This is a genomic window from Jannaschia maritima, assembly GCF_030973515.1.
Lineage (GTDB): Bacteria > Pseudomonadota > Alphaproteobacteria > Rhodobacterales > Rhodobacteraceae > Jannaschia > Jannaschia maritima.
In genome coordinates this window covers 55,231-96,387 of record NZ_JARGZA010000013.1, presented here as the reverse complement: position 1 = coordinate 96,387, position 41,157 = coordinate 55,231, and the positions used below count along the sequence as shown (strand labels likewise).

General features: G+C 69.0%; 47 protein-coding genes (1 of these 47 only partly in view). 30 read left to right on the top strand and 17 right to left on the bottom strand.

Annotation, left to right across the window (positions count from 1 at the left end; translation table 11 throughout):
- A partial coding sequence (locus P0084_RS13485) for a PaaI family thioesterase (protein ID WP_308917386.1) occupies nucleotides 1-265 on the bottom strand: 265 nt, incomplete at its 3' end.
- A 100-nt stretch (nucleotides 266-365) separates the two neighbouring features.
- Here P0084_RS13485 and P0084_RS13480 point away from each other — a divergent pair.
- The 10 genes from P0084_RS13480 to P0084_RS13435 all read left to right on the top strand — a co-directional run bounded on the left by P0084_RS13480 (nucleotide 366) and on the right by P0084_RS13435 (nucleotide 9,294).
- Nucleotides 366-737 carry a MerR family transcriptional regulator gene (locus P0084_RS13480; RefSeq protein WP_308917385.1) on the top strand — a complete coding sequence of 124 codons (372 nt, stop codon included), beginning with the start codon at nucleotides 366-368 and terminating at the stop codon, nucleotides 735-737.
- Nucleotides 738-899: 162 nt separating this feature from the next.
- Nucleotides 900-1,298: a MerR family transcriptional regulator gene (locus tag P0084_RS13475; RefSeq protein WP_308917384.1), complete on the top strand. Its 399-nt coding sequence runs from the start codon at nucleotides 900-902 to the stop codon at nucleotides 1,296-1,298.
- A 43-nt stretch (nucleotides 1,299-1,341) separates the two neighbouring features.
- A complete protein-coding gene (locus tag P0084_RS13470) occupies nucleotides 1,342-3,117 on the top strand; it encodes an acyl-CoA dehydrogenase C-terminal domain-containing protein (protein WP_308917383.1) in 1,776 nt (591 codons plus the stop codon).
- A gap of 60 nt (nucleotides 3,118-3,177) precedes the next feature.
- Nucleotides 3,178-3,708 carry a hypothetical protein gene (locus P0084_RS13465; protein WP_308917382.1) on the top strand — a complete coding sequence of 177 codons (531 nt, stop codon included), beginning with the start codon at nucleotides 3,178-3,180 and terminating at the stop codon, nucleotides 3,706-3,708.
- Nucleotides 3,705-4,340 carry a glutathione S-transferase family protein gene (locus P0084_RS13460; protein ID WP_308917381.1) on the top strand — a complete coding sequence of 212 codons (636 nt, stop codon included), beginning with the start codon at nucleotides 3,705-3,707 and terminating at the stop codon, nucleotides 4,338-4,340. Before P0084_RS13465 ends, P0084_RS13460 begins: the two co-directional genes overlap by 4 nt.
- 22 nt (nucleotides 4,341-4,362) lie before the next feature.
- Nucleotides 4,363-5,574, top strand: coding sequence for an acetyl-CoA C-acetyltransferase (locus tag P0084_RS13455; RefSeq protein WP_308917380.1), 1,212 nt, complete (start codon nucleotides 4,363-4,365; stop codon nucleotides 5,572-5,574).
- A 2-nt stretch (nucleotides 5,575-5,576) separates the two neighbouring features.
- Nucleotides 5,577-5,996, top strand: a complete 420-nt coding sequence (locus tag P0084_RS13450) for an endonuclease domain-containing protein (protein WP_308917379.1) — start codon at nucleotides 5,577-5,579, stop codon at nucleotides 5,994-5,996.
- A gap of 45 nt (nucleotides 5,997-6,041) precedes the next feature.
- Complete coding sequence (locus P0084_RS13445) at nucleotides 6,042-8,243, top strand: 3-hydroxyacyl-CoA dehydrogenase NAD-binding domain-containing protein (RefSeq protein WP_308917378.1); 2,202 nt, start codon at nucleotides 6,042-6,044, stop codon at nucleotides 8,241-8,243.
- Between the two features lie 131 nt (nucleotides 8,244-8,374).
- Nucleotides 8,375-8,866, top strand: coding sequence for a DUF4142 domain-containing protein (locus tag P0084_RS13440; protein ID WP_308917377.1), 492 nt, complete (start codon nucleotides 8,375-8,377; stop codon nucleotides 8,864-8,866).
- 56 nt (nucleotides 8,867-8,922) lie between these two features.
- Nucleotides 8,923-9,294 carry a SpoIIAA family protein gene (locus tag P0084_RS13435; RefSeq protein ID WP_308917376.1) on the top strand — a complete coding sequence of 124 codons (372 nt, stop codon included), beginning with the start codon at nucleotides 8,923-8,925 and terminating at the stop codon, nucleotides 9,292-9,294.
- Here P0084_RS13435 and P0084_RS13430 read toward each other — a convergent pair.
- Complete coding sequence (locus tag P0084_RS13430; protein WP_308917375.1) at nucleotides 9,291-10,166, bottom strand: DMT family transporter; 876 nt, start codon at nucleotides 10,164-10,166, stop codon at nucleotides 9,291-9,293. The genes P0084_RS13435 and P0084_RS13430 overlap by 4 nt on opposite strands.
- A 76-nt stretch (nucleotides 10,167-10,242) precedes the next feature.
- Complete coding sequence (locus P0084_RS13425) at nucleotides 10,243-10,875, bottom strand: VPLPA-CTERM sorting domain-containing protein (RefSeq protein ID WP_308917374.1); 633 nt, start codon at nucleotides 10,873-10,875, stop codon at nucleotides 10,243-10,245.
- A 249-nt stretch (nucleotides 10,876-11,124) separates the two neighbouring features.
- On the opposite strand from P0084_RS13425, the gene P0084_RS13420 reads away from it, so the two are divergent.
- Nucleotides 11,125-12,021, top strand: coding sequence for a hypothetical protein (locus tag P0084_RS13420; protein WP_308917373.1), 897 nt, complete (start codon nucleotides 11,125-11,127; stop codon nucleotides 12,019-12,021).
- 14 nt (nucleotides 12,022-12,035) lie between these two features.
- On the opposite strand, the gene upp is transcribed toward P0084_RS13420, so the two are convergent.
- From upp to P0084_RS13395, 5 genes are all read right to left on the bottom strand, one after another.
- Nucleotides 12,036-12,665 carry a uracil phosphoribosyltransferase gene (upp, locus tag P0084_RS13415; protein WP_308917372.1) on the bottom strand — a complete coding sequence of 210 codons (630 nt, stop codon included), beginning with the start codon at nucleotides 12,663-12,665 and terminating at the stop codon, nucleotides 12,036-12,038.
- Between the two features lie 10 nt (nucleotides 12,666-12,675).
- Nucleotides 12,676-13,863 carry a phosphopentomutase gene (locus P0084_RS13410; RefSeq protein ID WP_308917371.1) on the bottom strand — a complete coding sequence of 396 codons (1,188 nt, stop codon included), beginning with the start codon at nucleotides 13,861-13,863 and terminating at the stop codon, nucleotides 12,676-12,678.
- Nucleotides 13,860-15,176 carry a thymidine phosphorylase gene (locus tag P0084_RS13405; protein ID WP_308917370.1) on the bottom strand — a complete coding sequence of 439 codons (1,317 nt, stop codon included), beginning with the start codon at nucleotides 15,174-15,176 and terminating at the stop codon, nucleotides 13,860-13,862. Before P0084_RS13405 ends, P0084_RS13410 begins: the two co-directional genes overlap by 4 nt.
- Nucleotides 15,173-15,577 (bottom strand): cytidine deaminase, encoded by a 405-nt coding sequence (locus P0084_RS13400; RefSeq protein WP_308917369.1) that lies wholly within the window; start codon nucleotides 15,575-15,577, stop codon nucleotides 15,173-15,175. The genes P0084_RS13405 and P0084_RS13400 overlap by 4 nt, the downstream gene beginning before the upstream one ends.
- 63 nt (nucleotides 15,578-15,640) lie before the next feature.
- Nucleotides 15,641-16,414: a gamma-glutamyl-gamma-aminobutyrate hydrolase family protein gene (locus tag P0084_RS13395; protein ID WP_308917368.1), complete on the bottom strand. Its 774-nt coding sequence runs from the start codon at nucleotides 16,412-16,414 to the stop codon at nucleotides 15,641-15,643.
- 152 nt (nucleotides 16,415-16,566) lie between these two features.
- Between P0084_RS13395 and P0084_RS13390 the strand changes: the two genes are divergently transcribed.
- From P0084_RS13390 to P0084_RS13360, 7 genes are all read left to right on the top strand, one after another.
- The gene (locus tag P0084_RS13390; protein WP_308917367.1) at nucleotides 16,567-18,078 is read left to right on the top strand and encodes an FAD-binding domain-containing protein; all 1,512 of its coding nucleotides are present in this window, start codon (nucleotides 16,567-16,569) and stop codon (nucleotides 18,076-18,078) included.
- Between the two features lie 2 nt (nucleotides 18,079-18,080).
- Nucleotides 18,081-18,233: a DUF2256 domain-containing protein gene (locus P0084_RS13385; protein WP_308917389.1), complete on the top strand. Its 153-nt coding sequence runs from the start codon at nucleotides 18,081-18,083 to the stop codon at nucleotides 18,231-18,233.
- Nucleotides 18,234-18,304: 71 nt separating this feature from the next.
- Entirely contained in the window at nucleotides 18,305-20,458 is a 2,154-nt protein-coding gene (locus P0084_RS13380; protein ID WP_308917366.1) for a malate synthase G, read from the top strand.
- 124 nt (nucleotides 20,459-20,582) lie between these two features.
- Complete coding sequence (locus P0084_RS13375) at nucleotides 20,583-21,029, top strand: methyltransferase family protein (protein ID WP_308917365.1); 447 nt, start codon at nucleotides 20,583-20,585, stop codon at nucleotides 21,027-21,029.
- Nucleotides 21,026-21,892: a GIY-YIG nuclease family protein gene (locus P0084_RS13370; protein ID WP_308917364.1), complete on the top strand. Its 867-nt coding sequence runs from the start codon at nucleotides 21,026-21,028 to the stop codon at nucleotides 21,890-21,892. Before P0084_RS13375 ends, P0084_RS13370 begins: the two co-directional genes overlap by 4 nt.
- Entirely contained in the window at nucleotides 21,889-22,317 is a 429-nt protein-coding gene (locus P0084_RS13365) for a GlcG/HbpS family heme-binding protein (protein ID WP_308917363.1), read from the top strand. The genes P0084_RS13370 and P0084_RS13365 overlap by 4 nt, the downstream gene beginning before the upstream one ends.
- 171 nt (nucleotides 22,318-22,488) lie before the next feature.
- A complete protein-coding gene (locus P0084_RS13360) occupies nucleotides 22,489-23,064 on the top strand; it encodes a DUF6151 family protein (protein WP_308917362.1) in 576 nt (191 codons plus the stop codon).
- A gap of 551 nt (nucleotides 23,065-23,615) precedes the next feature.
- Here the strand turns inward: P0084_RS13360 and P0084_RS13355 are convergent.
- Nucleotides 23,616-24,095 carry an Lrp/AsnC family transcriptional regulator gene (locus P0084_RS13355; RefSeq protein WP_308917361.1) on the bottom strand — a complete coding sequence of 160 codons (480 nt, stop codon included), beginning with the start codon at nucleotides 24,093-24,095 and terminating at the stop codon, nucleotides 23,616-23,618.
- 121 nt (nucleotides 24,096-24,216) lie between these two features.
- Between P0084_RS13355 and cysG the strand changes: the two genes are divergently transcribed.
- The 6 genes from cysG to P0084_RS13325 are packed head-to-tail and all read left to right on the top strand — an operon-like array spanning nucleotide 24,217 to nucleotide 29,602.
- Nucleotides 24,217-25,599, top strand: coding sequence for a siroheme synthase CysG (gene cysG, locus P0084_RS13350; RefSeq protein WP_308917360.1), 1,383 nt, complete (start codon nucleotides 24,217-24,219; stop codon nucleotides 25,597-25,599).
- Nucleotides 25,596-25,919 (top strand): DUF2849 domain-containing protein, encoded by a 324-nt coding sequence (locus P0084_RS13345; protein WP_308917359.1) that lies wholly within the window; start codon nucleotides 25,596-25,598, stop codon nucleotides 25,917-25,919. Before cysG ends, P0084_RS13345 begins: the two co-directional genes overlap by 4 nt.
- Before the next feature lie 3 nt (nucleotides 25,920-25,922).
- The gene (locus tag P0084_RS13340; RefSeq protein WP_308917358.1) at nucleotides 25,923-27,572 is read left to right on the top strand and encodes a nitrite/sulfite reductase; all 1,650 of its coding nucleotides are present in this window, start codon (nucleotides 25,923-25,925) and stop codon (nucleotides 27,570-27,572) included.
- On the top strand, nucleotides 27,562-28,299 hold the full coding sequence (locus P0084_RS13335) for a phosphoadenylyl-sulfate reductase (RefSeq protein WP_308917357.1): 738 nt from the start codon (nucleotides 27,562-27,564) through the stop codon (nucleotides 28,297-28,299). Before P0084_RS13340 ends, P0084_RS13335 begins: the two co-directional genes overlap by 11 nt.
- 4 nt (nucleotides 28,300-28,303) lie before the next feature.
- Entirely contained in the window at nucleotides 28,304-28,711 is a 408-nt protein-coding gene (locus tag P0084_RS13330; RefSeq protein ID WP_308917356.1) for a DUF934 domain-containing protein, read from the top strand.
- A 60-nt stretch (nucleotides 28,712-28,771) separates the two neighbouring features.
- Nucleotides 28,772-29,602: a ferredoxin--NADP reductase gene (locus tag P0084_RS13325; protein WP_308917355.1), complete on the top strand. Its 831-nt coding sequence runs from the start codon at nucleotides 28,772-28,774 to the stop codon at nucleotides 29,600-29,602.
- A gap of 144 nt (nucleotides 29,603-29,746) precedes the next feature.
- Here P0084_RS13325 and P0084_RS13320 read toward each other — a convergent pair whose 3' ends face one another.
- Nucleotides 29,747-30,091, bottom strand: coding sequence for a hypothetical protein (locus P0084_RS13320; protein WP_308917354.1), 345 nt, complete (start codon nucleotides 30,089-30,091; stop codon nucleotides 29,747-29,749).
- Nucleotides 30,092-30,277: 186 nt separating this feature from the next.
- Here P0084_RS13320 and infC point away from each other — a divergent pair, with 186 nt between their 5' ends.
- Entirely contained in the window at nucleotides 30,278-30,793 is a 516-nt protein-coding gene (gene infC, locus P0084_RS13315; RefSeq protein ID WP_308917353.1) for a translation initiation factor IF-3, read from the top strand.
- 305 nt (nucleotides 30,794-31,098) lie between these two features.
- Here infC and P0084_RS13310 read toward each other — a convergent pair whose 3' ends face one another.
- The 6 genes from P0084_RS13310 to P0084_RS13285 form a co-directional block, all read right to left on the bottom strand.
- Entirely contained in the window at nucleotides 31,099-31,908 is an 810-nt protein-coding gene (locus P0084_RS13310; RefSeq protein ID WP_308917352.1) for an FAD binding domain-containing protein, read from the bottom strand.
- Between the two features lie 3 nt (nucleotides 31,909-31,911).
- Nucleotides 31,912-32,394: a (2Fe-2S)-binding protein gene (locus tag P0084_RS13305; RefSeq protein WP_308917351.1), complete on the bottom strand. Its 483-nt coding sequence runs from the start codon at nucleotides 32,392-32,394 to the stop codon at nucleotides 31,912-31,914.
- Nucleotides 32,395-32,444: 50 nt separating this feature from the next.
- Nucleotides 32,445-33,374, bottom strand: a complete 930-nt coding sequence (locus P0084_RS13300; RefSeq protein ID WP_308917350.1) for an XdhC family protein — start codon at nucleotides 33,372-33,374, stop codon at nucleotides 32,445-32,447.
- Nucleotides 33,375-33,426: 52 nt separating this feature from the next.
- Nucleotides 33,427-34,419, bottom strand: a complete 993-nt coding sequence (locus P0084_RS13295) for a PAS domain-containing protein (RefSeq protein WP_308917349.1) — start codon at nucleotides 34,417-34,419, stop codon at nucleotides 33,427-33,429.
- A 138-nt stretch (nucleotides 34,420-34,557) separates the two neighbouring features.
- Entirely contained in the window at nucleotides 34,558-36,507 is a 1,950-nt protein-coding gene (locus P0084_RS13290; RefSeq protein ID WP_308917348.1) for an OmpA family protein, read from the bottom strand.
- Nucleotides 36,508-36,647: 140 nt separating this feature from the next.
- Complete coding sequence (locus P0084_RS13285) at nucleotides 36,648-37,232, bottom strand: YceI family protein (RefSeq protein WP_308917347.1); 585 nt, start codon at nucleotides 37,230-37,232, stop codon at nucleotides 36,648-36,650.
- Between the two features lie 174 nt (nucleotides 37,233-37,406).
- Between P0084_RS13285 and P0084_RS13280 the strand changes: the two genes are divergently transcribed.
- The 4 genes from P0084_RS13280 (at nucleotide 37,407) to rplI (ending at nucleotide 39,311) form a co-directional block, all read left to right on the top strand.
- Entirely contained in the window at nucleotides 37,407-37,874 is a 468-nt protein-coding gene (locus P0084_RS13280; protein ID WP_308917346.1) for a PRC-barrel domain-containing protein, read from the top strand.
- A gap of 192 nt (nucleotides 37,875-38,066) precedes the next feature.
- A complete protein-coding gene (gene rpsF / locus P0084_RS13275) occupies nucleotides 38,067-38,423 on the top strand; it encodes a 30S ribosomal protein S6 (protein ID WP_308917345.1) in 357 nt (118 codons plus the stop codon).
- Nucleotides 38,424-38,437: 14 nt separating this feature from the next.
- Nucleotides 38,438-38,665 carry a 30S ribosomal protein S18 gene (gene rpsR, locus P0084_RS13270; RefSeq protein ID WP_308917344.1) on the top strand — a complete coding sequence of 76 codons (228 nt, stop codon included), beginning with the start codon at nucleotides 38,438-38,440 and terminating at the stop codon, nucleotides 38,663-38,665.
- Nucleotides 38,666-38,678: 13 nt separating this feature from the next.
- A complete protein-coding gene (gene rplI, locus P0084_RS13265) occupies nucleotides 38,679-39,311 on the top strand; it encodes a 50S ribosomal protein L9 (RefSeq protein WP_308917343.1) in 633 nt (210 codons plus the stop codon).
- A gap of 67 nt (nucleotides 39,312-39,378) precedes the next feature.
- On the opposite strand, the gene P0084_RS13260 is transcribed toward rplI, so the two are convergent.
- Nucleotides 39,379-39,765, bottom strand: a complete 387-nt coding sequence (locus P0084_RS13260) for a four-helix bundle copper-binding protein (RefSeq protein ID WP_308917342.1) — start codon at nucleotides 39,763-39,765, stop codon at nucleotides 39,379-39,381.
- A gap of 217 nt (nucleotides 39,766-39,982) precedes the next feature.
- On the opposite strand from P0084_RS13260, the gene P0084_RS13255 reads away from it, so the two are divergent.
- A protein-coding gene (locus tag P0084_RS13255; protein ID WP_308917341.1) for a bifunctional 2',3'-cyclic-nucleotide 2'-phosphodiesterase/3'-nucleotidase crosses the window boundary here: on the top strand, nucleotides 39,983-41,157 show its 5' portion. It continues 766 nt past the right edge of the window; only the first 1,175 of its 1,941 coding nucleotides appear in the window; it begins with the start codon at nucleotides 39,983-39,985; the stop codon falls past the right edge of the window.

Genomic DNA, 41,157 nt, shown 5'->3' with positions numbered 1-41,157 from the left:
TGCGCAGGTCCATCGTCGCGGTGCCCAGGGGGCCGGACGGATAGCACAGGACCGCGGCGCCCCCCGACGTGTCCATCAGCGCCGACACGGCGCCGCCGTGGATCACGCCCGTGCGCGGATCGCCCACGAGGTCGGCGGACCAGGGCATCGCGACGACGGCCCGCCCGTCCGACACGTCGCGCACCGCCATGCCCAGCGCGCGGCAATGGGGCAGCGCCGCGATGAAGGCGCGGGCGGCGGCGGCGCGGGGATCGTTCGAAGTCATCGCATCCGGCTTTGCACCCCCCGCCCCCCGCCGCAAGGTCGCGGCGGTGGACAGGACGGGCCCGGGCGTGTCAGGCTGACGCGGGGGGCCCGGGAAGACGATGGCGGAACGGCTGGACTTCAAGCAGATGTGCGCGCGCTTCGACGTGACGCCCCGGACCCTGCGTCATTACGAGTACGTCGAGCTTCTTCGGCCCGATCGGGAAGGGCGCGCCCGCCATTACGGCCCGCGCGAGATCGCGCGCATGACGCTGATCCTGCGCGGTCGTCGCTTCGGCTTCGGGCTGGAGGAGATCCGGCAGTGGCTGGAGCTGTACGACGCCGACCCGGAGGGCAAGGTGCAGATGAGCCGCTGGATCGAACTGGCGGACGCGCAGTTGGCCGAACTGGCGGATCGCCGCCGTCATCTGGACGTCGCGATCGCGGAATTGCGCGCGTTGCGCGACGAGGTGGCCACGGGGCGCGGCACCTGACCGCAGAGCGAGGCCCCTCCCCTTCAAAACGACGCGACGTCGTGACATCTGATGACGCAGCGTCGGTATTACGTCAACGTCAGCCCGTCTTGTAGACGACCGGCGGTGTCCTCATGTGCCACGCAAACAAACCTGCGACCTGTGACACTTGGGACGAGTGATATGGCAGACGAACTGATGACCATCCGCCAGATGTGCGACCTCTACGACGTGACGCCGCGGACGTTGCGCTTCTACGAGGCGAAGGAGCTTCTGGCCCCGATCCGCCGCGGCCAGAAGCGGCTGTTCACCCGCCGCGACCGGGGCCGCCTGACCCTGATCCTGCGCGGCAAGCGCTTCGGCTTCTCGTTGGAGGAGATCCGCGAGCTTCTGGATCTGTACGATCTGGGGGACGGCCGTTTCACGCAACTGACCCGGGCGATGAAGCTGGGTCGCGAGCGATTGGACGGACTGCGCCAGCAGCGGGCCGATCTGGACGCCGCCATCGCCGAGTTGGAGGACCAGCTGTCCTCCGGCGACGCGATGCTGGCCGAGATGCAACCCGACAAGCGCGCGGGCTGACGGCACGCGCCGGACCGCGCCCCCACCACCCGGAGGAGACGAGATGCCCACCTATACGGCCCCCACGAAGGACATGCAGTTCGTGCTGCACGACGTCCTGTCGATCGCCGATCAGGACGTGCCCGGCTACGACGACCTGGACCGCGACTTCACCGGCGCGATCCTGGAGGCCGCGGGCCAGCTCGCGACCGAGGTGCTGCATCCGCTGAACGTCGTCGGCGACACGCAGGGTTGCACGCTGGAGAACGGGATCGTGCGCACGCCGGACGGGTTCAGGGAGGCCTTCGACCAGGTGCGCGAGGGCGGCTGGACGGCGCTGGACGCCGACGAGGCGTATGGCGGCCAGGGCCTGCCCTATGTCGTGAACACGGCCGTGGGCGAGATCATGTCGGCGGCCAACATGGCGTTCAACATGTATTCCGGCCTGACGCACGGGGCCTATTCGGCGATCCACGTGCACGGCACGGACGCGCAGAAGGCGAAGTGGCTGCCCAAGATGGTGTCGTGCGAATGGACCGGCACGATGAACCTGACGGAGCCCCATGCCGGCACGGATCTGGGCATGATGCGCACGAAGGCCGAGCCGCAGGACGACGGGACCTTCAAGATCACGGGGCAGAAGATCTTCATCTCCGCCGGCGACCACGACATGGCGGACAACATCGTCCACCTGGTGCTGGCCAAGATCAAGGACGGGCCGGAGGGGATCAAGGGCGTCAGCCTGTTCATCGTGCCCAAGTTCCTGGTCGACGACGACGGCACCGTGGGCGCGCGCAACGGCGTGTCGGTCGGCAAGATCGAGGAGAAGATGGGGATTCACGGGAACTCCACCTGCGTGATGAACTACGACGAGGCGACGGGCTACCTGCTGGGGCAGGAGCACAAGGGCATGCGCGCCATGTTCACCATGATGAACGAGGCGCGGCTGGGCGTGGGCCTGCAAGGGTATGCGCAGGCGGAGATCGCGTATCAGAACGCCCTGGCCTATGCGGTGGACCGTTTGCAGGGGCGCGACGTGACGGGGACGAAGAACCCCGACGGGCCGGCCGACCCGCTGATCGTGCACCCCGACATCCGCCGCAACCTGATGGACCAGAAGTCCTTCGTGGAGGGCGCGCGGGCGTTCACGTTCTGGGGCGCCACGATGATCGACCGGGCGCACCGCATGCAGGACAAGGACGCCGACGGGCTGATCAGCCTGCTGACGCCGGTCATTAAGGGGTTCCTGACCGACAAGGGGTTCGAGTACGCGACCGCCGCGCAGCAGATCTATGGCGGGCACGGCTACATCGAGGAATGGGGCATGTCGCAGTTCGCGCGCGACGCCCGGATCGCGATGATCTACGAGGGCGCGAACGGCGTGCAGGCGCTGGACCTCGTCGGCCGCAAGCTGGCGCAGGACGGCGGCAAGCACGTGATGGCCTTCTTCGAGATGGTGAAGGCGTTCTGCAAGGAACACGGCGACGACCCGGACATGAAGGGCTTCGTCGAGCCGCTGAAGGATGCCAGCAAGGACCTGCAGGCGGCGGGGATGTACTTCATGCAGGAAGGCCCCAAGAACCCCAACGCGGCGCTGTCGGGATCCTACGACTTCATGCACATGATGGGGCATGTCTGCCTGGGCCTGATGTGGGCCCGCATGGCCAAGGCCGCGCAGCTGGGTCTGAAGGAGGACGGCGCCGACCGCGACTTCCTGGAAGCCAAGATCGCGACGGGCCGCTACTACATGCAGCGGCAGCTTCCGGCGACGAAGATGCATCTGGGCCGGATCCAGACGGGTCCCGACGTCATCATGGGCCTGGACGCGACCGCGTTCTGAACGTCTCGCGCGCGCCCATCGCGGGCGCGCTGCACCATCCGGTCGGGGAGGACCGCTACCATGACACTCGCACGCATCGCCGCGGCCATCGTCTTCCTTCTGGCCGCGCCCGCCCTGGCCCAGTCGGAGGGCGACCGCCAGGCCGTGACCGACCGGATCGCCGCCTTCGAGGCCGACTTCGCCGAAGGGGACATGGCAGGCGTCCTCGACGTGATGCCCCCGTCCCTTCTGCAAGCGATGGCGGACCAGTTCGGGATGGAGCCCGACATGTTGCGCACCGCCATGGCGCAGGCGGTCGAGGGGGCGATGGCGGAGGTCGAGCTGAACGCGTTCGGCATGGACGTGGAGGCGGCGACCTTCGGCGAAACGGCGGAGGGTCGCGCCTATGCGCTCGTGCCGACGATGTCCGAGATGACCGTGCCGGACGTGGGCACCATGCGCAGCGAGAACACCACGCTGATGCTGGAGGAGGACGGGGCGTGGTACATGCTGCGGATCGACCAGCCCCAGCAGATCGCCCTGGTGCGCGAGGTCTATCCCGATCTGGCCGAGGTGCCGCTGCAACTGGGCACGACCGAGATCGTGGAATGACGATCCGCCTGCACTGCTTCGGGGAATCGGGGAACAGCTACAAGGCGGCGCTCGCGCTGGAGCTGTCCGGCCTGGACTGGGAGCCGGTGAAGGTCGACTTCTTCGCGGGCGAGGCCCGGAGCGATGCGTGGCGGACGGAGAACCCGATGGGCGAAGCGCCGGTCCTGGTCGACGGCGCGTTCCGCCTGTCCCAGTCGGGCGCCATCCAGCAATGGATCACCGACCGGACGGGAACGTTCGGCGGCGCGGGCGACGAGCGGTACGAGGTGCTGCGCTGGGTGCTGTGGGACAACCACAAGCTGTCGTCGCAAGCCGGGATGACGCGGTTCCTGGTGAACTTCCTGCCCGCCGACAAGCGCCCCGACGCCGTGATCGCGTTCACGCAGGGTCGGCTGAAGGCGGCCTACGGCGTGCTGAACGACCACCTGGCAGGGCGCGACTGGATCGTGGGCGGCGGCCCGACGAACGCCGACCTGTCCTGCTGCTCGTATCTCTACTACCCCGAACCGTTCGGCTTCGACCGGACCGATTGGCCCCATATCGACGCCTGGCTGGACCGCATCGCCGCCCTGCCCGGTTGGAAGCACCCCTACGACCTGATGCCCCGGGCCCTGCCTGGACCCGCCGCCTGACGCCCAACGGAGGCCCACCACCATGCAAGACGCCTATATCTACGACAGCATCCGCACGCCGCGCGGCAAGGGCCGCAAGGACGGATCGCTGCACGAGGTCACCGCCGCCCGCCTGTCGTCGAACGTCCTGGACGCCCTGAAGGACCGCAACGGGCTGGAGGGCCACGCGGTCGAGGACGTGATCTGGGGCAACGCCACGCAGGTCGCCGAGCAGGGCGGATGCCTCGCGCGCACGGCCGTGCTGGGCAGCGGCCTGGACGAGCGGATCCCCGGCCTGTCGATCAACCGCTTCTGCGCATCCGGCATGGAAGCGGTGAACCTCGCCGCCAACCAGATCCGGGGCGGTGCGGGCGAAGGCTACATCGCGGGCGGGGTCGAATGCATGAGCCGAGTGCCCATGGGCTCCGACGGGGCGGCCATCGCGGTCGACCCCTCCTATGCGCTCGAGACGTACTTCGTGCCGCAGGGAATCAGCGCGGACATCATCGCCACGGAATACGGGTTCAGCCGGGACGACGCGGACGCCTTCGCCGTGGAAAGCCAGAAGCGCGCCGCGGCGGCCTGGGCCGACGACCGGTTCGCGCGGTCGATCCTTCCCGTGCGCGACGTCAACGGCCTGACCATCCTGGACCACGACGAATACATCCGCCCCGGCACCGACATGCAGTCTCTGGGCGGCCTGAATCCCGCCTTCGAGGCGATGGGCGAGGTCATGCCCGGCTTCGATCAGGTCGCGCTGATGAAGTACCCCCACCTGGAGCGCATCCGCCACGTCCACACCGCGGGCAACTCGTCGGGCATCGTGGACGGCGCGGCTGGCATCCTGGTCGGGTCGAAGGCGTTCGGCGAACGCTGGGGCCTGACGCCCCGCGCGCGGATCAGGGCCACCGCCAAGATCGGCACCGATCCGACCATCATGCTGACCGGCCCCGTCCCCGTGACGGAGAAGATCCTGTCCGACGCCGGCATGTCCGTCGGCGACATCGACCTGTTCGAGGTGAACGAGGCGTTCAGCAGCGTGGTCCTGCGGTTCATACAGGCCTTCGACGTAGATCACGGCAAGCTGAACGTGAACGGCGGCGCGATCGCCATGGGCCACCCGCTGGGCGCATCGGGCGCGATCATCATCGGCACCCTGCTGGACGAGATGGAGCGCGCCGACCGCGAGGTCGGGCTGGCGACCCTGTGCGTGGCGTCGGGCATGGGTGCGGCGACGATCATCGAACGGGTTTAGGAATGACGGGGCCGACGACCCCCACCCCGACCCTCCCCCGAGGGGGGAGGGAGTCCGGGCGTGTCGCCCGTGCTCGGGCGTTGCGGGCGAACGCGACCGAGATGGAGAAGCGGCTCTGGCAGCCGTTACGGACGTGGCGAACCGCGTTCGGCCTGCATGTGCGTCGTCAGGTTCCCATCGGGCCGTTCATCGTCGACTTCGCCATTCTGAAGGAACGGTTGGTGATCGAGATCGATGGCGGCCAGCATGGTGGGCCGGATGATCGCAGGCGGGATGCCTGGCTTGCAGCCAATGGTCATCGCATCGTCCGATTCTGGAACTCCGAAGTAGCCGAGAACCTGGGCGGCGTCCTCGAGACTATCTTCGCCGCCACATCCGCGTCACGCGCGACGCAATCCCCTCCCCCACGGGGGGAGGGCTAGGGTGGGGGCCGCCTCCACCGTTACCAACATATACGGAACAACCAAATGACCGACTTCACCATGCAGACGGACGCCGATGGCGTCGCCACCATCACCTGGGACGTGCCCGGCAAGTCGATGAACGTCATGTCCTTGGAGGCATGGCCCGTGCTGGACGGGTTGATCGACGACGCGTTGGCCGACGACGCGGTCAAGGGGATCGTCATCACGTCCGGCAAGTCCTCCTTCGCGGGCGGCATGGATCTGAACGTCATCGCCAAGATGAAGGACTCGGCGGGCGACGATCCGGCGAAGGGCCTGTTCGACGGCGTGATGGACTGTCACCGCATCCTGCGGAAGATCGAGCGCGCCGGCATGGACCCCAAGACGCTGAAGGGCGGCAAGCCGGTCGCCTGCGCCCTGCCCGGCACGGCGCTGGGCATCGGGTTCGAGATCCCGCTGGTCTGCCACCGCATCTTCTGCGCCGACGATCCCAAGGCCAAGATCGGCCTGCCGGAGATCATGGTCGGCATCTTCCCCGGCCTGGGCGGCACCACGCGACTGGTCCGCAAGATGGGTGCCATGGCCGCCAGCCCCTTCCTGCTGGAAGGCAAGCTGAGCGATCCGCGGAAGGCGAAGGCCGCCGGCCTGATCGACGAGGTCGTGGACGATCCCCTCGCGGCGGCGAAGGCGTGGGTGCTGCAGGCGGGTGACAAGGACATCGTGAAGCCCTGGGACGAGAAGAGATACAAGATGCCCGGCGGCGCGCCGTACCATCCGGCGGGCTTCATGACCTTCGTGGGCGCGTCGGCCATGGTGAACGGAAAGACGAAGGGCGTCTATCCGGCGGCCAAGGCGCTGTTGGCGGCCGTCTACGAAGGGGCGCTGGTCCCCTTCGACACCGCCCTGAAGATCGAGGCGCGGTGGTTCACCCACGTCCTGATGAACCCGTCGTCGGCGGCGATGATCCGGTCGCTGTTCATCAACAAGGAAGCCCTGGAAAAGGGCGCCAACCGGCCCGACGTCCCGGACCAGACGGTTCGGAGGGTCGGGATCCTCGGCGCGGGCATGATGGGCGGGGGCATCGCCTATGTCGCGGCGAACGCGGGCATCGACGTCGTCCTGATCGACCGCGACCAGGAGGCGGCCGACCGTGGCAGGTCCTATGGCGCGGGGATCCTGGATAAGGGGATCAAGCGCCGGAAGGTGACGGAGGAGAAGAAGGCGGAGGTCCTGGGCCGCGTTCAGGCCACCGCCGACCTGGACGCGCTGAAGGAGTGCGACCTGATCGTGGAAGCCGTCTTCGAGGATGTCGGCGTCAAGGCCGAGATGACGAAGAAGGTGGAAGCGGTGATCGGATCGGACGCGGTGTTCGCGACCAACACCTCCACGCTGCCGATCACCGAATTGGCGAAGGCGTCGCAGCGCCCCGAGCGGTTCATCGGCATCCACTTCTTCAGCCCCGTCGACAAGATGCTACTGGTCGAGATCATCAAGGGGCGCGAGACGGGGGACGTCGCCGTGGCCAAGGCGCTCGATTTCGTGCGCCAGATCCGCAAGACCCCGATCGTGGTGAACGACGCGCGCTTCTTCTATGCGAACCGGTGCATCATCCCCTACATCAACGAGGGCATCCGCATGGTCGCCGAAGGGGTGGAGCCCGCGCTGATCGAGAACGCGGCCAAGCTGGTCGGCATGCCGCTGGGTCCCCTGCAGCTGACCGACGAGACGTCGATCGACCTGGGCGTCAAGATCGCCAAGGCGACGAAGGCCGCGGACCCGGAGGGCTACGACGACGCGACGGATGCGGTCCTGTTCTGGATGGCCGACGAGGGTCGCCTTGGACGCAAGGCGAATGCGGGCTTCTACGAGTACGACGAGGCGGGCAAGCGCGGGATGCTGTGGGACGGCCTGTCCGCGAAGTTCCCCGTCGCCGAGGATCAGCCCGACCTGCACGAGGTGCAGAACCGCCTGCTGTTCGCGCAGGTGCTGGAGGCCGTGCGCGCCTTCGAGGACGGCGTCTTGACGGACATCCGGGAAGGCGACGTCGGCGCGATCCTGGGCTGGGGCTTCGCGCCGTGGTCCGGCGGCCCGTTCTCGTGGCTGGACATGGTGGGCGCGCCCTGGGCGGCGGAGCGGACGGAGGATTTGGCACGACGCCACGGCCCCCGCTTCGCCACGCCCACCCTGCTGGCGCGGATGGCACGGGATGGGTCGACCTTCTACGGCGCGTTCGGCGACGGGTCGGCCGCGCGCGCGGCGGCCTGACGGGGGCTGCGCGGAATAGACAAATCATGTCGGGGGCTTGCCATCGGCAGGCCCCTCCTAGGTTGTGGATAACCCCCGGACGCCCGGCGATGGACCGGCGCGTGCGATCCCGCAACCCCAGGAGACCCGACATGATCCCCACGAGACGCGCCGCCCTGGGCGGACTGGCCCTGATCGGGGCCGCGCCCTTGCTGACCGGACCCGCGGCGGCCGACATGGCGTCCGAATACGTCACCACGATGCTGCGCGACGGCGCCAAGCTGAAGGCCCTGTCCGAACTGGCCCGCGAGCGGACGGAAACGCAGGCCGTCCGCGTCTTCGCCCTGCTGGAGATCCAGGAGCAGGACGCCATCGCGAAGGTGCTGACCGCGGGCGGCGCCGTCCTGCCGGAGCCCGACCCCGAGACCGTCGTCCTGATGGAGGAGATGGCGCTGCAGCAGGGCGCAGGCTTCGACCAGCCTTACCTGCAGGAGCAGCGGGCCGGCCATCTGAAGGCGCTGGAGCTGCAGCAGGCCATGGTCGCGCGCGGCGAGATGACGGTTCCCGTCGTCACCGCCACCCTGGCGGAGGCCGGGATCGCCAGCCATCTGGCGATGCTCGACATGATCGCGGCCGACGCCTGACGATCCCTGCGGGCGGGGCCGCACCCGCCCGCGCCCCCCATCCCGGAGGCTCCGCCATGCTTACGACTTCGACCATCCGCGAGGTGCCGTCCCCGCGACCGGACCTGTTCGCGTTCCGCATCACGGGCACCGTGACCCGTGACGACATGGCGGCGATGGGGACGCGCATGGCTGACGTGTTCGACGCGTCCGACGACAAGGTCGACATGCTGCTGATCTTCGACGGCTACGAGGGGGCCGAACCCTTGGCGGGCCTGTCCTGGCCGTCGATCAAGTCGCGCACCCAGTCGCTGTGGTCCGTGCGCCGCTATGCCGTGGCGCAGGCGCCCGACGGGGCGGAGGCGATGATCCGCGCGATGGACGCCGTGATCCCCGTCGACGCGGAAACGTTCGACACGGAAGCCGAGGCACGCGCCGCCCTGGCCTAGCGGTCCGCGCGCAGGGTGACGACCGCGCCGGAGGCCACGATCATCGCCAGGCCTGCCAGCCCGACGGCGCCCGGCCCCTCCGCCCAGATCAGCCAGCCGAACAGCACCGAATAGCCGAGCACCGAATACTCCACCACCGCCACGCGCGCGGTCTCCGCCGTCTGGTAGGCCCGCGTCAGCAGCACGACGGCGACGAGGCTTCCGATCGCCTGCACCGCGATCCATCCCCAGACGCCCGCATCGGGCGGGACCCAGCCGCGGTCGAGGAACCCGGTCCCGCCCGCCGGAAGCAGCACCATCGCCGCGACCCCGTAGGCGGCCAGCGCGGCGAACACCCCCAGCGCCAGCGCGACGGGGTCCTCGGCCGCGCACCATTCCCGCGTCAGGATCGCCGCCATGCCATAGAAGACCCCCGCCGCGACCGGCACGACCGCCGCCCAGCGCAGGGTGGCCGGATCGGGCGACAGCACCAGCAGCACGCCCCCGAAGCCCGCCAGCACCGCCAGGATCCGGACGATCCCGACGCGGTGGCCGAACAGCAGAGCGGAATAGAGCAGGACCCAGATCGGCGCCGTGAACAGCCCCGCGGCGGCCTGCGCCACGGGCATGAAGCCCAACGCGCCGAAATAGACGACCATGCCCGTCGCCATGAACGCCGCGCGCGCGGCGATCCGCGGCAGCGACACGATCCGCACGCCCCGCCCCCGCCAAGCCAGCCATCCCAGGGCCAGCGCCCACATCATCGCGGACCGCAGGACGTGGAACGTCCACAGCGACGTGCCCTGCGCGATCAGCACGACGAACTGGTCGATGAACCCGATGATCCCCATGGCCGCCAGGACCATCGCGGCGGCGCGGCGCGTGTCGTCCATAGGCGGTCCCCGTCTCGATCGAAACGAGGACCCACTATGCGCCGGCGCGCCCCGCCGCCAGGGACGGACCGGGCGGTCAGACCCCCCGACGGCCCCAGGCGGCCAGCCCGCCGAGGCCCGCCAGCAGCAGGAGCGCGGAGGCGGGCAAGGGCGTCGGCACGACGTCCAGATCGACGTCGGCGTCGATGGTGATCGACGTGAGATAGAGGTTGGTCGCGCTGTAGCTTCCGGTGCAGCAGTAGGTCGCGTCCCAACGCATGGACGTCGCCATCCCATCGAAGTCGACGCGATGTGATCCGTCCTCGAAGTAGAACACGATCTCGCCGTATTGTCCCCGCAACGGATCGTGCTCGCAGAACTCCGACAGGCATGTCCAATCCCGCCGTCCCATGCCGAAGACATCTGAGAACAGCTCGTTCCCATCCTCGCCGATGATCGACAGCCGACCACTGCCCACGCCGCGCAGCGTGACCGATCCGCTGAACGTCGTGTCGAGCAATTCGAGCGAACCACTGTTCCGCCCGACCGCTTCCGGTACGTATGCGCCGGTGTCGAAGTTCGCGGTGCCCCGGGCGCTGCGGACGACCATTCCCGGGGGGGCCACGCCCTCGTCGTGATACGCCGCCATGTCCAGCGTTAGCGGCACCGCCGCGGCCATCGTGGTCCAGGCGAGCGTCGCCGCCGCCGCGATCGAGACTCGTCCGAGCATCCGTTCCGTCCTTCCCATGCGCCGGACACGCCGATCCGATCGCCGGATCGCAGGTGATCCGGCGGGGAGGAGGCGTCCCGAAACGCGGTTAACGCATACCGTTCTACGTGCTTTTTCCGCTTCGCCTATGCCCGTGCGTGCATGGGCGGTTTCTCGCCATGCGGCCGCCGCGTGATCGTCCAGGCCGCCGCTTCCCTTCCGCGACGCGGGGTGAAAGGGTCGCGCCACGATGCCGACCGACGCACGCCCATGACCGCCATCGACGGACTCGACCGGTTCGAGACGCCCGCGCTGTGGCGTCCGGGGCCGGACGCGCCCGGGCACCCCGTCTACGTCTCCATCGGCGAGGCGGAGCTCGTCGTCCTGGACGGGGATGAGATGGTGCTGTCGCACTGGGCGCTGCCCGCCATGCGGCGCCTGAACCCGGGTGCCTTGCCCGCGCTCTATGCCCCCGGCCGTCAGGCGGAGGAGACGATCGAGGTGGAGGACCCCGACATGGTCGCCACGCTGGAGCGCATCCTGGCCGCCGTGCCCCGGGACCCTCGGGGCGCGGCGGGCCGACTGCGCTGGATCGCCACGGCGACCGCCGTCGCGGTCGCGGCGGTCGCCCTGGCGTGGTGGCTGCCCGGCGCGATGCGGGACCACGCCTCCCGGATCCTGCCCCCCGCCCAGCGCACCGATATCGGCGAGCGGCTGCTGGTCGAGCTGACGCGCGTCACCGGCCCCCCCTGCGCCACCCCCCTGGGGACGGAGGCGCTGACGACCCTGCGGGACAACCTGGATCCGGCGAGCCGGCTGCGCCTGCGCGTCGTTCAGGACATGCCGCGCGACGCGCTGCGCCTGCCCGGCGATCTGCTGATCGTATCGAACGATCTGCTACGGGGCATCGACGACCCCGGCCCGACCGGCGCCCGCGTCCGCGCGGCCATGGGGGACGACCGATCGCCGCTCGACCGGTTCCTGGCCGATCTGTCGGTGGCCGACCTGACGCGCCTGCTGACGGGGGGCGAACTGCCCGATGCAGCCTTCGGCCGTCACGTCCAGTCCGTCCTGCGTCTGGACGAAGGGCCCGCGCCCGAACCCCTGGCGAACGCCGTGCTCGACGATACCGACTGGCAGAACCTGCGCGCGATCTGCGACGGCTGACCGGCTCCGCGCCCCTATTTCGTGCCGAACATCCGGTCGCCCGCATCGCCCAGGCCCGGCACGATGTATCCCTTCTCGTTCAGCCGTTCGTCCACGGCGGCGGTGACGATGGGGACGTCCGGATGGGCCTGCCGCATCCGATCGACCCCCTCCGGCGCAGCCAGGAGGCACAGGAAGCGGATGTCGGTGGCCCCCTGCCGCTTCAGCAGGTCGACCGCCGCGGCGGACGAGTTGCCCGTCGCCAGCATCGGATCGACGGCGATGACCAGCCGGTCGTCCAGATGGTCGGGCACCTTGAAGTAATACTGCACCGGCTCCAGCGTGTCCTCGTCGCGGTAGAGGCCCACGAACCCCACGCGCGCCGAGGGCACCAGCTCCAGGATGCCGTCCAGCAACCCGTTGCCCGCCCGCAGGATCGACACCAGCGCCAGCTTCCGGCCGTCCAGCTCGGGCGACCGCATGGGCGCGACCGGCGTCTCGATCTCGACCTCCCGCATCGGCAGCTCGCGCGTGACCTCGTAGGCCAGCAATTGGCTGATCTCGCGCAGCAATTGCCGGAACACGGCGGTCGGCGTGTCCTTGCGGCGCATCAGGGTCAGCTTGTGCTGCACCAGCGGGTGGCGGACGACGGTCAGGTGGTCCATCGGCGGATCCTCATGGAGCGGGAAGGAAGCTGCGGCCCGGCCCCACGCCGGGCACGCCCAGATGCGCGCAGACGGTGGCGGCCACGTCGGCGAAGGCCAGGGGTCCCGCCGCATGGGCGCCTGCGCCCGCGCACAGGACCGGCACGCGCTCGCGCGTGTGGTCGGTGCCGCGCCAGGTGGGGTCATTGCCGTGATCGGCGGTCAGGATCATCAGGTCGCCGGGCTGCAGCGCGTCCAGCACGGGCGCGACCGCGCCGTCGAACCATTCCAGATGCGCGGCATAGCCGTCCGGGTCGCGGCGATGCCCATACAGGCTGTCGAACTCGACGAAGTTCGCGAAGCACAGGCCGCCGTCCGGCAGATCCCGCACTGCGTCCGCCAGATGCCCCATCAACGCGGCATCGGTCCCCTTCGTGACCGTGTCGATCCCGTCCATGCTGAAGATGTCGCCGATCTTGCCGATGGCGTGGACGCGCCCGCCCGCGTCCCGCACCGCGTTCATCATCGTGGGGCCCGGCGGTGCGACCGCGTAATCCTTGCGGTTCGCCGTGCGCCGCCACGGTCCGTCGCCGACGAAGGGCCGGGCGATGACCCGCCCGACCTTCATCGCGTGCAGGTCGGGGGCCAGCGCGGCACACAGGTCCAGCAGGCGGTCCAGCCCGAACGTCTCCTCGTGGGCCGCGATCTGGAACACGCTGTCGGCGGAGGTATAGCAGATGGGCCGGCCCGAGCGCATGTGCGCCGCCCCGTGGCGTTCGATGATGTCGGTGCCGGAGGCGTGGCAGTTGCCCAGGATTCCGTCCGTCCCCGCCGCCTCGCAGACCCGCGCAACCAGGTCGGGGGGAAAGGCGTCGCCACCTTCGGGGAAGTAATGCCAGTCCCAGGGCACGGGCAGGCCCGCAAGCTCCCAATGCCCCGACGGCGTGTCCTTTCCGGGGCTCACCTCCGTCGCGGCGCCCCACAGGCCCCGGGGCTCGGCCCCAAGCCCCGGCGCCTCCGCGCCCGATGCCAGGCGGATCGCCGCGCCCAGTCCCAACCCGTCCAGCACGGGCATCCGCAACGGCCCGTCCGCCCGGACCCGCGCGCAGTGGCGCGCGATGTGCAGCATCGTGTTCGCGCCCGCGTCCCCGAAGGCGGCCGCGTCCGGCGCGCCGCCGATGCCGACCGAATCGAGCACGACGACGAAGGCGCGGGTCAACGGATGACCTCCTGCACCAGGGTGGGCGGGGTGACGGGGCCGGCGGCGAAGGTGATGGCCGCGGCCACGGCTTCGGCGGCCTCCTGCGCTTCCTCGCCGTCGGCGGCGTGGACGCGCGCGATCGGCTGGCCTTCCGTAAGGGTCGCGCCCACGGGGGCGATGTGGGACAGGCCCACGGCGGGGTCGATCGCGTCGTCCTCCCGCATCCGTCCGCCGCCCAGCTTGACCACGACCTCGCCCAATGCGCGGGCGTCCAGGGCGGCCACCGTGCCGGGCCGGTCGGCGCGCAGCTCCGCCACGGCGGGGGCCGCGGGCAGGCGGTCGCGCCACCGGTCGGGGAAGTCGGCGGGCCCGCCCTGGGCCGCGACCATGCGGCCGAACACCTCCATCGCGTTGCCGGACGTCAACGCGTCGCGGACGCGCCCCGCCCCGTCGTCCGAATCCGACGCCAGCCCGCACAGCGCCAGGCATTCGCCGCCCAGCGCCTCCGTCACGGCGACCAGACGCGCGGTGGCGCGGCGGGTGGGATCGCTCAGCGCCTCCATCGCGGCGATCACCTCCAGGGCGTTGCCCACGGACGGGATCAGCGGCTGGCTCATGTCCGACAGGATGGCCGACGTCATCACGCCGTCGGCCTGCGCCGTCTCGACCAGGGCGCGCGCCAGGGCGCGGGCCTCCGCCGGATCGGCCAGGAACGCGCCGGGGCCCGTCTTGACGTCCAGGACCAGGGCTTCGGGGCGCTCGGCCAGCTTCTTCGACAGGATCGACGCCACGATCAGGTCGATGCTGTCCACCGTACCTGTCACGTCGCGCACCGCGTACAAGCGTCGGTCGGCGGGCGCGATGCCTTCGGTGGCACCCACGATGGCGCACCCGACCTCCGCCACGATGCGCTGCATCGCGTCCACGCCGAACGCGGTCCGCAGGCCCGGAATGGCGGCCAGCTTGTCCAGCGTGCCGCCCGTATGCCCCAGCCCCCGGCCCGAGATCATGGGCACGAACACCCCGCAGGCGGCCAGGGCGGGCGCCAGGATCAGCGACACGCAGTCGCCCACGCCCCCGGTCGAATGCTTGTCGGCGACGGGGCCGTCCAGCCGCCATTCCAGCGTGGCGCCCCCGTCGCGCATCGCGCGGGTCAGCACCGCGCGCGCGTCGCGCCCCAGGGGCGTGTGGCAGACCCCCATCGCGAAGGCCCCCGCCTGCGCGTCCGACACCTGCCCGTCGGCCAGCCCGTCCGCGAAGCGCCGCAGGTCGGCGTGGTCGGGCACGCGGCCGGCGCGCAGGGCGGCCAGGGTCGCGCGGATCCCGCTCATGCGCGACCCATGTGGTCCGCCGCGAACGCGCCCGGCAGCAGGTCGGCCACGGTCACGCGGCGTTCCGCCCCGTCCGTGGTCGCCATGACGACGGGCGTGTCGGCATCCGCGAACTCCGCCAGCTTCTGCCGGCACCCGCCGCAGGGCGGCACCGGATCCGGCGCGTCCGCTACGACATAGGCCGCGGCGATCCGTCGCCCGCCCGCCGCCACCATCGCCGCGATGGCCCCCGCCTCAGCGCAGGTCCCTTCGGGATAAGCCACGTTCTCGACGTTGCAGCCCAGGTGGACGGCCCCATCCTCGTCGCGGATCGCGGCGCCGACCTTGAACCCGGAATAGGGCGCGTGCGCCCGTTCGCGCACGACGAGGGCGCGGTCGCGAAGGTCGGTGGCGTCGGTCATGGCGGGCCCTCCTGCACCTGCCCCTGCTGACGGAGGGGGGTGTGGGATGCAACCCTGCGGGGGCTATTCCGCGGCGCGCACCGCCGGCCGCCGCCCGGCCCGCCACGCACGACAGGCATCGCCGAACGCCCGGAACAGCGGGCGCGACACCGGGTCGGCGGCGGCGTTCCATTCGGGGTGCCACTGGACCGCCAGCGCGAAGCCCGGCGCACCGTCGATCGCGATCGCCTCCGCCGTGCCGTCGGGCGCGCGGCCGTCGATGCGGACGCGCGGGCCCGCCACGTCGATCCCCTGCCCGTGCAAGGTGTTGGTGCGCACCACGCGGGCCCCGAACAGCCGCGCGAAGGGACCGTCCGGCGTCAGGTGGACGTCGTGGCGCAGGGCGAACTTCTCCGGGATGGTGCCGTCGGGGGGCATCCGGTGGTTGCTGCGCCCCGGCAGGTCGCGGATCTCCGGGTGCAGGGTGGACCCGAACGCGACCGCCACCTCCTGGAAGCCCCGGCACAGGCCAAGGATCGGCTGGCCCCGTTCGACGGCGGCGCGGATCAGCGGCAGGGCCACGCGGTCGCGGTCGCGGTCGAACGCGCCATGGGCGTCCGTGGCGGCCTGGCCGTACTCCTCCGGGTGGACGTTGGGACGCCCGCCCGTGAACAGGAACCCGTCGAACGTTTCCAGCAGCTCGTCCAGGACCGACACGGCCGGATCCGCGGGAAAGGTCAGCGCCATGCAATCCGAGACGTGATGCACCGCGTCGGTGTTCATCGTCCCGTTCGCGTGGGCGGGATACTCGTCGTTGATGAGGTAATGGTTCGAGATGATGCCGACGCGTGCGCGCATGTCCGTCCTCCGGTTCGGACCAGGGATAGCCGACCCGACGACGCCTGCCCAGTCGCACGGGGGCAGGCGCCACCTTGCGCGGATGCACAGGCCCCCGGAACCCCGACCCCACCCCGACGGGTTGGTCCCCCGAGCAACCGCCGAGCCGTTCCATGCCCCGACCCGCGACGATCCTCTGGTTCAAGCGCGACCTGCGCGTCCGCGACCACCCCGCCCTGGCGGACGCGGCGGCGGGCGGCGGCCCCCTCGTCCCCCTCTACGTCGCGGAGCCGGAGATGTGGTCCCACCCGGATGCCAGCGGGCGCCAATGGGCCTTCGTCGCCGAATCCCTGCGCGAATTGCGCGCCGATCTGGGCCGCCTCGGCGCCCCTCTCCTCGTCCGCCACGGCGAGGCGGTCGCGGTCCTCGAAGCGATCCGCGCGCGGGTCCCCGTCGCCCGCCTGGTCAGCCACGAGGAAACGGGCCTCCTGTGGTCCTGGGACCGCGACAAGCGCGTAGTGGAATGGTGCGCGTCCCACGGGATCGCCTGGACGGAGCACGTGGACAGCGGCGTGGTGCGCCGCCTGGCGTCCCGCGACGGTTGGGCCGCGCGGCGCGAACGGCTGATGCGCCGGCCCCTCGTCCCGCCCCCGGACGGCCTGCGCGGCACGAACCTCGAACCCGGCGACATCCCGGACGCGGCGGCGCTGCGCCTGCCCCCCGATCCCTGCCCCGAACGCCAGCCGGGGGGACGAGCGAACGGGGAACGCTGCCTCCGTTCCTTCCTGTTCGAGCGGGGCGAGGATTACCGCACCGCCATGTCGACCCCGCTCGAAGGGCGCGACGCCTGCTCGCGCCTGTCGCCGCACCTGGCCTGGGGCACCCTGTCTGTGCGCGAAGCCCACCAGGCCGCGATGGCCCGCCTGGCGGACACGAAGGGCACCGGCACCGGCTGGCCGAAATCCATGGCGTCCTTCAAGTCCCGCCTGGCCTGGCGCGATCACTTCACCCAGAAGCTGGAGGACTTCCCCGAACTGGATCGCCGCTGCATCCACCCGGGCTTCGAGGGGATGCGCCCCGACCGGCCCGACGCGGAGCGCCTGGAGCGCTGGTTCGAGGGCACCACCGGCCTGCCCTTCGTGGATGCCTGCATGCGCTTCGCCCGGGCGACGGGCTGGCTGAACTTCCGCATGCGCGCAATGGTGCAATGCGTGGCCAGCTATCACCTGTGGCTCGACTGGCGCCATTCCGGCCCCCTGCTCGCACGGCTCTGGACCGACTACGCGCCGGGCATCCACTATGCCCAGTCGCAGATGCAATCGGGCGTGACGGGCATCAACACCCTTCGGATCTACAACCCCGTCAAGCAGGGCCACGACCAGGACCCGACCGGCGCCTTCACCCGCAAATGGGTGCCGGAGCTGCGCGACCTCGACCCCCGATACCTGCAGGAGCCGTGGAAGGCCCCCGCCCCGCCCGCGGGCTATCCCTCCCCCATCGTGGACGTGGCGGGCGCGGCGCGGGACGCGCGCGAACAGGTGCAGGCGTTCCGAAGCCGACCGGGGTTCCGCGAACAGGCCGACCGGGTGGCCGAGAAGCATGGCAGCCGCAAGTCCGGGATGCGCCAGATCGCGCGACGCCGCCGCAAGGCGCGGACGACGGACCAGGGGGAGCTGCGGCTGTGAGGATGCGGCGCAAGGGCGACCTGCCGCACAAGGACTGCGCCGCCTGCGGCCGCCCCTTCGCGTGGCGCAGGAAGTGGGCGAAGGTCTGGGACGAGGTCCGCTACTGCTCCGACCGCTGCCGGTCGGACGCGCGCCGAACTGGTAAGAAGAACTGACCAATCCGGTGGACGCCCGCCGGATCGTGCCCTAGGTCCCCGCCCTGACGCATTCACCCGAAGAGGCCTCCATGACCCACATCTCGCGCGCAGGATTGGAGGTCGACGGCCGCCTGGTGGAGTTCGTCGAGGAACGGGCCCTGCCGGACACGGGGCTCGACACGGATTCGTTCTGGACGGGCTTCGCCGCGATCCTGACGGACCTCGCCCCGCGCAACGCCGAACTGCTGGCCGTGCGCGCGGACATGCAGGCCGAAATCGACGCCTGGCACCGCGACCGCGCGGGCAAGCCGCACGACATGGCGGAATACACCGACTTCCTGCGCGGCATCGGATACCTCGTCCCGGAGGGCGAGCCGTTCTCGATCGACACCGACGGCGTCGACCCGGAGATCGCGTCCATCCCCGGCCCGCAACTGGTCGTGCCCGTCACGAACGCGCGCTATGCGCTGAACGCGGCCAACGCGCGCTGGGGCAACCTGTTCGACGCCCTCTACGGCACGGACGCGCTGGGCGACGCGCCCGCGGGCGGCGGCTACGACGCGGAACGCGGTGCGCGCGTCATCGCCTGGGCGAAGGACTGGCTGGACCGCACCGTGCCCCTGCGGGACAGGTCGTGGTCCGACGTCACCGGCCTGCGCGTCGAAGGGGCCAACCTCTACGCCGATCGCGACGGCGCGGAGCCCACGCGCCTGGACCGGGGGGCCAGCTTCGACGGCCACCTCCAGGACGACGGGACCCTCCGCGTCCTCTTGCGCCACAATGGCCTGGGCATCATCCTCGTGCTCGCGCCGGACGGCCGCATCGGCGCCACCGACCGAATGGGCCTCGACGCCCTCTATCTGGAATCCGCGGTCTCCGCGATCATGGACTGCGAGGATTCGGTCGCCTGCGTCGACGCGGAGGACAAGGTCCTGGCCTATGGCAACTGGCTGGGCCTGATGAAGGGCGACCTGTCCGCGTCGGTGGACAAGGGCGGCCGGACGATCACCCGCACGCTGAACCCCGACATGCAGTTCCACGGCCCCGCGGGCGACGTCGTCGCCGTGAAGGGCCGCGCGCTGATGCTGGTGCGCAACGTGGGCCACCTGATGACCACCCCCGCCATCCGCCTGCCCGACGGGTCGGACGCGCCCGAAGGGTTGATGGACGCCGTTCTGACCGTGCTGTGCGCCATGCACGACCTCAACAAGACCAGGGCCCCCCGCAACTCCGAGACGGGCAGCGTCTACGTGGTCAAGCCGAAGATGCACGGCCCCGACGAGGTCGCGTTCGCGGATGCGATCTTCGACCGGGTGGAGGCGTTGCTGCGCCTGCCCCGCCACACCGTCAAGCTGGGCATCATGGACGAGGAGCGCCGCACCTCCGCCAACTTGGCCGAATGCATCCGCGCCGCTAGGCATCGCGTCGCCTTCATCAACACGGGCTTCCTCGACCGCACGGGGGACGAGATCCACACCTCGATGGAAGCCGGCCCGATGCTGCCCAAGGGCGAGATGAAGTCGACCCCCTGGATCGCGGCCTACGAGGATCGCAACGTCGATATCGGGCTGGTCTGCGGGCTGAAGGGCCGCGCGCAGATCGGCAAGGGCATGTGGGCCATGCCCGACCGGATGGGCGACATGCTGGACCAGAAGATCGGCCACCCGAAGGCGGGCGCCACCTGCGCCTGGGTCCCCTCGCCCACGGCGGCCACGCTGCACGCCACGCATTACCACGCGGTCGACGTCCTGGCCCGCCAGGACGAGATCGCGGCCGAGGGTGCGCGCGGCACGCTGGACGACCTCCTGACCATCCCCGTGATGCGGGGCCGCAACCTGTCCGAGGACCAGGTCGCCGCGGAGGTGGAGAACAACTGCCAGGGCATCCTGGGCTACGTCGTGCGCTGGGTCGATGCGGGCGTGGGCTGCTCCAAGGTGCCCGACATCCACGACGTCGGCCTGATGGAGGACCGCGCCACCTGCCGGATCTCGTCGCAGGCGCTGGCGAACTGGCTGCATCACGGGATCATCGACCGCGACGCTACGATGGACGCCATGAAGCGCATGGCCGCGAAGGTGGACGCTCAGAACGCGGACGACCCGTCCTATGTCCCGATGGCCCCCGCCTACGACGGCACGGCCTTCCAGGCGGCCTGCGACCTCGTGTTCGAAGGACGCGAACAGCCGTCGGGCTACACCGAGCCCGTCCTGCACCGCCGCCGGTTGGAGGCGAAGGCGGGGTGACCCGCCGCGCCCCACCTATCGGCCCCGACGAACGACGCACGGCCGAGCCGAACGGGTCCCCGCGATCGCGCGCCGTCGTCGCGCCGACCCGTCTGCCTGGACTCCCTGACACCATCCGCCATCCATGTCCCACCTGAAGGGCTTCCCCGACCTGCCCCCCGTCTGGGCGTTGGGTGTATGGCTCCTGCAGAAGGCCCTCGCCGCATGGCTGCCCCTTTGGCGCTTCGATGCGCGCCTCCTGGGCTTCGCGCTCGTCGTCCTCGGCCTCGCGGTCATCGGATGGGCCGCCCTGTGGTTCTTCCGCAAGCGCACCCCGATCGAGCCGCATCACGCGCCCCGCGCCCTGATCGTCGAAGGCCCGTACCGCCTGAACCGCAACCCCATCTATACGGCGCTGACCGTCATCCTCCTGGGCACCGCCCTGAACGGCGGTGCCCTGTCCGCGGTGATGGTCACGGCCCTGTTCCCCATCGTCATCACCCGTCGCTTCGCCATTCCGGAAGAACGCGCCCTGCGCGCGGCGTTCGGGGCGGAAGCGGACGCCTATATCGCAGGGACGCGGCGGTGGTGACGGCGGATCGCAAGGGCTTCGTCTACGTCATGCGCTCGCCGTCGGTGACGTGGTCGAAGATCGGTCGAAGCGAGCGGGCGCCGCACTTCCGGGCGAAGGAACTGACGAACGACGCCGTCTATGGGCAGTTGGGGCCGTGGGAGGTCGTCGATTATCGCCACGTGATCGACATGTACGAGACCGAGGCCACCCTGCACCGCCACTATGACGGATGCCGGACCACGTTCGGCCCCGCGCGGGAGCTGTTCGACGTTCCGGTCGATCGGGCCAGGGAAACGCTGATTGCGGTCTCGGCCGCCGATCTGGTGAAGGGCGACGTCGTCGGCCGCCTTCGGTGGGAGGGGGACCTGGCCCGCTATCTCCTGCGCCTCTTCCGCGAAACGGGTCTGTCGCAATTCCTCGACCTGCAGGAAGCCTGGACCTTGTCGGTGTTCACCTCGACGCCCACGCGGGGGCGATCCGGCGGGCGATTGTTCACCTTGAACGTGGGAACGCACGAGGTCGCCTTCGCTAAGGTTCCGGACGCGGACGGGCGATGCGAGACGATGCTGTTCGTGGACGAACTCGTTTGGAACGAAGGGGATGTGCGTGGCTGGTTCGAACGTCACGGGGGAGGGATGGACCGCACGACGATCTATGCATCGCGCTCGCCACGCGGACTTTGCCTGCGGTGGCACGCGACCCTGACGGACTCGTACGAAATCTTCGATCTGCCGATGATGCGCCGCGGCTTGATCGCCTATTGGTACGACAGGCTTCTGGGAATGCGCGACGCCGGGGCGAGATCCCTGCACGCCCGCCACCACAACCACAACGCGGTACAGGAACTGCTGCGACTCCAACGGGAAGGGATTCCTCAATGACCGACTTCACCCTCGACCACGCCCGCACGATCATCGACGCGACCCGCACGAAGGGGCGCGAGATGGGGCTCAAGCCGCTTTCCGTCGTCGTGCTCGACGCGGGCGGCCACGTGATCGCCTTCGAGCGGGAGGACGGCGCCGCGCCGGGGCGGTTCGCCATCGCGCAGGGCAAGGCGTTCGGCGCGGTGATGCTGGGCATGCCCGGCTCCGCGCAGATGGAGCGGGCGGAGGGGCAGGCCTATTTCATGGCCGCCGTGAACGGGGTCTTCGGCGGTCAGGTTGTCCCCGTCCCGGGCGGCATCCTGGTCCGCGACGCCGACGGCGCGACGGTGGGCGCCGTTGGCGTGACCGGCGACACTTCCGACAACGACGCCGAGGCGGGCCTGGCCGGCGTCGAGGCCGCGGGCCTGACCGGCATCGCCTGACCCCGACCACCGCCACGCCCGCCGACCCCAGGGCGGAGGGCCGGTGTGGGGCGTGCCCCCCGTGGAGGCACGCCCCACACCGACGGGTCGCGACCCGGCGCCACCCACTTCCCTCCCCCGCGCCCCGGCGCTAGCTTTCGACCACGACCACGGCACCGGGAGGACGCCGCCATGGCACGGGACATGCACTTCGCCTGCCGCTGCGGGGCGCTGGCGGGCACGCTGCGCGACATGGAGCCGTCGGCCTTCACGCATATCCGCTGCCATTGCCGCGATTGCCGCGCGGCCTATACGCATCTGGGGCATGCGGATCCGGACGCGGTCGGCATCCTGCAGACCTCACAGGACAGGGTCTCCATCGACCGGGGGGGCGAGAACCTGCGCGTCTTCCGCCATTCGCCCCGTGGTGCGCTGCGCTGGTACGCGACCTGTTGCGATACGCCCTTGTTCTACACGCCCCTGAAGGCCCGGCTGGTGCATGTCGGCGTCAACGCCGACGTCCTGTCCGACGATGACGATCCGGGACGGGTCCAGGCGGAAGGGTACGTCCCCGACGGCAAGGGCGGCACCCGCCACAAGGGCGCGGCCCGGATGGTCGGGCGCATGGTGCCCCGGATGCTTTCGGGCAACCTGTCGGGGTCGTGGCGCGACACCCCCTTCTTCGCGGACGACGGCGCCCCCGCGGTCCCGCCCCACGTCCTGACACGCGAACAGCGCGCCGCCGCCCTGATGGGAGTGAAGGCCTGAACTGGGTCCTGCGCTGCACCCTCCCCCGACAAAGGCACCATCCGTACCCGCCCCCGGCAAGACGACGATGCGCCACGAACCCGCAGCGCATGTCCGCCGACCCCACCACCTGCCGCCACCGAACCCCCTCCCCTCTCTGGGGAAGGGCCGGGGTGGGGTTACACGGACGCCGAAGCGCGGTCCGCCCGAGCGGATCGCCGGGTACCACCCCCTGTGTCGGAACGGTTCTGCAGGCCACCACGTCGACTCCAAAACGGCGACCTCGCGCATGTGCGGGGGGTGTACAGGGGGGCGAAGGGCCGGTCCCGCAGGGACGGGTCGATCCAGTGGATCGATCCGAGGTCCGCAGCGCGGTCCACCTTGGTGGACCGCCGAACACCACCCCCTGTCCGGAACGGTTCTGCATACCGCCACCTCAACCAGGAATGGTGCCTCTGCGTATGTACGGGGGGTGTACAGGGGGTGTACGGGGGGTGCACAGCACCTCCCGGCACGAGAAAAGGACCACGTTCCGCGCGCTCTGCCCTGTCCGAATCGCCCAGCGGCGGGGGTCAGACCGGGATCGCGGTCTCCGCCTTGATCTCCTCCATCGACAGCAGGGCGGTGACGTTGAACACCCGCACCTCCGCGATCATCGCCTGATAGAAGTCGTCGTAGGCCCGGGCATTCGCCACCCGCACCTTCAGGATGTAGTCGATCTCACCGGCCAGGCGGTGCGCTTCCTGCACCTCCGGGCGATCCTTCAGCGTCTGCAGGAACTTGCGCTGCCATTCGGCCTCGTGCTCGGACGTGCGGATCAGAACGAAGAAGCACGCCTCCAAGCCCATGGCGACGGGGTCCACGATCACCGTCGGCGGGCCGATCACGCTTGCCCCGCGCATCTTGCGGATCCGGTTCCACACGGGCGTCTTGGACGATCCGACCTCCGCGGCAATGGCGTCCAGCGACAGCCCCGAATCCCGCTGCAGCACGCGTAGGATCTTCCGGTCCAGCGCATCGATCCGCACAGCCTTCCCACTCTCTTCCGTCAAGGGGAACCCTTTCCTGCCATAGGGCCCCCACGCGACCCCGACGTCCTTGTTACTCGGCCTGGGATGCAACGCAATGGGACGATGTTCTATGTAGCAAGGGAACGACGGCGGAGCGCACGACATGAACCACTATCCCATCTTCCTCGCCCTCGAAGGTCGGCGCACGGTCGTCTTCGGCGGGACGGAGGCCGCCGTCGCCAAGCTGCGCCTGCTGTTGAAGACGACCAGCCACGTCAACGTCGTGACGCCCGATCCCGACCCGCGGATCGTGCGGTGGGCGGACGAGGGGCGCCTGACCCTACACCGCCGCGAACAGGCCCCCGGCGACGCCCTGTGCTGCCCCATCGCCTATGCCGCGCACGAGGACGCGGACGAGGACGCCGCCGCGCTGCGCATGGCCGCCGCCGACGGCGCACTGGTCAACGTGGTGGACGACCTCGCCAACAGCCAGTTCATCACCCCCGCCATCGTGGACCGCGACCCCGTCGTCGTGGCCATCGGCACCGAGGGCGCGGCCCCCGTGCTGGCCCGTTCGATCAAGGCCGACCTGGAAGCCCGCCTGTCCCCCGTGACCGGCCTGCTGGCCCGCGCCGGGAAGACGTTCCGAAAAAGGGTTGAAACCCTGGCCCGCGGCGCCCCCCGCCGCGCCTTCTGGTCCGACTACTACACCACCACCGGCCCCCGCGCCGTCGCGGACGGGGTGGACCCGGTTGACGCGTTGCGGGACCTGCTGGACGAACACCTGATCGCACGCGACGCTCCTGGGCATGTCGATCTGGTGGGCGCCGGTCCGGGCGATCCCGAACTGCTGACCTTGAAGGCACGCAAGGCGCTCGACCGGGCCGACGTCGTCATCCACGACCGCCTCGTGACGAACGATGTTCTTGAATTGGCCCGGCGCGAGGCGCTGCTGATCGACGTCGGCAAGGAAGGCTTCGGTGCCGCCACGGATCAACAAACCATCAACGAATTGATGATCCGCCACGCCACTCAAGGGTCCTACGTCGTGCGCCTGAAATCCGGCGACCCGACGGTCTTCGGCCGCCTGGACGAGGAGGTGGAGGCGCTGGACGAGGCCGGCATCGGCTGGTCGGTCGTGCCCGGCATCACCGCCGCCTCCGCCGCCGTCGCCACCGTGGGTCAGAGTCTGACCAAGCGCGGCCGCAACGGCGCGGTACGCCTTATGACGGGCCACGACATGAAGGGGTTCGCCGAACACGACTGGCGCGCCCTGGCCCGTCGGGGCGAGATCGCGGCGATCTACATGGGCAAGCGCGCCGCGCGGTGGATGCAAGGTCGCCTGCTGATGCACGGGGCGGACGGCGACACCCCCGTCACGGTCGTCGAGAACGCCAGCCGACCGGATCAGACAGTCCGCAGCGCGTCCCTAGCGAACCTGCCCGACGCCCTGTCCGGGATCGCCGGCCCCGCCCTGATCCTGTTCGGCCTGGCCCCCCGCGCCGCAGCGCAGTTCGTCCGCCAACCGCAGGAGGTCGCGCTATGAGCCGCCGCCGCCCCTTCACCCCCAAGGTCGTCACCGCGAACCACCTGATCGAAGGCGACGTCGTGTATCTATCCGACGCGGACGAATGGGTCCGCGACCTGGCACAAGCCGCGATCCTGACGGACGAGGCCGACGCCGAGGCCCGCCTGATCGACGCCTCCGCCCAAACCGGCACCGTGGTCGGCGTCTATCTCGCCGACGTCATCGACACGCCCAACGGCCCCCGGCCCCAGCACTTCCGCGAAGCGTTCCGCGCGGGCGGGCCCACCAACTACGACCACGGGAAGGCCCACGGCCAACGTCCCGGACCGGAGGTGTAAGCCATGTATCATTACAACGACTTCGACCGCGCCTTCCTGGCGGAACGCAACGCGCAGTTCCGCGCCCAGGTCGAACGCCGCCTGGACGGATCCCTAACCGAGGACGAGTTCAAGCCTCTGCGCCTGATGAACGGCGTCTACCTGCAACTGCACGCCTATATGCTGCGCGTCGCCATCCCCTATGGCACGCTGTCTTCGATGCAGATGCGGGCGCTGGCCGATCTGGCGGAACGCTGGGACAAGGGCTACGGCCACTTCACCACGCGCCAGAACATCCAGTACAACTGGCCCCGCCTCGCGGACATCCCCGACATGCTGGACCACCTGGAGACCGTCGGCCTGCATGCCATCCAGACGTCGGGCAACACGATCCGCAACGTCACCGCCGACCATTTCGCGGGCGCCGCGGCCGACGAGATCGCGGATCCCCGTCCCGTGGCGGAGCTGCTGCGTCAATGGTCCACCGACCACCCGGAGTTCCAGTTCCTGCCCCGCAAGTTCAAGATCGCCGTCACCGGGTCACCCAACGACCGCGCCGTGACCCGCGCGCACGACATCGGGCTGGTGATGACGGAACGCGACGGCGAGCAGGGGTTCGAGGTCATCGTCGGTGGCGGCCTGGGCCGCACGCCGATGATCGGCAAGACGATCCGCGCCTTCCTGCCGAAGGCCGACCTGCTGCCGTACGCGGAGGCGATCGTCAGCGTCTACAATCGGATGGGCCGGCGTGACAACAAGTACAAGGCACGCATCAAGATCACCGTCTACGAGAACGGGCTGGACCAGTTCGCCGCGGCAGTGGAGGAGCGCTTCGCCGAGATCCGCCCCGCCTTCACCGGCGTGGATCAGGCGATGCTGGCCGGGATCGAGGCGCAGTTCGCTCCGCCCGCCTTCCGCGCCGCGGACCCCGCGCCCGTGCTGGACGATGCGCTGGCAGCCTGGATCCGCACGAACGTGGCGGATCACAAGCGATCCGACCATGCAATCGTCACGATATCGCTGAAGAAGCACGGCGAGACGCCGGGCGATGCCAGTGCGGATCAGATGCGCCTGATGGCGGACCTTGCCGATGCCCACGCCTATGGCGAGCTTCGGATCAGCCACGAACAGAACGTCATTCTTCCCCACGTCCCCCGCGACGCCCTGCCCGCCTTGCACGCCGCCCTCGCGGGCGCGGGTTTGGGAACGGCGAACGTCGGTCTGGCATCCGACATCATCGCCTGCCCAGGCATGGATTACTGCGCGCTGGCGACGGCACGCAGCATCCCCGTGGCCCAGGGGATCGCCACGCGACTGGACGAGTTGAAGATCGAGCATGACGTGGGCCACCTGAAGATCAAGATATCCGGCTGCATCAACGCCTGCGGGCATCACCATGTCGGCCATATCGGCATCCTGGGCCTGGATCGCGCAGGCGTCGAGAATTATCAGATCACGTTGGGCGGCGACGGGACGGAAACCATGGCCGTGGGCGAACGCGCCGGTCCCGGCTTCGCCTATGACGGGATCGTGCCCGCCGTGGAACGCCTGATCCTGGCTTATCTGGACCTTCGCGCGAACGCGGACGAGACCTTCCTCGGGACCTATCACCGCCTGGGCGTGGCGCCGTTCAAGGCCGCCCTTTATCCGCAGGAGGCCGCCGATGCCGCTTGATGCCCATGCCCTGCTGTCCGCTCGCGCGGCGCAGCTGAACGCGCGATTGGCCGATGCGACGGCGGAGCGTATCTTGGATTATGCACTGCGCGGCGCGGATCTGAGCAAGGTCGCGATGGTGTCGTCCTTCGGCGCCGATTCCGTGGTACTGCTGCACCTGCTGTCGCGGATCGACCCGTCCCGGCCCGTCCTGTTCCTGGACACGGAAATGCTGTTCCCCGAAACGCTGGCCTATCAGCGCCGGGTCGCGGACCGGCTGGGCCTGACCGACATCCGCGTCATCCGCCCCGACCCGGCGGACCTGTTCGTCCACGACCCGAACGGCGATCTGCACGATGCGCACCCGACGGCCTGCTGCGCGATCCGCAAGGTCAAGCCGCTCGACTTGGCGCTGCTTGGCTTCGACGCCTGGATCACGGGGCGTAAGCGCATCCACGGAGGCGACCGCGCGGCCCTTCCCGTGTTCGAGGCGGCGGGCGGTCATATCAAGATCAACCCTCTGGCCGGCTGGACCGGCACCGATCTGGCGGCGCACATGGACGCGCACGACCTGCCCCGGCATCCGCTCGTCGCGAAGGGCTTCGCGTCGGTCGGGTGCGCGCCATGCACGACCGCCACCCTGCCGGGCGAGGAACCACGCGCGGGCCGCTGGCGGGACAGCGACAAGGCCGAATGCGGCATTCATTTCGACGGTGCCCGAATCTGGCCCGCGACCGGAGGGGCCTGACGCCATGCCCATCGTGACCGATGCGGGCTTCGGGCCCGAGGATCTGAACACAGGCTTCATGGCGCTGGACGACATGCCAGCCAACGGCCCGTTCGCCGTGGACGTGCCGCCCGACGCGGATCTAGCCCCGTTGCTGGAACGGCTGTCGGACGTGACGGCGGTTCGCGTGACCTTTCCGTCCTTCGCGGACGGACGGGGCTTCACGGTCGCGGGCATCCTGCGCCGGGCCGGCTACCGGGGCCGGTTGCGCGCGGCAGGACACGTCCTGGCCGATCAGTACGCCATGGCCCGCCGCATGGGCTTCGACGAGGTCGAGATCGACGACGCCCTGGCGGCCCGACAGCCGGAAGGTCAGTGGTCGGCCCGCGCCGACTGGCGGGCCCACGACTACCAGTCGCGCCTGCGCGGCTAGACCCCATCACCCCGAGACCTTAGAGGTGCGGCGACAGCCGTAACATCCGACATGAACCAGATGACCACCGCCCCCCGCGCGGCGACGCCCGCCTTGCCCGACGCCCAGACCGTGACGTCCGTGACCCACTGGACCGACCGCCTGTTCAGCTTCCGCGTCACGCGGCCCGCGTCCCTGCGCTTCCGGTCCGGCGAGTTCGTGATGATCGGCCTGATGGGCGATCCAGATCCTAGAACGGGACGCCAGAAGCCGCTGCTGCGGGCTTATTCCATCGCGTCCCCATCCTGGGACGAAGAGCTGGAATTCTATTCCATCAAGGTGCCCGACGGTCCACTGACGTCGCGCCTGCAACATATCCAGCCGGGCGATCAGATCATCCTGCGGCCCAAGCCCGTGGGCACCCTAGTCCACGATGCGTTGCTGCCGGGCGACCGGTTGTGGTTCTTCGCCACCGGCACGGGCTTCGCCCCCTTCGCGTCCCTGCTGCGCGACCCGGAAACCTATGAACGCTTCGACCGCGTCATCGTCACCCACACCTGCCGCGACGTGGCGGAACTGGAATACGGACGGCAGCTCATCGCATCGTTCAAGACGGACGAGTTGATGGTGGAGCTACTGGGCGAGGATGCCTTGGCGAAGCTGACCTATTACCCGACTACGACGCGCGAGGCGTCACCCAAGATGGGGCGCATCACCGATCTGCTGCGCGATGGGACCGTCCTGCGCGACCTAGGTGTCGATGCGATCCGCGCGGATACGGACCGGGCGATGGTCTGCGGGTCGATGGGGCTGAACACCGACCTGAAGGAGATCCTCGAGGGTTTCGGCCTTCGGGAGGGCGCGAACAGCGACCCCAAGCATTACGTCGTCGAGAAGGCGTTCGTGGGCTGACGACGTTCGTCGCGATCCCCTCCCGCCGTCTACCCCGGGCTTGCCCCGGGGACCTCGATCAACTTGCAGACCACCGAGGCTCGGCGTTTTCGACCAGACCGAAGGATGACGTTTCGTTTGCGATATACGGCTCGTGGATGGGCCCTATCGGTTGATCGGCTCCTCGCCCTCCTCCACGGCCGACGGGCCGGTGATCGGCTCTGCTTCGGCATCGGTCGCTTCGGCCGGTATCTCCGTGTCGACCGTCAGGTCCGCGCCCACGGGGCTTTCCGGATCGGTCAAAGCCTCGCTTTCGGCGGCCTCCTCGACATTGGTATTGGGGGTGTCGCCGTCGGTGGACACCACGACCTCGCCATCGGGCGTCGTGCCCAGCGCGTCGGACGCCTGCGCGTCCGGCAACTCCTCCCCCGCCTGGAAGGTGGAGATCGCCAGGAACGCCAGGACGGCGACGACGATTACGGTCAAACCGACGATGACGGCTCGGGACATGAACAGGCTCCTGCAACGGATGGCGGGGCCGTGCGGCCTGCCTTCGTGGATTAATGCCCGGCCCCCCCGGGGGTTCCACGACGCTTGCGCTTGAAGCCCGTGCCCGCGGACGTTACCTTGCCGACCTGTCCGTGAACCACACAGGGAGCGACGACCATCGCCCGCAGACCCCATCACGCGCCGCCCGTGCGCGACACCGGCCCCCGCGCCAACGACAAGATCCGTGCCACCGAGATACGGCTGATCGGTGCCGAAGGCGAGAACCTGGGCGTCATGAGCCCCTCCCGCGCCCGTGGTCTGGCAGAGGATGCTAGCCTGGACCTGGTCGAGATCTCGCCCAACGCGAACCCGCCCGTCTGCAAGATCATGGATCTGGGCAAGTTCAAGTACGAGCAGCAGAAGCGCGAGGCCGAAGCGCGCAAGAACCAGAAGACGATCGAGGTGAAGGAGGTGAAGTTCCGCCCCAACACCGACACGCACGACTACGACGTCAAGATGCGCAATGTCTTCAAGTTCCTGGAGGGCGGCGACAAGGTGAAGGTCACACTGCGCTTCCGCGGCCGCGAGATGGCGCATCAGAACCTTGGCCGCGAGTTGCTGGAACGGGTGGCCGAAGACACCAAGGAGATCGGCAAGGTCGAGAACTTCCCGAAGATGGAAGGCCGGCAGATGGTGATGATGATCGGACCGTCGCAGCGCTGACGACCCACCGGGATCGACGTCGGGGCGCCTTCGGGCGCCCTTCTTCGTAGGCCGACGCTGATCGATGTCTCCACGGAATGGAAAAGGGCGCATGTTCCGGGGGAACACGCGCCCTGATCGTGACACGGATCAAGGCGGAGGGGGGAAGCCGATCCATGTTCGTCCGATGCGGCCGCCGAAGTCCCCTGAGGGAGGGGGGAACGGGGTGACTTCGGTGCGTCGCCGCTTCGTCACGTCCCCAACAGCGCCCCGACCGTATGGTTCCCCGGCCGGATCGAAAACTTCACGCCCTATCCCGGGGCGATCTAATCCTTCGCGAGGGCCGCGACGGCGCGGCGGGTCAGGACGGCGACGAGATCGGCCCGATAGGCCCCAGACCCATGGATGTCCGACAGCAGCGCGTCCGCCGCCGGAACGGACGCGTCCTCGAGGGCTGCCGCGTCGAACCGATCCGTCAGCACGTCCTCCGCCGCCGTCCACCGGAACACGCCGTCCCCCCCCGCCCCCGTGACCGCGACCCGGACCGTCCCGTCCCGCCGCGCGACGCACACGGCGGTCAGCGCGAACCGCGACGCCGGCTGGATCATCTTCTCGTATCGGACCGCCTGGCCCAGGGGGACCTGGACTTCGCTGACGATGTGGCCGGGTTCGAGCGCGGTCTCGAACATGCCCTTGAAGAACGCATCCGCCGCATGCTCCGTCGTTCCGTCGGGTCCTGCTGTCACGATCGTGGCGTCGCAGGCCAGCAGGCCCGCAGGCCAGCACGCGGCGGGATCGTTGTTCGCGACGCTTCCCCCGATCGTGCCGCGCGTGCGGACCGCCGGATCGCCGATGCGCGCGGACAGGTCCGCAAGACCGGGCAGCAGGTCGGCCAGGGCATCCGCGATGCGGCCATGCGTGGCGGCCCCCCCGATGCGGACGACGTCGCCATCACGGCGGACCTGGCGGAGGGCGTCGATCCCCATCAGGGACACCAGGCGTTCGGGCGCGGCCAGCCTGGCCTTCATCGTGGGCAACAGGGTCTGACCGCCGGACAAGGGCTGCGCCCCTTCGTCCGCCAGGGCGGCGATCGCCGCGTCCAAGTCCTTCGGGCGTTGCAGATCGAAGTCGTACACGCGTTAGGCCCCCACCGGTTCGACGACCTGCCCGCTGGCCGCCATCACCGCCTTGACGATGTTGTGGTAGCCCGTGCACCGGCAGATGTTCCCCTCGAAGTAATGACGGACCTGCGCCTCGGTCGGGCGGGGCACGTCGCGCAGGAGCGCGATGGCCGCCATGATCATGCCGGGCGTGCAGAACCCGCATTGCAGGCCATGGTGATCCTGGAACGCCTGCTGCACGGATGACAGCGTCCCGTCCGGATCGGCCACGCCCTCTATGGTCGTGATCGCCGCCCCTTCGCATTCCCGCGCGAGGATGGTACAGGCCTTCACCGGCGCACCGTCCAGATGGACCAGGCAGGCACCGCATTGCGACGTGTCGCACCCCACATGGGTTCCCGTCAGGCCCATCCCCTCGCGCAGGGCGTCGACCAGCAGGGTCCGCGCCTCCGTGGGAACGGTCCGCTCGGTTCCGTTGACGACCAGGGTGGTGTCGATCATGCACGTCCTCCGGGTGTGAGCGTCCAGCTAAGCACGCGCCCGCCGCGGTGTCACCGCGGCATCCGCAGCGCCCGCGTCATGGCGGCCAAGGTAGCGACGGCGATCTCGGCCGGTGTCTTCGCTCCGATGTCCAGCCCGACGGGTGCATCCAGGCGGGCGATGGCGTCGGCCCCGACCCCTAGTGCCCGCAGCCGTTCGACCCGCTTGGCATGCGTCCGGGTCGAGCCCAGCGCCCCGACATAGAACGCCTGCGTCGGCAGCGCCGCGGCCAAGGCGGGATCGTCCAGCTTCGGATCGTGGGTCAACGTCACGATCGCGGATCGTGCGTCTGGTGCGAAGGCGGCCATCGCTTCGTCGGGCCAGTCGTGGATCAGATCGGTATCCGGGAACCGCGCGGGGGAGGCGAAGGCCGTGCGCGGATCCAGCACCGAGACCGCATAGCCCGCGAGCCGCGCCATGGGGACGAGGGCCTGCGCGATGTGGACGCCGCCGACGACGGCCAACCGGAGCGGCGGGGGGAACGTCGCGACGAACGTCCCATCATCCGGGGCGGCATCGGCATCCGCCAGCGCGGCGGCACCGGTTCCCAGGTCGGTCGCCATCGCCACGAACCGCCGTTGGCCGCGCGCCGCCTGCACCTGATCCAGCACGCCCGCGAGGTCGTCGTCCACCGCCTGCAGGAGGATCTCGATGGTGCCGCCACATGCGAGGCCCACGGCGAACGCGTCCGCGTCGGCCACGCCATAGGTCAGCGTCCGGTGCGTTCCGCCCCCCTCGGCCAGGGCAGCGGCCTCCGCGACCACCGCCCCCTCGACGCATCCGCCGGAAACGGAGCCGACCATGTCCCCCTGCCCCGTCACCGCCATCATGGAGCCCACAGGCCGAGGCGCGCTGCCCCAGGTCCGGACGACGGTCGCCAATGCCCCCGATCGTCCACCGCGATGCAAGGTCAGGGCAGCATCAATGGGATCGTCGGTCATGGGGTGGGACCGCGATCGCGGAGGGTCCGTCGCGAACGCACCGGGGGGATCGTCAAAGGACCGACGGCACGTCCAGCACGATCACGGTTCCGACCGCGCCGCGGGACACGTGCAACGTCGCGTTCAATCCCTTGCATAGCCCTTCGACGATCCGCCCGCCCAACCCATCGTCGCCCGGCCAATCCACATCGTCCGGCAGGCCGACGCCGTCGTCAGTGACCACCACGCGGATCCCCTGGTCGTCGGTGCGCGTCACGCGAAGGTCCACCAAACCCGTCGGCTGGTCCTTGAACGCATGCTGCATCGCATTCGTCAGGATCTCGGACACGATCAGCCCGATGCGCACCGCTATGTCCGTTTCGGCCAGAACGGCTTCCACCTGGATGTTCATGCGTACGCCGCTGCGACCGTCGAGATGCGCGATGGCGCTGGCCACCCGCCCGAGATAGGACCCGAGCTGGACCCTGTCCTCGTTCGTGTTGGCCCTGGCCGCCGTCATCTCCTCGTACAGGAGTTGCAGGCCTTCGATCCGGCGCGACAGGTCATCGAAGGTCTGCCCATCGTCCGACTGCCGCGCCTTCAGGCGGATCAGCCCTAGGATCATCGTCAGGTGGTTCTTCACCCGGTGCTGGATCTCGGAGACGAGGTTCTCGAACGACTTCAGCTTTTCGTCGCGTGCATCCCTGGGGATCTCGGATTGGAGGCCGACGAAATAGTTGGCCTGCCCCGTCTGCTCATCGAATATGGGCGACACGATCAACGCGTTCAGGAACGTTTCGCCATTGGCGCGTTCGTTCAGCAGGACCACGGCGGTATGCTCGCGCTTCTCGATCGCCTCGTGCAGTTCGGCCACCTCCTCCGGCGAGGTTTGGTCCGTCTGCAGGAAGCGGCAGTTGCGCCCGAGGGCCATTTCGGCGGTATAGCCAGTCAGCGTCTCGAACGCGCGGTTCACATAGACGATCGGGTTGTCGTCGAGGTTCGGGTTCGTCAGCACCATCGCGATGTCGGCCGACCGGAAGATCGCATTGGCGTCTTCCTCGGACACGTCGCCGGGCTGGAAAGATGTCTTTCGATCCATGACGCGAAGTTAAACGAAGCGGATTGGTCGTAACAACCTGAAATTGCAATCTAGGAAGACACCCCGCCCCCGATCACCGGGGGCGGGGCGTGACGTTCCAGGCGATCAGTTGGCCGCGGCCGTGCGCAACAGCTGCGTGATCTCGCGCGCGACGGCGCGGCGGTTCGCGCGTTCGTCCGCCTGCGTTTGCACCTTCAGGAACTGCTCGCCATAGCCTTGGACGACCATGTTTTCGACCGGGACGCCGAAGTATTCGTTCAACGCCAGGGCGAGGGTCTCGGCCCGGCGATCCGACAGCGCCAAGTTGTACGCCGCGTCCCCCACCGCATCGGTATGCCCTTCAATCAGGTACACCGTGCGGGGATCCGCTTCGATCCGTTCCAGCATGCTGGAGGCCAATCCGGTCAACTCGTCGGCCTGGTCGGGTTCAATCGCGGCCGATCCGCTAGGGAAGGTGACGGTGTCGAGCTCCACGGCCGGAGCGAGCGCGCGCACTTCGGGGATCTGGCGGACCTGCGCCAACGTGAAGCGCCGATCGAGGGCGACTTGGTTCTCCAACGCCGCGCGCAGCGGGTCGTTCGCGGTCGATTGCGTCGTCACCAAAGCGCGGCGCGGAAGCTCCGACACGTCCACGCGCTCGACGGGTTGGGTGTCGTCGATCAACGTGTATTCGGTGCCGTCCGCCTCCACGAGGACGCGGCGCAGGACGCGCAGCGACGCATCGCGAACCGTGACGATCTGACTTCCATCCTCGCGCGTCACGATCGTCCGGGTCGAGCCGTCGTCGAACTGCTGCGTGCGGACGTTCGATCCGGCCTGTCGCAGCAACGTATCGTCGTCGCGGAACAACTGCAGGTCACCGTTGTCGCGCTGCACGACCACGCGGTCGCCGCTGTTGGACACGACGCGAGCGTTGTTGGCCAGGACCGTGCCCACCGCCAACGCGCCCAGAGCCCCCAGAGCCAGTCGCTGATTGCGGGACAGACCCCCTTCGTCACGCGACCCCGTCTCGATCGCGGATGTCGTGAAATCCTCCGTCGAAGTGCGGACGTCCTCCTCCGTTACGGTCTGCTCGATCACCTCGGCGTCGGGCGCCTCCTCCGTCGTGTCGAGGTCAAGCGCGGCGGCGAGGCCGGGGACCGAGTCCGCGATCGCGTCCGATGTGCCCTCGCCCAGGCTGTTGTCCAGGATGTCGAAGGCCGCACCGATCTGGTCGCGCGCGGTCTCCCCCGCTTCGGTCAGCTCGGGCTCGCCCTGCGAGGCGATCTGATCGGCCACGTCGCTCTGCAGGTCCTCCTGCGCCTCCGGAATGGCGGCGGCATCGGTCGTAGGCTCCGTCGCGGGCGCCGCGGTATCGTCGACGGTCTCGACCAAGGCATCCCCGCCGGCATCGGTGTCGCCGGCGGCATCGGTCGTGGCCTCCGCTACCGGGGCCTGGGCGTCGTCCACCGTTTCGGCCATGGCGTCGCCGTCGTTCGCGTCGGCGCCGTCAGTCGCGTCGGCAGCATCGGTCACGGGCTCGGTCGCCGGTGCTTCCGTGTCGTCCACCGTCTCGACCAACACGGGCTCATCGGATGGCGCGTCACCGTCCGCCGTCTCCGCATCTTGCAGAGTGGTCGCGCCGTCGTCGGCCTGAACCGTCACTGCTTCGCCGGCGCCGTCCGTCGGCACGGCGGGATCGGCGACCTCCGTCGCCGCGTCCCCATCGACCAGCTCCTCCACGGGGCTGTCGGCGAGCTGGTCAGTCACGTCCTCCACCGCGGTGTCCTCCACCACGTCGCTCGGGACGACCTCCTCCGTGGTGACCTCGACGTCTTCGGCCTCGACTTCGATCCCGGCTTGCAAGGCGGTTTCCAGGTCCTCGGCCCCGCCCGCGATGGCGGCGGCGCAGCGTTCCAGCGCGGCCGGATCGTCCAGCGCGACGCCCGCGTCGATGCAGCGTTGTTGATCTTCCTCCGTCAGGACGACGGATGAACCGTCCTGGGCGAGGACGGGCATCGGGGGCAGGATCAGTGCGAGCGAGGATGCGAGGGCGGTTGCGGCACGAAGTTTCATGATGGCTCCGACGGGCGTTGGGAATCGATACCCGGAAAACACGCGCCGTCGCGGAGCCGTTCCAACGGACGCCGCGTTATCCGATAACCGTCGGGGCGGGGGACCAGACCGTCAGTCCGAATCCCGCCCCGACGAATCGTTCAAGCTTCGACCTTTTGCGCTTCGATCGAAATGATGACCTCCACCTCGTCGCTGACGAAGGGCGCGAAGTTACCGGCGTCGAAATCCGAACGCAGCAGCGTCGTGGTGGCGTCGAAGCCCAGCCAAGGGGTGTTCTGCATCGGATGATCGGCCGCTTGGTTCAGCTTCGCATCGAGGACCACCTCCTGCGTCACCCCGCCCAGGGACAGGTCGCCGGTGATCAAGGCGGTGTCCTCGCCGGTCACCTCGATGGAGGTGGAGGTGAAGCTGACCGTCTGGTTCGCCGCGGCGTCCAGGAAGTCTGGCGACTGGAAGTGCGCGTCGCGCTGCTCCCACCCGGTGAACATCATCTCGAGCGGCATCGAGACGTTGACCGAAGAGTTCGCCGGATCGTCGACGTCGAACATGATCTCGCCCTCGAACCCGGAGAACATGCCGTAGGTCGTCGAGAAGCCGAGGTGATCGTAGCTGAAGACGATCTGACTGTGGCTGGAGTCGAGGACGTAGGCCTCGGGGTCGGCGAAGGCGGGGGCGCCGGCCAGCGTGGTGGCGGCGGCGGTAGCGACGAGCATGGTGCGGAACATCGGATTTCTCCCGTTGGGTTACCTGCGGCGCACAGTTGCGGGTTTCGCCGGTCGGAGGGAAGCCCTGCAGCGTCAACAAGACGTGTGCAGCGGCGCACTACCTGACGATCGAATGAAACTCATACCGGGGGGGTCCGCGTTGACCGGTCGAACGGATAAACGAAGGAGCACACCATGCTGCGCACCCTGAATGCCACCGCGCTTGGCGCGATCGTCGCCGCCCCCCTGATGTTGGCAGCCGGCCCCGCCCTGTCTGACGGCCATGTGATGAACATGGACGATTTGATCCGCACCCGCGACATCACGGGCGGCCCGATGTACTCGGTCGCCGAACGTTACGACGAAGCGACCTGGATGGATCTCGACGACCGCGATGCCTATGGGTATCAATCCCAGAACTACGGCACCGACCTTCGTCAGATCGGCGAGATCGAGGATATCGTGCTCGATCAGTCCGGCCAGATGATCGGCATCGTGGCCGAGGTCGGCGGCTTTCTGGACATCGGTGACAAGCACGTGATGGTTCCCGTCGAAGATCTGCGTCTGACCGCGGTGGACGACGTCAGCTACAGCTACGTCACCCGGCTGACCGAGGAGCAACTGGAAGAGTTGCCGTCGGTGGACGAAGGCTTCTTCGACTGATCCACGGCGACCGCGCCTTCCATCGATCGGACGGGGCCCTTATCGGGGCCCCTTTTCGTGCCTGCGGGTTGCACCCCGATGCGCATCCTGTATGACGCCTCGTCCCGCCATGTAATTGAACGCACGGCCTCTCGTGCCCGGGCGGCGGGATCCATGCCCGGGCTTTGAAGCCTGTCATACGAAGGGGATCCCATGCCGCTCTACGAGCATGTGATGATAGCGCGCCAGGACCTGTCCAACGCGCAGGCCGAAGGTCTGAACGACCATTTCGGCGCTGTCCTGACCGATAACGGCGGCTCCGTCGTCGACGTCGAGTACTGGGGCGTCAAGACGATGGCCTACAAGATCAACAAGAACCGCAAGGGGCATTACAGCTTCTTCCGCACGGACGCGCCCGCCGCCGCCGTACAGGAGATGGAGCGCTTAGCCCGCCTCCACGACGACGTGATGCGCGTGCTGACGATCAAGGTCGACGCGCACGGGGAAGGGCCGAGCGTCCAGATGCAAAAGCGCGACGACCGTGACGATCGCCGCCGCGAACGCCGTTGAGAGGGGAGTAGATCATGGCCACCAAACCGTTCTTCCGCCGCCGCAAGTCGGACCCGTTCTCGGGCGCCAACGCGCCCACCATCGATTACAAGGACACGCGTCTGCTGCAGCGCTACGTCAGCGAACGCGGCAAGATCGTGCCGTCGCGCATCACCGCCGTGTCCGCGAAGAACCAGCGTAAGCTGGCTCGCGCCATCAAGCGGGCGCGGTTTCTAGCCCTGCTGCCCTACGCCGTGAAGTGAGGAGAGTTACGACATGCAACTGATCCTTCTGGAACGCGTGGCCAAGCTGGGCCAGATGGGCGACGTCGTCGACGTCAAGCCCGGATACGCGCGCAACTATCTGCTGCCGCAGGGCAAGGCGCTGACGGCCTCCGATGCGAACGTCGCTGCCTTCGAGGGCCGCAAGTCTCAACTCGAAGCCGACAATCTGGAATCGAAGAAGGACGCGGACGCGATGGCCGGGCGGCTGGACGGGCAGCAGTTCGTCATCATCCGTCAAGCGTCCGATTCCGGCGCGCTCTACGGTTCGGTCACCACGCGCGATGCCGCCGAGGCCGCGACCGAGGCGGGGTTCACGGTCGAGCGCCGTCAGATCGCGCTTACCGCGCCGATCAAGGAACTCGGGCTTCACGACGTGACCGTGAACCTGCACCCGGAGGTGGAGGTGTCGATCGTTCTGAACGTCGCCCGCTCGCAGGAAGAGGCGGAGCTGCAGGCCGAAGGCAAGTCGATTCAAGATCTTGCGGCCGAAGAGGAAGCCCAGGCCGAGTTCGAGATCGCCGAGTTGTTCGACGACATCGGTTCCGCGGCGGCTGACGACAGCGATCTGGTGACGACGCCCGAATCCGAATCCGGCTCCGACGACGATCAGCCGGACCTGCGCTGACGAGGACCCTTACTGCGGAGGAGGGCCGCTTCCCGAAGCGGCCCTTTTCGTTCCTTCCGACCCTGCATCACAGGTTCTGGGCGGCCTTCCGGCAATCGCTGGCGCATTCGCGGCACATCTCGGCGCAGCGCCGGCAGTGGTCGTCGTCATGTCGCGCGCACATCTCTGCACACGTCTCGCAGGCCTGGACGCATAGTTCCAGCATAGCCCGCAGGACCGCCTCGTTGCTGCCCGTCCGACGCGATGCGACACGGTGGGTCGCCGTGCAGATGTCGGAGCAATCGCTGCACAGCCGAATGCACTCGCCCCTGTCATCCTCTTCCGCGGCGCAGGCATCGGCGCAGGAGTTGCAGATCGCCGCGCAATACATCGCATGGCGGACCGCCTGCCCCAGGGTTTCGTTCAGATGTCCCGCCACGTCGGGATGCTCTGCGATCATCTTTTGAATGGACATCGGTTCCTCCTGTTTCGTGTATCGAGGTAACGCCCCCAGGATGTCCCCGTTCCTGGGGCACGGAACGCCCGCAGGAAGGGCGGAGCGGGTGTCGGACGAGCGGACCGGCAGGATCCGAGCATCATTCCGAATGGATCGCGCATTTTCATCCCACGCCGTCGCGAAGCGGGGCATAGTCCAGTGAGAACCCGACGATCCAAGGAAAGGAACCCCCGCCATGACGCTGACACGCCGCACGTTCCTACAGACGACTGCCGCGACTTCGCTGATCGCGGTCCATCCGTTCGCCGCCCGCGCGCAGGCCGGGCAGGCGCATCTTCGGATCGCCGAGACGACGGATCTCCACGTCCATGTCTGGCCATACGACTACTACGGCGACAGGCCTGTCGACACTGTCGGTCTGGCCCGCACCGCCGCGCTGATCGAGGACGTGAGGGCCGAGGCCGGCAACACCCTCGTCCTGGACAACGGCGACTTCCTGCAGGGCAACCCGATGGGCGACTTCATCGCATACGAACGCGGCCTGCAGCCCGGCAACGTGCATCCCGTCATCGCGGCCATGAACACGGTCGGCTTCGACGCCGCCACGATCGGCAATCACGAATTCAACTATGGCCTATCCTTCCTCGAAACCGCCGTCGCAGGGGCGGACTTCCCCGTCGTGCTGTCGAACGTCACCCGCGGCACAGGGTCCGATCCCTTGTTCGCCCCATACGTCATCCTGGATCGCGAGATCGCGGACGGAGCGGGCGGAACCGCGCCCATCCGGATCGGCGTGATCGGATTCACGCCACCGCAGATCATGGTCTGGGACCGTCGCCACCTGGAGGGCAACGTGTCCGTCCAGGACATCGTACGCACGGCGGAGCGTCTGGTTCCCGAAATGAAGGAACAGGGCACGGACATCGTCATCGCCCTGTCCCATTCCGGTATCGGCCCGGCGGAGTACGAGGAGATGATGGAGAACGCCTCCGTTCCCCTCGCCGCCGTGCCCGGCATCGACGTCGTCCTGACCGGCCACCATCACCGGGAGTTCCCGTCCGATGCCTATGCCGACGTGGCGAACGTCGACGCGGCGGCCGGAACGATTCACGGAAAGCCTGCCGTGATGCCCGGATACTGGGGCAGCCACATGGGGCTGGTCGACCTGATGCTCGAACGCGATGGGTCCGGCTGGCGCATCGTAGCCAGCGAGCAATCGCTGCGGCCCATCGCCATCCGCGGCGAGGATCGGTCCTGGACGCCCCAGGTCGAGAGCGTGGACGCCGTACTGAACGCGACGCGAACCGACCACGAGGCCACGCTGGAATACGTCCGCCGCGCGGTGGGCGAGACCGACGCACCACTGCATTCCTATTTCGCATTGGTCGCCGACGACCCATCCGTCCAGAT

What these genes read in the sequence shown, in the direction of transcription:
- P0084_RS13480 (WP_308917385.1), top strand. Translation starts at nt 366, where the DNA reads ATGGCGGAACGGCTGGACTTCAAGCAGATGTGCGCGCGCTTCGACGTG.
- P0084_RS13475 (WP_308917384.1), top strand. Translation starts at nt 900, where the DNA reads ATGGCAGACGAACTGATGACCATCCGCCAGATGTGCGACCTCTACGAC.
- P0084_RS13470 (WP_308917383.1), top strand. Translation starts at nt 1,342, where the DNA reads ATGCCCACCTATACGGCCCCCACGAAGGACATGCAGTTCGTGCTGCAC.
- P0084_RS13465 (WP_308917382.1), top strand. Translation starts at nt 3,178, where the DNA reads ATGACACTCGCACGCATCGCCGCGGCCATCGTCTTCCTTCTGGCCGCG.
- P0084_RS13460 (WP_308917381.1), top strand. Translation starts at nt 3,705, where the DNA reads ATGACGATCCGCCTGCACTGCTTCGGGGAATCGGGGAACAGCTACAAG.
- P0084_RS13455 (WP_308917380.1), top strand. Translation starts at nt 4,363, where the DNA reads ATGCAAGACGCCTATATCTACGACAGCATCCGCACGCCGCGCGGCAAG.
- P0084_RS13450 (WP_308917379.1), top strand. Translation starts at nt 5,577, where the DNA reads ATGACGGGGCCGACGACCCCCACCCCGACCCTCCCCCGAGGGGGGAGG.
- P0084_RS13445 (WP_308917378.1), top strand. Translation starts at nt 6,042, where the DNA reads ATGACCGACTTCACCATGCAGACGGACGCCGATGGCGTCGCCACCATC.
- P0084_RS13440 (WP_308917377.1), top strand. Translation starts at nt 8,375, where the DNA reads ATGATCCCCACGAGACGCGCCGCCCTGGGCGGACTGGCCCTGATCGGG.
- P0084_RS13435 (WP_308917376.1), top strand. Translation starts at nt 8,923, where the DNA reads ATGCTTACGACTTCGACCATCCGCGAGGTGCCGTCCCCGCGACCGGAC.
- P0084_RS13430 (WP_308917375.1), bottom strand. Translation starts at nt 10,166, where the DNA reads ATGGACGACACGCGCCGCGCCGCCGCGATGGTCCTGGCGGCCATGGGG.
- P0084_RS13425 (WP_308917374.1), bottom strand. Translation starts at nt 10,875, where the DNA reads ATGCTCGGACGAGTCTCGATCGCGGCGGCGGCGACGCTCGCCTGGACC.
- P0084_RS13420 (WP_308917373.1), top strand. Translation starts at nt 11,125, where the DNA reads ATGACCGCCATCGACGGACTCGACCGGTTCGAGACGCCCGCGCTGTGG.
- upp (WP_308917372.1), bottom strand. Translation starts at nt 12,665, where the DNA reads ATGGACCACCTGACCGTCGTCCGCCACCCGCTGGTGCAGCACAAGCTG.
- P0084_RS13405 (WP_308917370.1), bottom strand. Translation starts at nt 15,176, where the DNA reads ATGAGCGGGATCCGCGCGACCCTGGCCGCCCTGCGCGCCGGCCGCGTG.
- P0084_RS13400 (WP_308917369.1), bottom strand. Translation starts at nt 15,577, where the DNA reads ATGACCGACGCCACCGACCTTCGCGACCGCGCCCTCGTCGTGCGCGAA.
- P0084_RS13395 (WP_308917368.1), bottom strand. Translation starts at nt 16,414, where the DNA reads ATGCGCGCACGCGTCGGCATCATCTCGAACCATTACCTCATCAACGAC.
- P0084_RS13390 (WP_308917367.1), top strand. Translation starts at nt 16,567, where the DNA reads ATGCCCCGACCCGCGACGATCCTCTGGTTCAAGCGCGACCTGCGCGTC.
- P0084_RS13385 (WP_308917389.1), top strand. Translation starts at nt 18,081, where the DNA reads ATGCGGCGCAAGGGCGACCTGCCGCACAAGGACTGCGCCGCCTGCGGC.
- P0084_RS13380 (WP_308917366.1), top strand. Translation starts at nt 18,305, where the DNA reads ATGACCCACATCTCGCGCGCAGGATTGGAGGTCGACGGCCGCCTGGTG.
- P0084_RS13375 (WP_308917365.1), top strand. Translation starts at nt 20,583, where the DNA reads ATGTCCCACCTGAAGGGCTTCCCCGACCTGCCCCCCGTCTGGGCGTTG.
- P0084_RS13365 (WP_308917363.1), top strand. Translation starts at nt 21,889, where the DNA reads ATGACCGACTTCACCCTCGACCACGCCCGCACGATCATCGACGCGACC.
- P0084_RS13360 (WP_308917362.1), top strand. Translation starts at nt 22,489, where the DNA reads ATGGCACGGGACATGCACTTCGCCTGCCGCTGCGGGGCGCTGGCGGGC.
- cysG (WP_308917360.1), top strand. Translation starts at nt 24,217, where the DNA reads ATGAACCACTATCCCATCTTCCTCGCCCTCGAAGGTCGGCGCACGGTC.
- P0084_RS13345 (WP_308917359.1), top strand. Translation starts at nt 25,596, where the DNA reads ATGAGCCGCCGCCGCCCCTTCACCCCCAAGGTCGTCACCGCGAACCAC.
- P0084_RS13340 (WP_308917358.1), top strand. Translation starts at nt 25,923, where the DNA reads ATGTATCATTACAACGACTTCGACCGCGCCTTCCTGGCGGAACGCAAC.
- P0084_RS13335 (WP_308917357.1), top strand. Translation starts at nt 27,562, where the DNA reads ATGCCGCTTGATGCCCATGCCCTGCTGTCCGCTCGCGCGGCGCAGCTG.
- P0084_RS13330 (WP_308917356.1), top strand. Translation starts at nt 28,304, where the DNA reads ATGCCCATCGTGACCGATGCGGGCTTCGGGCCCGAGGATCTGAACACA.
- P0084_RS13325 (WP_308917355.1), top strand. Translation starts at nt 28,772, where the DNA reads ATGACCACCGCCCCCCGCGCGGCGACGCCCGCCTTGCCCGACGCCCAG.
- P0084_RS13320 (WP_308917354.1), bottom strand. Translation starts at nt 30,091, where the DNA reads ATGTCCCGAGCCGTCATCGTCGGTTTGACCGTAATCGTCGTCGCCGTC.
- P0084_RS13305 (WP_308917351.1), bottom strand. Translation starts at nt 32,394, where the DNA reads ATGATCGACACCACCCTGGTCGTCAACGGAACCGAGCGGACCGTTCCC.
- P0084_RS13300 (WP_308917350.1), bottom strand. Translation starts at nt 33,374, where the DNA reads ATGACCGACGATCCCATTGATGCTGCCCTGACCTTGCATCGCGGTGGA.
- P0084_RS13290 (WP_308917348.1), bottom strand. Translation starts at nt 36,507, where the DNA reads ATGAAACTTCGTGCCGCAACCGCCCTCGCATCCTCGCTCGCACTGATC.
- P0084_RS13285 (WP_308917347.1), bottom strand. Translation starts at nt 37,232, where the DNA reads ATGTTCCGCACCATGCTCGTCGCTACCGCCGCCGCCACCACGCTGGCC.
- P0084_RS13280 (WP_308917346.1), top strand. Translation starts at nt 37,407, where the DNA reads ATGCTGCGCACCCTGAATGCCACCGCGCTTGGCGCGATCGTCGCCGCC.
- rpsF (WP_308917345.1), top strand. Translation starts at nt 38,067, where the DNA reads ATGCCGCTCTACGAGCATGTGATGATAGCGCGCCAGGACCTGTCCAAC.
- rpsR (WP_308917344.1), top strand. Translation starts at nt 38,438, where the DNA reads ATGGCCACCAAACCGTTCTTCCGCCGCCGCAAGTCGGACCCGTTCTCG.
- rplI (WP_308917343.1), top strand. Translation starts at nt 38,679, where the DNA reads ATGCAACTGATCCTTCTGGAACGCGTGGCCAAGCTGGGCCAGATGGGC.
- P0084_RS13260 (WP_308917342.1), bottom strand. Translation starts at nt 39,765, where the DNA reads ATGTCCATTCAAAAGATGATCGCAGAGCATCCCGACGTGGCGGGACAT.